This is a genomic window from Streptomyces sp. NPDC017993 (assembly GCF_044328065.1).
GTDB lineage: Bacteria > Actinomycetota > Actinomycetes > Streptomycetales > Streptomycetaceae > Streptomyces.
In genome coordinates, this window is the sequence record NZ_JBIRGO010000010.1 from 1 (window position 1) to 57671 (window position 57671).

44 protein-coding genes (1 of these 44 running past the window's edge) are annotated in these 57671 nt (G+C 70.2%); 14 read left to right on the top strand and 30 right to left on the bottom strand.

Going from position 1 to position 57671, the window contains the following annotated elements:
* Positions 1–419 precede the first annotated feature (419 nt).
* The 3 genes from ACH4FH_RS19535 to thyX all read right to left on the bottom strand — a co-directional run bounded on the left by ACH4FH_RS19535 (position 420) and on the right by thyX (position 4073).
* Positions 420–2105 (bottom strand): ribonuclease J, encoded by a 1686-nt coding sequence (locus ACH4FH_RS19535; RefSeq protein WP_398557123.1) that lies wholly within the window; start codon positions 2103–2105, stop codon positions 420–422.
* Positions 2106–2218: 113 nt separating this feature from the next.
* Positions 2219–3118: a 4-hydroxy-tetrahydrodipicolinate synthase gene (gene dapA / locus ACH4FH_RS19540; protein ID WP_398557124.1), complete on the bottom strand. Its 900-nt coding sequence runs from the start codon at positions 3116–3118 to the stop codon at positions 2219–2221.
* Positions 3119–3314: 196 nt separating this feature from the next.
* Positions 3315–4073, bottom strand: a complete 759-nt coding sequence (gene thyX / locus ACH4FH_RS19545) for an FAD-dependent thymidylate synthase (protein WP_398557125.1) — start codon at positions 4071–4073, stop codon at positions 3315–3317.
* Between the two features lie 231 nt (positions 4074–4304).
* Here thyX and ACH4FH_RS19550 point away from each other — a divergent pair, with 231 nt between their 5' ends.
* On the top strand, positions 4305–4544 hold the full coding sequence (locus ACH4FH_RS19550) for a hypothetical protein (protein WP_398557126.1): 240 nt from the start codon (positions 4305–4307) through the stop codon (positions 4542–4544).
* Between the two features lie 101 nt (positions 4545–4645).
* Positions 4646–5203 (top strand): hypothetical protein, encoded by a 558-nt coding sequence (locus ACH4FH_RS19555; RefSeq protein ID WP_398557127.1) that lies wholly within the window; start codon positions 4646–4648, stop codon positions 5201–5203.
* Between the two features lie 64 nt (positions 5204–5267).
* Here ACH4FH_RS19555 and ACH4FH_RS19560 read toward each other — a convergent pair whose 3' ends face one another.
* From ACH4FH_RS19560 to eccD, 6 genes are all read right to left on the bottom strand, one after another.
* On the bottom strand, positions 5268–5720 hold the full coding sequence (locus tag ACH4FH_RS19560) for a hypothetical protein (RefSeq protein ID WP_398557128.1): 453 nt from the start codon (positions 5718–5720) through the stop codon (positions 5268–5270).
* A 15-nt stretch (positions 5721–5735) separates the two neighbouring features.
* A complete protein-coding gene (dapB, locus tag ACH4FH_RS19565) occupies positions 5736–6488 on the bottom strand; it encodes a 4-hydroxy-tetrahydrodipicolinate reductase (RefSeq protein WP_398557129.1) in 753 nt (250 codons plus the stop codon).
* Between the two features lie 116 nt (positions 6489–6604).
* Positions 6605–7984: a M16 family metallopeptidase gene (locus ACH4FH_RS19570; protein WP_398557130.1), complete on the bottom strand. Its 1380-nt coding sequence runs from the start codon at positions 7982–7984 to the stop codon at positions 6605–6607.
* Positions 7981–10203, bottom strand: coding sequence for a polyribonucleotide nucleotidyltransferase (locus tag ACH4FH_RS19575; RefSeq protein ID WP_398557364.1), 2223 nt, complete (start codon positions 10201–10203; stop codon positions 7981–7983). Before ACH4FH_RS19575 ends, ACH4FH_RS19570 begins: the two co-directional genes overlap by 4 nt.
* Before the next feature lie 297 nt (positions 10204–10500).
* A complete protein-coding gene (rpsO, locus tag ACH4FH_RS19580) occupies positions 10501–10788 on the bottom strand; it encodes a 30S ribosomal protein S15 (protein WP_006602744.1) in 288 nt (95 codons plus the stop codon).
* 155 nt (positions 10789–10943) lie between these two features.
* Positions 10944–12407, bottom strand: a complete 1464-nt coding sequence (gene eccD, locus ACH4FH_RS19585) for a type VII secretion integral membrane protein EccD (protein ID WP_398557131.1) — start codon at positions 12405–12407, stop codon at positions 10944–10946.
* Positions 12408–12660: 253 nt separating this feature from the next.
* Here eccD and eccCa point away from each other — a divergent pair, with 253 nt between their 5' ends.
* A complete protein-coding gene (gene eccCa / locus ACH4FH_RS19590) occupies positions 12661–16617 on the top strand; it encodes a type VII secretion protein EccCa (RefSeq protein ID WP_398557132.1) in 3957 nt (1318 codons plus the stop codon).
* Positions 16618–16723: 106 nt separating this feature from the next.
* Here the strand turns inward: eccCa and ACH4FH_RS19595 are convergent, their stop codons facing one another.
* Positions 16724–17485: a WXG100 family type VII secretion target gene (locus tag ACH4FH_RS19595; protein ID WP_398557133.1), complete on the bottom strand. Its 762-nt coding sequence runs from the start codon at positions 17483–17485 to the stop codon at positions 16724–16726.
* Complete coding sequence (locus ACH4FH_RS19600; protein WP_398557134.1) at positions 17482–17790, bottom strand: hypothetical protein; 309 nt, start codon at positions 17788–17790, stop codon at positions 17482–17484. The genes ACH4FH_RS19595 and ACH4FH_RS19600 overlap by 4 nt, the downstream gene beginning before the upstream one ends.
* Before the next feature lie 238 nt (positions 17791–18028).
* Here ACH4FH_RS19600 and ACH4FH_RS19605 point away from each other — a divergent pair, with 238 nt between their 5' ends.
* The 3 genes from ACH4FH_RS19605 (at position 18029) to ACH4FH_RS19615 (ending at position 22594) form a co-directional block, all read left to right on the top strand.
* A complete protein-coding gene (locus ACH4FH_RS19605) occupies positions 18029–18433 on the top strand; it encodes a hypothetical protein (RefSeq protein ID WP_398557135.1) in 405 nt (134 codons plus the stop codon).
* 658 nt (positions 18434–19091) lie between these two features.
* Positions 19092–21272, top strand: a complete 2181-nt coding sequence (locus ACH4FH_RS19610) for an ATP-binding protein (RefSeq protein WP_398557136.1) — start codon at positions 19092–19094, stop codon at positions 21270–21272.
* A complete protein-coding gene (locus ACH4FH_RS19615; protein ID WP_398557137.1) occupies positions 21269–22594 on the top strand; it encodes an SUKH-4 family immunity protein in 1326 nt (441 codons plus the stop codon). The genes ACH4FH_RS19610 and ACH4FH_RS19615 overlap by 4 nt, the downstream gene beginning before the upstream one ends.
* Before the next feature lie 468 nt (positions 22595–23062).
* On the opposite strand, the gene ACH4FH_RS19620 is transcribed toward ACH4FH_RS19615, so the two are convergent.
* Positions 23063–23368, bottom strand: a complete 306-nt coding sequence (locus ACH4FH_RS19620) for a hypothetical protein (RefSeq protein WP_398557138.1) — start codon at positions 23366–23368, stop codon at positions 23063–23065.
* Positions 23369–23858: 490 nt separating this feature from the next.
* On the opposite strand from ACH4FH_RS19620, the gene ACH4FH_RS19625 reads away from it, so the two are divergent.
* Positions 23859–24239, top strand: coding sequence for a WXG100 family type VII secretion target (locus ACH4FH_RS19625; RefSeq protein WP_398557139.1), 381 nt, complete (start codon positions 23859–23861; stop codon positions 24237–24239).
* Positions 24240–24380: 141 nt separating this feature from the next.
* On the top strand, positions 24381–25364 hold the full coding sequence (locus tag ACH4FH_RS19630) for a PE-PGRS family protein (RefSeq protein ID WP_398557140.1): 984 nt from the start codon (positions 24381–24383) through the stop codon (positions 25362–25364).
* 658 nt (positions 25365–26022) lie between these two features.
* On the opposite strand, the gene ACH4FH_RS19635 is transcribed toward ACH4FH_RS19630, so the two are convergent.
* The 7 genes from ACH4FH_RS19635 to ACH4FH_RS19665 all read right to left on the bottom strand — a co-directional run bounded on the left by ACH4FH_RS19635 (position 26023) and on the right by ACH4FH_RS19665 (position 33574).
* On the bottom strand, positions 26023–27357 hold the full coding sequence (locus ACH4FH_RS19635; RefSeq protein WP_398557141.1) for a S8 family serine peptidase: 1335 nt from the start codon (positions 27355–27357) through the stop codon (positions 26023–26025).
* A 90-nt stretch (positions 27358–27447) separates the two neighbouring features.
* Positions 27448–28911 carry a hypothetical protein gene (locus tag ACH4FH_RS19640; RefSeq protein WP_398557142.1) on the bottom strand — a complete coding sequence of 488 codons (1464 nt, stop codon included), beginning with the start codon at positions 28909–28911 and terminating at the stop codon, positions 27448–27450.
* 68 nt (positions 28912–28979) lie between these two features.
* Positions 28980–29309 (bottom strand): hypothetical protein, encoded by a 330-nt coding sequence (locus ACH4FH_RS19645; RefSeq protein WP_398557143.1) that lies wholly within the window; start codon positions 29307–29309, stop codon positions 28980–28982.
* Positions 29302–30576, bottom strand: a complete 1275-nt coding sequence (mycP, locus tag ACH4FH_RS19650) for a type VII secretion-associated serine protease mycosin (protein ID WP_398557144.1) — start codon at positions 30574–30576, stop codon at positions 29302–29304. The genes ACH4FH_RS19645 and mycP overlap by 8 nt, the downstream gene beginning before the upstream one ends.
* A 229-nt stretch (positions 30577–30805) precedes the next feature.
* The gene (locus tag ACH4FH_RS19655) at positions 30806–31099 is read right to left on the bottom strand and encodes a WXG100 family type VII secretion target (protein ID WP_398557145.1); all 294 of its coding nucleotides are present in this window, start codon (positions 31097–31099) and stop codon (positions 30806–30808) included.
* A gap of 125 nt (positions 31100–31224) precedes the next feature.
* Complete coding sequence (locus ACH4FH_RS19660) at positions 31225–31548, bottom strand: WXG100 family type VII secretion target (protein WP_398557146.1); 324 nt, start codon at positions 31546–31548, stop codon at positions 31225–31227.
* A 352-nt stretch (positions 31549–31900) separates the two neighbouring features.
* Positions 31901–33574, bottom strand: a complete 1674-nt coding sequence (locus tag ACH4FH_RS19665) for a type VII secretion protein EccB (protein ID WP_398557147.1) — start codon at positions 33572–33574, stop codon at positions 31901–31903.
* A gap of 307 nt (positions 33575–33881) precedes the next feature.
* Here ACH4FH_RS19665 and eccE point away from each other — a divergent pair, with 307 nt between their 5' ends.
* The 3 genes from eccE to ACH4FH_RS19680 all read left to right on the top strand — a co-directional run bounded on the left by eccE (position 33882) and on the right by ACH4FH_RS19680 (position 38984).
* Positions 33882–35105: a type VII secretion protein EccE gene (gene eccE, locus ACH4FH_RS19670; protein ID WP_398557148.1), complete on the top strand. Its 1224-nt coding sequence runs from the start codon at positions 33882–33884 to the stop codon at positions 35103–35105.
* On the top strand, positions 35105–35959 hold the full coding sequence (locus ACH4FH_RS19675) for a hypothetical protein (RefSeq protein ID WP_398557149.1): 855 nt from the start codon (positions 35105–35107) through the stop codon (positions 35957–35959). Before eccE ends, ACH4FH_RS19675 begins: the two co-directional genes overlap by 1 nt.
* 331 nt (positions 35960–36290) lie before the next feature.
* A complete protein-coding gene (locus ACH4FH_RS19680) occupies positions 36291–38984 on the top strand; it encodes an SCO5717 family growth-regulating ATPase (protein ID WP_398557150.1) in 2694 nt (897 codons plus the stop codon).
* Between the two features lie 157 nt (positions 38985–39141).
* On the opposite strand, the gene ACH4FH_RS19685 is transcribed toward ACH4FH_RS19680, so the two are convergent.
* The 9 genes from ACH4FH_RS19685 to rimP form a co-directional block, all read right to left on the bottom strand.
* Positions 39142–40089, bottom strand: coding sequence for a bifunctional riboflavin kinase/FAD synthetase (locus tag ACH4FH_RS19685; protein ID WP_398557151.1), 948 nt, complete (start codon positions 40087–40089; stop codon positions 39142–39144).
* Between the two features lie 265 nt (positions 40090–40354).
* Complete coding sequence (locus ACH4FH_RS19690) at positions 40355–45742, bottom strand: hypothetical protein (protein WP_398557152.1); 5388 nt, start codon at positions 45740–45742, stop codon at positions 40355–40357.
* A 341-nt stretch (positions 45743–46083) separates the two neighbouring features.
* Complete coding sequence (gene truB, locus ACH4FH_RS19695) at positions 46084–47064, bottom strand: tRNA pseudouridine(55) synthase TruB (RefSeq protein WP_398557153.1); 981 nt, start codon at positions 47062–47064, stop codon at positions 46084–46086.
* The gene (gene rbfA / locus ACH4FH_RS19700; protein WP_398557154.1) at positions 47061–47519 is read right to left on the bottom strand and encodes a 30S ribosome-binding factor RbfA; all 459 of its coding nucleotides are present in this window, start codon (positions 47517–47519) and stop codon (positions 47061–47063) included. Before rbfA ends, truB begins: the two co-directional genes overlap by 4 nt.
* Before the next feature lie 67 nt (positions 47520–47586).
* On the bottom strand, positions 47587–47880 hold the full coding sequence (locus ACH4FH_RS19705; RefSeq protein WP_033269483.1) for a DUF503 domain-containing protein: 294 nt from the start codon (positions 47878–47880) through the stop codon (positions 47587–47589).
* 122 nt (positions 47881–48002) lie between these two features.
* Positions 48003–51146 (bottom strand): translation initiation factor IF-2, encoded by a 3144-nt coding sequence (gene infB / locus ACH4FH_RS19710; RefSeq protein WP_398557155.1) that lies wholly within the window; start codon positions 51144–51146, stop codon positions 48003–48005.
* A 159-nt stretch (positions 51147–51305) separates the two neighbouring features.
* Positions 51306–51596: a YlxR family protein gene (locus tag ACH4FH_RS19715; protein WP_393895591.1), complete on the bottom strand. Its 291-nt coding sequence runs from the start codon at positions 51594–51596 to the stop codon at positions 51306–51308.
* A 121-nt stretch (positions 51597–51717) separates the two neighbouring features.
* Complete coding sequence (nusA, locus tag ACH4FH_RS19720) at positions 51718–52710, bottom strand: transcription termination factor NusA (RefSeq protein WP_398557156.1); 993 nt, start codon at positions 52708–52710, stop codon at positions 51718–51720.
* Positions 52711–52712: 2 nt separating this feature from the next.
* Positions 52713–53345: a ribosome maturation factor RimP gene (gene rimP / locus ACH4FH_RS19725; RefSeq protein WP_398557157.1), complete on the bottom strand. Its 633-nt coding sequence runs from the start codon at positions 53343–53345 to the stop codon at positions 52713–52715.
* A gap of 159 nt (positions 53346–53504) precedes the next feature.
* Here rimP and ACH4FH_RS19730 point away from each other — a divergent pair, with 159 nt between their 5' ends.
* From ACH4FH_RS19730 to ACH4FH_RS19740, 3 genes are all read left to right on the top strand, one after another.
* A complete protein-coding gene (locus ACH4FH_RS19730) occupies positions 53505–54050 on the top strand; it encodes a hypothetical protein (protein ID WP_398557158.1) in 546 nt (181 codons plus the stop codon).
* A 121-nt stretch (positions 54051–54171) separates the two neighbouring features.
* Positions 54172–54678, top strand: a complete 507-nt coding sequence (locus ACH4FH_RS19735) for a ferritin-like domain-containing protein (protein WP_398557159.1) — start codon at positions 54172–54174, stop codon at positions 54676–54678.
* A 42-nt stretch (positions 54679–54720) separates the two neighbouring features.
* Positions 54721–55632, top strand: coding sequence for an aminoglycoside phosphotransferase family protein (locus tag ACH4FH_RS19740; protein ID WP_398557160.1), 912 nt, complete (start codon positions 54721–54723; stop codon positions 55630–55632).
* A 72-nt stretch (positions 55633–55704) separates the two neighbouring features.
* Here the strand turns inward: ACH4FH_RS19740 and ACH4FH_RS19745 are convergent, their stop codons facing one another.
* Complete coding sequence (locus tag ACH4FH_RS19745) at positions 55705–57414, bottom strand: proline--tRNA ligase (protein ID WP_398557161.1); 1710 nt, start codon at positions 57412–57414, stop codon at positions 55705–55707.
* A gap of 88 nt (positions 57415–57502) precedes the next feature.
* A protein-coding gene (locus ACH4FH_RS19750) for a GNAT family N-acetyltransferase (RefSeq protein WP_398557162.1) crosses the window boundary here: on the bottom strand, positions 57503–57671 show its final stretch. 368 nt of this gene lie beyond the right edge of the window; the window shows 169 of its 537 coding nt (coding positions 369–537); the start codon falls outside the window, past its right edge — the gene reads right to left on this strand; the stop codon is at positions 57503–57505.

Here is a 57671-nt window from a genome sequence, read left to right on the forward strand (position 1 = left end):
AGTTCTCAAGGAACGGACGCTTCCTTTGTGCCTGTTTCACCAGGCTCTCCGGGCGCTTCCCTTCGGTCTTGCGTTTCCGACTCTATCAGATCCTCACGGTCCCGATTTTCGCCGGTGCGGTTCGGCCTTTCGGCTTCTTCGCGATTCCGACTCTATCAGATCCTTTTCCGCTCCCCCGCTTATCGCGGTGGCTTCGAAATACGGTTCCGATTACCTGTCGGAGGGGGTTTGCCTTTCGGCGGTTCCGACTTTATCAGATTGCTCTGGGTCGGATTTCCGCCCCCTTCGGGACAAGCCCCGTACACGCAGGCGTGCGGTGCTTCCCGTTCAGGCGGAGCCGTAAACGTACTGGAGCGGGGCGCCTGGATGCAAATCCGGGCGCCCCGCTCCGCTTACGTACGTTCGTACGAGCCTGTGGGTCAGACCTCGACGACCACGGGAAGGATCATCGGGCGGCGACGGTAGTTGTCCGACACCCACTTGCCGACCGCGCGACGAACCAGCTGCTGGAGCTGGTGGGGCTCCATGACGCCGTCCTGGGCCGACTTGGCCAGAGCCTCGTCGATCTTGGGGATCACGCCGGAGAACGCCGCGTCGTCGATGCCCGAACCGCGGGCCTGGAGATGCGGTCCGCCGACGATCTTGCCGCTGCTGCTGTCCACCACGACGAAGACGGAAATGATGCCTTCGTCGCCGAGGATGCGGCGGTCCTTGAGGTGGGTCTCCGTGACATCGCCGACCGAGAGGCCGTCGACGTAGACGTAGCCCGCCTGGACCTTGCCGACGATCTTCGCGACGCCCTTGACGAGGTCGACCACGACGCCGTCCTCGGCGATCACGATCCGGTCCTTGGGTACGCCGGTCAGGGCGCCCAGTTCGGCGTTGGCCCGCAGATGGCGCCATTCGCCGTGCACCGGCATCAGGTTCTTCGGCTTGCAGATGTTGTAGAAGTACAGCAGCTCGCCGGCCGAGGCGTGGCCCGAGACGTGGACCTTGGCGTTGCCCTTGTGGACGACGTCCGCGCCCCATCGCGTCAGGCCGTTGATCACGCGGTAGACCGCGTTCTCGTTGCCCGGGATGAGGGACGAGGCCAGGATGACCGTGTCGCCCGGGACGATCCGGATCTGGTGATCGCGGTTGGCCATCCGGGACAGCGCGGCCATCGGCTCGCCCTGGGAGCCCGTGCAGACCAGCACGACCTCGTCGTCGGGCAGGTCGTCGAGGGTCTTGACGTCGACGACCAGGCCGGCCGGCACCTTCAGGTAACCCAGCTCGCGGGCGATGCCCATGTTGCGGACCATCGAACGGCCGACGAAGGCGACCCGGCGGCCGTATTCGTTCGCCGCGTCGAGGATCTGCTGGATGCGGTGCACATGGCTGGCGAAGCTCGCCACGATGATGCGCTTCTGGGCGTTCGCGAACACCGTGCGCAGGACGTTGGAGATGTCCCGCTCGGGCGGCACGAAGCCGGGGACCTCGGCGTTGGTGGAGTCGGAGAGGAGGAGGTCGATGCCCTCCTCGCCGAGCTTGGCGAACGCCGGGAGGTCGGTCAGGCGCCGGTCCAGCGGGAGCTGGTCCATCTTGAAGTCGCCGGTGTGCACGACCATGCCGGCCGGGGTGCGGATGGCGACCGCGAGCGCGTCCGGGATGGAGTGGTTGACCGCCACGAACTGGCAGTCGAAGGGGCCGATCTTCTCGGTGTGCCCCTCCTTGACCTCCAGGGTGTACGGGCGGATGCGGTGCTCCTGGAGCTTGGCCTCGATGAGCGCGAGGGTCAGCTTGGAGCCGATGAGCGGGATGTCCGGCTTCTCGCGCAGGAGGAAGGGAACAGCGCCGATGTGGTCCTCGTGGCCGTGCGTGAGCACGATGCCGTCGATGTCGTCGAGGCGGTCCCTGATGGACGTGAAGTCCGGCAGGATCAGGTCGATTCCGGGCTGCTCCTCCTCCGGGAAGAGCACTCCGCAGTCGACGATCAGCAACCGACCGCCGTATTCGAAGACCGTCATGTTGCGGCCGATTTCACCCAGGCCGCCCAGGGGGGTGACCCGCAGGCCGCCCTTGGGAAGCTTCGGCGGACGGCCGAGCTCGGGATGCGGATGACTCAAAAGACTCTCCTCACCACACGCGCCACGCTGCCGTCGAGGCACGTGGCGCGCATGACATTCGTGCACTTGCTATGTGGCGTTCAGTGGTCCGTGTTCAGTTGTGAAGTCTGTGATCAGAGCTGTACCCCGCCGGCGGCAAGATCGCGCGTCAGCTGTTCGGTCTCCTCCGGGGCGAGTTCCACCAGCGGCAGGCGCAGCGGGCCGGCGGGCAGCCCCTGGAGGCCGAGCGCGGCCTTGGTGGTGATGACGCCCTGGGTGCGGAACATGCCGGTGAAGACGGGCAGGAGCTTCTGGTGGATCTCGGTGGCCTTGGTGACGTCGCCGTTGAGATGGGCGTCGAGAAGGGCGCGCAGCTCGGGGGTGACGACGTGGCCGACGACCGAGACGAATCCGACGGCTCCGACGGAGAGCAGCGGGAGGTTGAGCATGTCGTCACCGCTGTACCAGGCGAGGTCCGAGCGGGCGATGGCCCAGCTGGCGCGGCCGAGGTCGCCCTTGGCGTCCTTGTTCGCGACGATCCGCGGGTGCTCGGCGAGCCGGACCATGGTCTCGGTGTTGATCGGGACACCGCTGCGGCCGGGGATGTCGTAGAGCATGACGGGCAGCTCGGTGGCGTCCGCGATGGCCGTGAAGTGCCGCAGGAGGCCCTCCTGCGGCGGCTTGCTGTAGTACGGCGTGACCGCGAGCAGGCCGTGGGCGCCGGCGTCCTGTGCGGCGCGGGCCAGCTCGAGGCTGTGGCGGGTGTCGTTGGTGCCGGCTCCGGCTACGACAAAGGCACGGTCGCCGACCGCGTCGACCACGGCGCGGACGAGCTGGGCTTTCTCCGCATCGCTGGTGGTCGGGGACTCTCCGGTGGTGCCGTTGACGACGAGGCCGTCGTTGCCGGCATCCACCAGGTGGGCGGCGAGACGCTGCGCGCCGTCGAGGTCGAGGGCGCCATCCGCCGTGAACGGCGTGACCATGGCGGTCAGCACCCGCCCGAAGGGGGTCTGCGGTGTGGAAGTCGGAGCCATGGGTCCCACGCTACTCGTAGCTCACCGCGGGATGCGCCTCTGGGGAGCAGGGATGTGGACTCCGGCACTGCCTGCTCGGGGGTTCAAGCAGTGCCGGGTCCGTTTGTTCAGCGTAAGTGAACTTCTCAAAATGCCGCAATCCGGACACTTCACCTGCCCGTACGTCGGGCGCCGGTGTCCGGCTGCCACCTGGGCTTTACGGCGCCACGCGACCGTTCGCGTTGAATGCGCCGTACGTGAGCGGCATGAGCTTGGCCCAGTGGGCCTCCATCTGCTCGCCGACCATTTCGATCTCCCGCTGCGGGAAGGACGGCACGGCCGCGAGTTCGTGCTGGGTGCGCAGGCCCAGGAAGTGCATCAGCGACCGGGCATTGCAGGTGGCGTACATGGACGAGAACAGGCCGACGGGGAGCACCGCACGGGCGACCTCGCGGGCCACGCCGGCGGCGAGCATCTCCTGGTAGGCCTCGTACGACCGGCGGTAGGTGTCCTCCATGACGCGACCGGTCAGCTCGTGCTGATCCTGGGTGCCCTGGACGAATTCGTACTTCCCGGGGCGGCCCTGCTGCACCAGCTTGCGGGACTCGCCGGGGACGTAGAAGACCGGCTCCAGCTGGCGGTAGCGGCCGGATTCCTCGTTGTACGACCAGCCGACGCGGTGCCGCATGAACTCACGGAAGACGAAGATCGGCGCACTGATGAAGAAGGTCATCGAGTTGTGCTCGAAGGGGCTGCCGTGCCGGTCCCGCATGAGGTAGTTGATCAGACCCTTGGAGCGCTCCGGGTCCTTCTGCAGCTCCTCCAGGGACTGCTCGCCGGCCGTGGAGACGCGGGCCGCCCACAGGACGTCGCTGTCGGCCGCGCTGTGCTTGACCAGCTCGACCGTCACCTCGCTCCGGAAGCTGGCGGCTGCGCCGTCAGGGCTCTCAGTGCTGTCGGCGGGGGTGTGGGACACCGGCGGTTCCTTCCAATCGATCCTGTGCGGCGCCCAGCCTACGGCCCGCCACTGACAGCCGGGGAAATGCGATGTGATGCCGCGTTAGGCATATATCGGACCCCGGTGGCATCAGTGCGTAGCGCGCTTGATATTTTTCACAGAAGTTACTGGAAACGGGCACCAACCGGACGCCTCAGTCGTCTTCCCCTGTGACAGTGCCCACCTCGAGGTTCCTAGGAGAGCCCGCTCATGTTCCGCCGGCGAGAGCCCGTCCCGTTCGCCTTTGTTGCCGAGGCAGACCGGTTCCGCAGCAATGTCACTCCCCCGCCCCGCGAGCGTCCCTCCCGTGCGCAGCTCCTGGGGCAGTCCCTGATGGCCCTGACAGTCGTGGGCGGCCTGGCCGGCGCCCTGCTGTTCGGCGTGCCCGCACTGCAGCAGGACAGCTCCAGTACGGGCCGGGTGCATCACTCCGAGGCCGCCCACCGCTGAGTGGAGGAGCGGGGCGCACCGCTGAGTGGTTCCGCTTCGGCGGGCCCGATAACCTCACCGGTCACAGCTTGTGTCATCGTGCCCCTGAGTGAGGATCAGCCGTGCCCCTGCCCTTCCTGACGGCCGACCGCGACCTCGACTTCGACAACCCCGCGGCGGAGACCACTCCGCTGCCGCATGACGAGCCCGATCACTGGCGCCGTCCCTATCGCCCCGGACCGTGGCGCGTAGGGGCGGCGGCGGTGCTTTTGCTGCTCGCGTCGTTCGTGCTGTTCTCCGCGATGATCATCGCGTTGGCCGGCTCACTGCCCGGTGCCGTGGCCTGCGTCGCGGTGGGGGCGGTAGTGCTCGCCCTCGCGGTGCGTCTGCTGCGCGTGGGGCTGTGGGTGAGCTCGAGCGGACTGCGCCAGGTGGGGCTGCTGAGTACGACGACGGAGCCGTGGAGCGCCGTCGCCTCGGTTCGTACGGCCCAGCAGCCGGTGCGCTGGCTGGGCCTGCCGCGGACCGTGCAGGGGCAGGCCCTGATCGTGCACCGGGTCGAGGGCGAGCCGCTGCGGATCTTGGTGACCGACCGCAACGGCGACTTCCTGTCGCGCCCGGAGGCGTTCGACCGGGCCGCGGACGTGCTGGAGGCCTGGGCGGCGGAGTACCGCTCCTAGCCCCCTCCACCGCAACCGGGCGGCGTGTCCGCCGGCCCCGCCTCTGACCGGGCCCGTAGGGACCTCAGGTCCGTACGGGCCCGTTGCCGTGCAGGGTGATGGCGCGCTGCATGGCCTTGCGGGCCCGCGGGGTGTCCCGGGCGTCGTGGTAGGCGACCGCGAGGCGGAACCACGTACGCCAGTCGCCGGGCGCCTCCTCCGTCTCGGCCTGCCGCTTGGCAAAGACCTCGTCGGCCGAGTCACGGTCGATCCGGCCACCGGGCGTCCGCCGCAGCTCGTCGACCGGCAGACCGCCCTCCGCCTCCAGCTCGCGCGAGAGGACTCCTGCCTTGCGGGCGAACTGGGTGGTGTGCCACAGGAACCACAGGCCGATGAACGGCAGGATCATGACGGCGACCCCGAACGTGACGGTCAGCAGGGTGCCCTGCTCGATGAGCAGGACGCCGCGGCTGCCGACGAGCACGAAGTAGGCGACCAGCACCGCCGCCAGGACGAAGTAGGTGATCTTTGCACGCACGGTCGGATCTGCCCGTCAGTCCAGGTCGAGGAAGTTCTCCAGGCCCACCGTCAGGCCCGGAGTGTTCACCACGCGGCGCACACCGAGCAGGATGCCCGGCATGAAGCTGCTGTGGTGGAGGGAGTCGTGGCGAATGGTGAGGGTCTCCCCCACCCCGCCGAACAGCACCTCCTGGTGCGCCAGCAGACCGCGCAGCCGTACGGAGTGCACCGGGATGCCGTCGACGTCCGCGCCGCGCGCGCCGTCCAGGGCGGTGCTGGTGGCGTCCGGCTGCGGGTCGCTGCCGGCCTCCTCGCGAGCCTTGGCGATCAGCTCAGCGGTGCGGGCCGCGGTGCCGGACGGGGCGTCCGCCTTGTTCGGGTGGTGCAGCTCGATGACCTCGGCGGACTCGAAGAACCGGGCCGCCTTCCGCGCGAACTGCATGGTCAGCACCGCGCCGATGGAGAAGTTGGGGGCGATGAGCACGCCCGCCCCGGGGGAGGCGGCGAGCGAGGTGCGCAGCTGCGCCAGGCGCTCGTCGGTCCAGCCGGTCGTGCCCACCACGCCGTGGATGCCGTGGCGCAGGCAGAAGTCGAGGTTGCCCATCACGGCGCCGGGGTTGGTCAGCTCGACCACGACCTGGGTGTCGGCCTCGACCAGCGTCTCCAGCTTGTCTCCCCGGCCCAGCGCCGCGACCAGCTCCATGTCCTCGGCGGCCTCGACGGCTCGTACGGCCTCGGAGCCGATGCGCCCCTTGGCACCCAGCACGGCCACGCGCAGCTTGCTCATCGTTTCCAGCTCTCTCTTCGTGGTACGGGCGGCTGGGCCCGGCCGGCGGCGGTGCGCCGGGCCGGGCCCAGAGCCTGTGGCGAAAGTATCGCCCGGCACGCGGCGCCTGGCACGCCCTAGGCGATGGCTTCGTCCAGCCGGGCCGCCTGCCGGTCCTTCAAGGGGCCGATGACGGACAGCGACGGGCGTGCGCCCAGGACGTCACGGGCCACCTCGCGCACTTCATCGGGGGTGACCGCCGCGATCCGGGCGAGCATCTCGTCGACCGACATCTGCTCGCCCCAGCACAGCTCGCTCTTGCCGATGCGGTGCATGAGCGCGCCGGTGTCCTCCAGGCCGAGCACCGTGGAGCCGCGCAGCTGACCGATCGCGCGGCGGATCTCGTCGTCGGTGAGGCCGTCGGCGGCCACCTTGTCGAGTTCGTCGCGGCAGATCTTGAGCACGTCGTGCACCTGGTTGGGACGGCAGCCGGCGTAGACACCGAACAGGCCACAGTCCGCGAACCCCGAGGTGTAGGAGTACACGCTGTAGGCCAGGCCGCGCTTCTCGCGAACCTCCTGGAAGAGGCGGGAGCTCATCCCGCCGCCGAGTGCGGTGTTCAGCACGCCCATCGCCCAGCGCCGGTCGTCGGTGCGGGCCATACCGGGCATGCCGAGGATCACGTGCGCCTGCTCGGTCTTGCGGTTGAGCAGGTCGACGCGGCCACCGGTGCGGAGGGCGCGGCTACCGCTGCGGGGCGCCACCGGGGCGGCGTCCGCGCGGTCCAGGGCCCCGGCCCGCTCGAAGGCGCGGCGGACGAGGCGGACGACCTTGGCGTGGTCGACGTTCCCGGCGGCGGTGACGACGAGGTGGGTGGGGTCGTAGTGCTTCTTGTAGAAGCGGCGGATGCGCTCGGGGGTGAGGGCGTTGACGGTGTCGACGGTGCCCAGCACCGGGCGGCCCAGGGGGGTGTCGCCGAGCATGGTGTGCGCGAACAGGTCGTGCACGCAGTCGCCCGGGTCGTCCTCGGTCATCGCGATCTCTTCGAGGATGACGCCGCGCTCGGCGTCGACGTCCTCGGCCTCGATCAGCGAGCCGGTGAGCATGTCGCACACCACGTCTATGGCCAGCGGCAGGTCGGCGTCCAGCACCCGCGCGTAGTAGCAGGTGTACTCCTTCGCGGTGAACGCGTTCATCTCGCCGCCGACGGCGTCGATCGCGGCGGAGATGTCCAGCGCGCTGCGCCGCTCGGTGCCCTTGAAGAGCAGGTGCTCCAGGTAGTGGGTGGCACCGTTGAGGGACGGGGTCTCGTCCCGGGAGCCGACGTTCGCCCAGATCCCGAAGGTGACGGAGCGGACCGATGGCAGGGTCTCGGTGACGATGCGCAGGCCGCCGGGGAGGGTGGTCCTGCGGACCGTGCCGGCGCCGGCGGTGCCCTTGAGAAGCGTTTGGGTACGGGCGACGGCCCGCCCCTCCGAAGAGGTGCGGGCCGTCGACCGTTGCGTCCGGGACGTCACTTGGCGGCGTCGTCCTTCTTGTCGTCGTCCTCGGCGTCCTCGCCCTCGATCACGGGGATCAGGGAGAGCTTGCCGCGCTGGTCGATCTCGGCGATCTCGACCTGGACCTTGGCGCCCACCGCGAGCACGTCCTCGACGTTCTCCACGCGCTTGCCACCGGCGAGCTTGCGGATCTGCGAGATGTGCAGCAGGCCGTCCTTGCCCGGGAGCAGGGAGACGAACGCACCGAAGGTCGTCGTCTTCACGACGGTGCCCAGGTAGCGCTCGCCGACCTCCGGCATGGTCGGGTTGGCGATGCCGTTGATCGTGGCGCGGGCGGCCTCGGCGGCCGGGCCGTCGGCGGCACCGATGTAGATGGTGCCGTCGTCCTCGATCGTGATGTCGGCGCCGGTGTCCTCCTGGATCTGGTTGATCATCTTGCCCTTGGGGCCGATGACCTCACCGATCTTGTCCACGGGGATCTTGACGGTGATGATCCGCGGGGCGTTGGGGGACATCTCGTCCGGGACGTCGATGGCCTCGTTCATCACATCGAGGATGTGGAGGCGGGCGTCGCGGGCCTGCTTCAGCGCGGCGGCCAGGACCGAGGCGGGGATGCCGTCGAGCTTGGTGTCGAGCTGCAGCGCGGTGACGAACTGCTTGGTGCCGGCGACCTTGAAGTCCATGTCACCGAAGGCGTCCTCCGCACCGAGGATGTCGGTGAGGGCGACGTAGTGGGTCTGGCCGTCGATCTCCTGGGAGATCAGGCCCATGGCGATACCGGCGACCGGGGCCTTGAGGGGCACACCGGCGTTCAGCAGCGACATGGTGGAGGCGCAGACCGAGCCCATGGACGTCGAGCCGTTGGAGCCCAGCGCCTCGGAGACCTGGCGGATCGCGTAGGGGAACTCCTCGCGCGTCGGCAGCACCGGCACGATGGCGCGCTCGGCGAGCGCGCCGTGGCCGATCTCGCGGCGCTTGGGCGAGCCCACGCGGCCGGTCTCACCGACGGAGTACGGCGGGAAGTTGTAGTTGTGCATGTAGCGCTTGCGGGTCACCGGGGAGAGGGTGTCCAGCTGCTGCTCCATGCGGAGCATGTTGAGGGTGGTGACGCCCAGGATCTGGGTCTCGCCACGCTCGAACAGCGCCGAGCCGTGCACGCGCGGGATGGCCTCGACCTCGGCGGCGAGCGTACGGATGTCCGTCACGCCACGGCCGTCGATGCGGACCTTGTCCTTGATGACGCGCTCGCGGACCAGCTTCTTGGTCAGCGCGCGGTAGGCACCGGAGATCTCCTTCTCGCGGCCCTCGAACTGCGGGAGCAGCTTCTCGGCGGCGATCTCCTTGATGCGGTCGAGCTCGTTCTCGCGCTCCTGCTTGCCGGCGATGGTCAGCGCCTGGGTGAGCTCGCCCTTGACGGCGGCGGTCAGCGCCTCCAGGACGTCGTCCTGGTAGTCGAGGAAGACCGGGAACTCGCCGGTGGGCTTGGCGGCCTTGGCGGCGAGGTCCGACTGGGCCTTGCACAGGACCTTGATGAAGGGCTTGGCGGCGTCCAGACCGGCGGCGACGACCTCTTCGGTCGGGGCCTCGGCGCCGTCCTTGACCAGCTGGATGGTCTTCTCGGTGGCCTCGGCCTCGACCATCATGATCGCGACGTCGCCGTCCGGAAGGACACGGCCGGCCACGACCATGTCGAAGACCGCGTTCTCCAGCTCGGTGTGGGTCGGGAACGCGACCCACTGGCCGTTGATCAGGGCGACACGGGTGCCGCCGATCGGGCCGGAGAAGGGCAGGCCGGCCAGCTGCGTGGAGCAGGAGGCGGCGTTGATGGCGACCACGTCGTAGAGGTGGTCGGGGTTGAGCGCCATGATCGTCTCGACGATCTGGATCTCGTTGCGCAGGCCCTTCCTGAAGGAGGGGCGCAGCGGCCGGTCGATCAGGCGGCAGGTGAGGATCGCGTCCTCGGAGGGGCGGCCCTCACGGCGGAAGAAGGAACCGGGGATCTTCCCGGCTGCGTACATCCGCTCCTCGACGTCGACGGTCAGCGGGAAGAAGTCCAGCTGGTCCTTCGGCTTCTTGGAAGCGGTGGTGGCCGACAGCACCATGGTGTCGTCGTCCAGGTACGCCACGGCGGAGCCGGCGGCCTGCTTGGCCAGGCGGCCCGTCTCGAAGCGGATGGTGCGGGTGCCGAAGGATCCGTTGTCGATAACGGCTTCGGCGTAGTGGGTCTCGTTCTCCACCAAGAAAATCTCCTCGTCAGCGTCCGCTGCCCGTGTGGCAGGGGACCGTCTTCGGTGGAGCGCCGGAACGGGCCGGTCTTCGATCGAAGCACCCGGAGTGATGGGGCATGGAGTGTGTCCATGGATCATCCGGGGGCCACTACCGAGGACCGGCGGCCAGGAGGCGCTCCTACCGCGTTCGCTTTTGCGATATGCCACCAGACTACAAAGGTTCCGTCCACCACGGGGCGGCGGAAGAGTCCGGTGCGTACGGCAAAGGGAGCGGCTCCCGGTGGGAACCGCTCCCTTTACGGCGTGTTACTTGGCGCCCGCCGCGCCGCGGCGGATGCCCAGGCGCTCGACCAGCGCACGGAAGCGCGTGATGTCCTTCTTCGCCAGGTACTGCAGCAGGCGGCGACGCTGGCCGACCAGCAGCAGCAGACCACGGCGGGAGTGGTGGTCGTGCTTGTGGGTCTTGAGGTGCTCGGTCAGGTCCGAGATGCGGCGGGAGAGCATCGCGACCTGAACCTCGGGGGAACCGGTGTCACCCTCCTTGGTGGCGAACTCGGCCATGATCTGCTTCTTCGTAGCGGCGTCGAGCGACACGCGGTACTCCTCAGTTTTTTCGGTCCGTGAGCGCCCCTGGTTTGCTTCACAGGGAATCTTGGATGACTCGACCGGGCCGTCACACAGCGTACCAGCTGAAAACGGCCCCCCGACCGGGTGGTCGGGGGGCCGCGAAACAGGCGAGCGGGCCGGTGCTAGCTGCCGGTGAGGCCGCGCACCGTGCCGTAGACATCCAGCACCGCGAGGCACAGCGGCACCAGGGACAGCAGGACCAGGCCGTCGAAGATATCGAAGATCCGGCCCCAGAAGGGGGTGACGCCCTTGCGCGGGACGACCAGGCCCACACCGACCAGCAGGGCGGCGCCCGCCGCGATGCTGCTGGAGAACCAGACGGTGCGGATGTTCAGCGGGCCGGAGTCATTGAAGCGGCCGAGCTCGATGAAGATGTCCGTCGGCGGGTGCAGTGCGATGCCGAGGATCAGCAGGACGATCGTCAGGATGCCGGCGATGGTCAGGCAGGCGACCTGCGCGGTGTAGTCGAACAGCCGGGCACGGAGCATGATCGTGATGCCGGCGGCCAGGGCCATCAGCTGGGCCCAGCCGTTGTCGGAGAAGCCCAGGACCACACCGGCCGAGCCGACGACGAGGGCGGAGCAGCCGGCGACGAGGCCGAGCAGCAGCTCGTGGCCGCGGCGGGCCTGGTTGCCGATCTTGACGAAGTCGACGGACTCGGTCTCGCCGCGCTCGCCGTCGTAGCCCTTGGCGATCTGGTCGGGCGACTTGTAGCCGATGGGCAGCCGGGCGAAGCGGGCCGACAGGCCGGGCAGCCAGGCGACCATGGCGATGGAGACGGCGGCGGTGACCGCGGCGACCTCGCTGGGCGAGGCGTCGGTGAGGATCGCCGCGAAGACCGCGAGGGTGCCGACGGCGGACAGGAAGGCGGCGGCCACGAAGGGGGCGTCACCGCGCGGCAGCAGGACCACCAGGAGCGCGGAGGCGATCAGTACCGTCACGCAGCCGACGAGGAGGTGCAGCCGGCCGGGGCCGGAGCCGGCCTCGACGGCGAAGATGCCGGAGCCGGCCAGCAGCAGGTGCGGCAGTGAGGCCAGGCCCAGGGCGATCGAGGAGCTGTGGTCGTCGTAGACCCGGGCGCGGACGCCGGCCAGCGCGACCAGCACGATGCCGGTGACGCCGGCGATGATGCCGGGCAGCCGGTGCATGTCGCGGTCGATCGGGTTCGAGAACCAGAGCGCGAACGCCATCATGACGAGCAGCAGCACGCCGGCGGTGAGGCCGACGAAGTTCATCAGGTCGTCGCTCCACCGGCTGCGGTTGCGCTTGACCGCGGAGGCGACGGCGTCCGAGACGTCGTCGAACACGGGCAGCGGCAGCGACTCGGCGAACGGCTTCAGCAGCAGCAGGTCGCCATCGAGGATCTGCTGCTGAGCGAGCGACTGTCCGGCGTCGAGTACGGTGCCGTCGCGGCGCACGAGGTGGTAGCCGGTCGGGGCGCCCTCCGCCTGGGACTGCCCGGAGAGCCGCAGGATCTCCGGGTAGATGTCGACCAGTGCGACGTCTTCCGGCAGAGCCACATCGATCCGTGCGTCCGGCGCAGCGACTGTGACCCGGCAAAAGCCGGTGCCTGTGGTCGTGCTCACCTGGCGGTTCCCCCTATCCGTTGGGCGTTTTGTCGCGTCGCGCGCCGTATATATAGGGCCGTCACAACAGGGCCTCGGCACGCTCGCGGTGCGTCAGCGTACCGTCCGATTCGACGGCTGCCCCACCCACCCCGGCACTTGACGTTTAACAGTAGGATCAACGCCTGCGTCGAGCCAAGGACTTGGTTCGGGGGACCGTCAAACCAACGGGGGCGGTCCGAGACTGCGAGATGCATGAAGGACTGATGCCTCGGTGAGCGTTGTCATCGTTAAGCGCCCGCCCCGCGCGCTGCCACCTGAAATCCCCGCCGAGGAGGTGACACTCGAGGCGCCTCCGGAGCTTCCCCGCGAAGGCGAACAGGACAACATCCTGATGAGCCTGATGCCCATGATGGGCATGGCTTCGTCGGCGGCGTTCCTGTTCATGGGAAACCAGCCGTTCATGAAGATCATGGGCGGCGTCATGGTCGTGTCCACCTTGGCGATGGCGATCGTTCAGATCGTCAAGGCCCGTCAGGGACCTTCCGGACAGATGCTTCAGGAGCGCCAGGATTACCTCAAGTACCTTACGCAGAAGCGGAAAGAGGTACGGCGCACTGCCCGCAAGCAGCGGGATGCCCAGCTCTTCATCCACCCGGACCCCGGTCAGCTGTGGTCCGTCGTGGCCGAGGGCAAGCGGGTGTGGGAGCGCCGGGCGACCGACCCGGACTTCGCCCAGGTGCGACTGGGGCTCGGGCCCCAGCAGTTGGCCACGCCGCTGAAGGCTCCGGAGACCGCACCGGTCGACGAGCTGGAGCCGCTCACCGCGCATGCGATGAAGGAATTCCTCGACAAGCACGGCCACTTGAACGACCTGCCGCTGGCGGTGTCGCTGCGCGCCTTCTACCACCTGACCGTCTCCGGTGACCCGGACACGGTGTACGGCGCCTCCCGCGCCATCGTCGCCCAGCTGTGCACACTGCACTCGCCCGAGGACCTGGTGGTGGCGGTCGTCGCCTCGCCCGGTGCGCAGGCGGAGTGGGAGTGGACGAAGTGGCTGCCGCAGGTCCAGGACAAGACCGTGGACGGCGCCGGTACCCGCCGGCTCGTCGTCGGTGACCTCGGTGAGATCGAGGAGTTGCTCGCCGACGACCTGGACGGGCGCGGGCGATTCAATCCGCAGGGCACCCCGGTGACCGACACCCCGCACGTGGTGATCGTGCTGGACGCCGGTGAGGTCCCGATGGACTCGGTGATCGCCGGGGCCGAGGGCCTGCAGGGCGTCACCATTCTCGAGGTCGTCCCGGGTGACCTGGACGAGATCCGCGGTGGTCTGGCCGTGCAGGTGTGGCCGGGCAAGCTGGTGCTGGAGTCGGCGAGCGGCGCGGTCTACGAGGGCGTCTGCGACACCCTGTCGATCCCCGAGGCGGAGGCGCTGGCGCGCCAGCTCGCCCCGCTGCGGGCCGGTTCGGGTGCGGACGGTGAGGAACCGCTGCTGTCGAACCTGGACTTCACCGACCTGATGAACATCGGTGACGCCGGTTCCGTCGATGTGTCGCGTACGTGGCGGCCACGCACGCTGCACGAGCGGCTGCGGGTGCCGATCGGTGTCGACAAGGACGGCCAGCCCGTCATGCTCGACATCAAGGAGGCCTCGCAGGAGGGTATGGGCCCGCACGGCCTCTGCGTCGGTGCGACCGGTTCCGGTAAGTCCGAGGTGCTGCGCACCCTGGTGCTCGCCCTCGCGGTCACGCACTCCTCCGAGACCCTCAACTTCATCCTCGCGGACTTCAAGGGTGGCGCGACCTTCACGGGTATGTCGGAGATGCCGCACGTCGCGGCGGTCATCACCAACCTCGGTGAGGACGTCTCCCTGATCGACCGCATGCGCGACTCGATCACCGGTGAACTCCAGCGCCGTCAGGAGCTGCTGCGCTCCGCGGGTAACTACGCCAACATCACCGACTACGAGAAGGCGCGTGCCGCGGGTGCCCCGCTGGACCCGCTGCCGTCGCTGGTGATGGTGCTCGACGAGTTCTCCGAGCTGCTGACCGCCAAGCCCGACTTCATCGACATGTTCATCCAGATCGGCCGTATCGGCCGTTCCATGGGTGTCCACATGCTGCTCGCCTCGCAGCGTCTGGAAGAGGGCAAGCTTCGCGGTCTGGACACGTTCCTCTCCTACCGGCTGGGTCTGCGGACGTTCTCCGCGGCCGAGTCGCGTACCGCGATCGGTGTCCCGGACGCCTACCACCTGCCGAACGTTCCCGGTTCCGGCATCCTGAAGTACGACACCGAGACGATGGTGCAGTTCAAGGCCGCGTACGTCTCGGGCGCCTACCGCGGCCCCGGTGCGGGCGGTGGCCCGGGCGGCAGCCGCGTCAGCCGGCTGCCCGTCCCGTTCACGGCGGCTCCGGTCGTCGAGCAGATCATCGAGGACCCCACGCCCGTCGAGCCGGTCGAGCCGCAGCAGGACGACGCGCTGGCCGACACCGTCCTGGACGTCATCGTCCAGCGGATGCAGGGCCAGGGCCCGCCGGCGCACCAGGTGTGGCTGCCGCCGCTGGAGGAGTCGCCGACCGTCAACCAGCTGCTGCCGACCCTCGCCGTCACTCCCGAGCGGGGAGTGCACGCGCCGGACTACACCGCGCTCGGCAAGCTCGTGGTGCCGGTCGCGCTGGTGGACAAGCCGTTCGAGCAGCGGCGTGACGTGATGTACCTGGACTTCTCCGCCGGTGCCGGTCACGGCCTCGTCGTGGGTGGTCCGCAGTCCGGTAAGTCGACGCTGATCCGGTCCGCCATCGCGACGTTCGCGCTCACCCACACCCCGCAGGAAGTGCAGTTCTACTGCCTGGACTTCGGTGGCGGCGGCATGCTCGCCATGGAGGGCCTGCCGCACATCGGCGGTGTCGCCTCGCGTCTGGACGCGGAGAAGGTGCGTCGTACGGTCGCCGAGGTCGTCGGCATCCTCAACGAACGCGAGGAGTTCTTCCGCTCGAACACCATCGACTCCATCTCCACCTACCGCCAACGGCGGGCGGCGGGCGCCTTCCCCGACCAGAAGTGGGGCGACGTCTTCCTCATCATCGATGGCTGGGCGACGTTCAAGACCGACTACGAGCAGCTCGACCCGGTGATCCTGGACATCGCCGGCCGCGGCCTCGGCTTCGGTATCCACCTGATCATCGGTGGTTCGCGGTACACCGAGGTGCGTCCCGCCCTGCGCGACCAGCTCCTCAACCGCGTCGAGCTGCGCCTGGGCGACCCGATGGAGTCGGAGTTCGACCGCAAGCGCGCGGAGAACGTCCCGATGGGCAAGCCGGGCCGCGGTATGTCTCCGGAGAAGCTGGACTTCCTGGCGGCGCTGCCGCGCCTGGACGGGATCAGCGACCCGGAGTCGCTCAGCGACGGCATGGCGAATCTGGTGGCCACGGTCAACGAGCACTGGCAGGGCGAGCCCGCCCCCAAGGTGCGGATGCTGCCGACGCTGCTGCACGTCAACGAGCTGCCCAAGGGCAACGACTACCCGGAGCACGGCATCGCGATCGGTGTCGACGAGACGACCCTGTCGCCGGCGTTCATCGACTTCGAGTCGGACCCGCTGCTGGTCATCTACGGCGAGAGCGAGTCGGGCAAGTCGTCGCTGCTGCGTCTGCTGACCAAGCAGATCGCCGAGCGGTACGCGACCGACAAGGCCCTGATGGTGGTCTCGGACTACCGTCGCGCCCTGCTCGGCGAGGTCCCCGAGAGCCACCTGTACAAGTACTGCGCCGCAGGGCCGCAGTTGCAGGAGGTCATCAGCGGTCTGGCCGGTTCGCTGGGCCGCCGGATGCCCGGGCCGGACGTCACGCCGGAGCAGCTGCGCAACCGCAGCTGGTACGACCTGCCGGACGCGTTCGTGATCGTGGACGACTACGACCTGGTGGCGACCAGCAGCGGTAACCCGCTGCAGCCGCTGCTGGAGTACCTGCCGTTCGCGCGTGACCTGGGTCTGCGCCTGATTCTGGCGCGCAGCTCCTCGGGCGCCGGGCGGTCCTCGTTCGAGCCGGTGATGCAGCGCACCAAGGAACTGGGTGCGCAGGGCCTGATTCTGTCCGCCGACAAGGCCGAGGGTCCGCTGATGGGCAACATCAAGGGCCAGACCCTGACACCGGGCCGGGCCACCTTCGTCACGCGCAAGCGCGGTGCGCAGCTGGTCCAGACGGGCTGGCTGCCGGCGAACGGTCGCTGACCGAAGGCACACACAACGGCGGTGGGGCGTCCCTCTCTGGAGGGGCGCCCCACCGCCGTTCTTGGTGTGTGGCCGGCCGCGCGGGTGGGGCCCGCGCGGCCGGGTGTCAGCCGAAGGCGCCGTGCTGATTGATGTCGGGCCCGGGTTGGCCGGGAGTCTCGCCGGCAGCCGCGGGCGTGCCCTTGGCCTTGGCGTCGCTCTCCTGGGCCGCGCGGGCGGCGGGCTTGGCGCCGGAGGCCGGGGCGTCGCCCGACCCCTGCTTCGCCGGCTTGCCCTGCTCGGCCCCGCCCGGGGCGGGTTCGTCGCCGGACGGGCCGCTTCGCACCCCCTTGGCGAGCCCCTCGCCGCCGCGCGTCTTGGCGTCGCCGGCCCCCGGCCCGAACGGGTCGGGGCCCTGCGGTGCCGTGGAGGTCTCCCACGTGTGTCGTACGGACGGCCGCTGCTGGCCGCCCTTCCCGCCACCGCCCCCGCGGTTGCCGAAGGCGCCGCCGAGTCCACTGGCGAGCTGGCCGAGCGCCATGAAGCCGTACGCGGAGCTGGTTCCCGACGTCTGCGCGCCGCTGCTGGAGTTGTCCACCGGCGGCGCACCGTGGCCCTCCTCGGAGTTGCTGTCCGAGGACGGAGCGGCGGCCGCGGTCTCCAGGTCGGCGGCGGCCAGTTCGAAGGCCGGCAGGGTGTCGTCGACGGACCGCTTCAGCTGGTGCCAGTCCGCGGCGAACGCCTCCCCCGCGGGGCCGCTCCAGTGGGCGGCCGCGGCGGTGCCGACGTGCCGGTCCAGGTCGTGCACGAGCCGGTCGAGGTGCTTGCCCATCTCCCGCCAGCCGGCCGCCGCTTCGTGCAGGGCCTCGGGGTTGCGTCGCTCGGTCACTTGACGCTCCGGATCATCTCGACGAGCTCGTCCTCGGCAGCCTGCGTGTTCGCGACGGTCTCCTTGATGCCGCCGCCGACCTCGGCCAGTCGCTGTTGCAGCTGGGTGAGGGCCCGCTCGGCCTGTTCGTACACCTCGCGGTACAGGCGGGCGGCCTCATGGCTGCCGAGCCCCTCCCGCAGCGCCTCGGCGTCCGCCCGCCGTCTGAATGCGGTCAGCTGCCGGCCCAGATCGTCCGCGGATATCTCGAAAGTTGTACCGAGCTTGTGCAGCTCCTCGGTACCGATCCGGACCTCATCCGACATCATTTCTCCCCGAATTGAATGACAGTGACCTGTCGAACATCGCCACAGGTCTAGCACACCCGCAATAGGGCAGGAGCGGCCTGCGCAGCGGCCGTACGGCGGCACGCGGAATGCATACAGATCAATATCCGGCAATACCGACAACCCCGCCTTGACGGCTGGTTCGCACCCCTCATTAGACTCTGGACGCGGGTGCAGCACACGCGGTTGCTGTGCCACCACGTTCGAGGGGGCAATCATGAGCAACGAGCGGCAGATCCAGGACGAGGATCTGATGGACGTCGCCGCGGACCCGGAGCAGGCGCACCGGCTCCGGAAGGCGCTGAAGACGCTGGCGGAGAACCCGAATGTGGGTGGCAAGCTCCAGGAGATGGCACAGGAGGTCCTCTCCGGCAGGATCGGCATGAAGGACGCCATCCAGACGCCGGGGTACATGGACGCGCTGGGCGACCGCATGAACCAGATCCGGCGCGCGGCGGAGGACCAGACGCAGGCCGAACGCGAGGCCTCCCGCGAGCAGTTCACCGCATGGCAGAAGCAGCAGGAGGAGAAGGAGGAGAAGGAGCGCGCCGAGCGGGACGGCCCCACGGGGAACATCGTCAGCTCGCCGCGTCGTGGCCGTGGTGGCGGTCACCGGGGCTGATCCGCTCCGTTCGAGGGCGATCCGCTCTGCTGTGAGGTGACCCTGGGGGCGATTGCCTCATGGGGCTCCGGGAAGAGCGGATCGCTTGCGAGGTCGCGCGCGCCCGGTGGTCGTTCCGGGCGCTCGCCGGGCGGACGGACACGGTACGCCGACCGCGCGATCAACCCGGTCGTCGATCGCACCGCCCCCGTTCACCGCATTGCGGGTCGTCTTCTCCGCACGGCACGACGTTTCCGATTTCGCGTGCAGTCGAAATAGCCCATAGGGAAGAAAGCGGAGCACCCGTCGGGGCGCGCTCGAAGTCCTGCCCAGATCTTTTCCCTTTCCGCACAGGGCGCTCCAGCTTTCTCCATACCGAACCACCCGCAATGCACTGGCATCACCTCAAATGACGCGGCGCCGGGCCGCGACCGGAGGAGCGGCAGGGCGAGCCAAGCACCGGGGCTCTTTCGGATCACGGCCCGGAACGGACCCCTCACGCGCCCGGAACTGCTCCCCCACGACCGCCCGCGCACCCGCGCTCCGGCCGGTGCCTTCGGTTCCGCGACTGCCGGGCCCCGGCAGTCCCGCGTGAGCGGCCCTGATCATAGGATCGACGGGGTAAGACGCAGGATCCACGAACAGTGGAGGGCGGGATTTCATGGGGGACAAGGAAGTCATGAGCGCCTCAGGCGAAGGAATCGCCACGACGGGCCGATACGCGCCGCACCCGTTCATCGGTGGCCGCACGGCCGTGCTCCGCGCACTCGCGGCCTGGCGCATGCGGTGGCCCGGAGCGCCCCGCGTCATCGCGATCACCGGCAACCCGGGGAGCGGGCGGTCGCGCCTGATCACCGGCTTTCTGATGCTGTGTGACCCCGAGTACCGCAAGCGGCTTCCGCTGGACGATCTGGACCCGGCGACGGTGCCTCCGGACCTCCCCGCGCCCGCGGTGCCCAGCCCCGCCGGTCGCACCGCGGCCCAGCTGCTGTGGATCATCGCGGACCACTTCGAGCTCGGCGCCACCCGCGCCGAAGACGTCTTCACCGAACTCTCCGCCCGCGAGGAGCCGGTGACGATCGTGGTGCCGGACGTCGACTCCGCCGGCCCGGTGCGCGCCGCCCACGAACCGGCTCGCCTCGTCCGGGAGGTGCTCAAGCCGCTCGCCGCCACCGCATCGGTTCAGCTGCTCGCCGACGTACCGCGTGAACTGGCCGCGGAACTCGCCGAGTCGCTCCCTCCCGGCCAGGCCCAGATCATCGATCTCGACGCCCCCGAGTGGGCCGACGCCGACGGCCTGGCGCTGCATGCGGAGACCGGCCTCGACCCTGCCGCCGGCGCGCCCGACCTGCCCTTCACCGCGGATCCGGAGATCCGCCGGATCGTCGCCGAGGCGATGGCCCGCCGCGCCGACGGCAACCATCTGACGGTCCAACTCGCCCTGCAGTCACTGCTGATGCAGCCCGACGGCTTCGATCCGTCGGACGAGGAGTTGCTGCCGTCCGATGTCGGCGAGGCACTCGACCTGCACGCCCGCCGGCTCGGCGCCGACCCCCGGACCCTCCGCCTCATGCTGGCGCCGCCGGCCTTCGCCGAGGGCGACGGGCTGCCGGTCCAGCTGTGGGGGCGGCTGGCGAACGCCGTCGCCGAGCGGGACATGAGCCAGGACATCGCCGACGGCATGCTGCTGGCGGCGCCGTTCATCCAGCCGGTCGAGTCGGCGGAGGACGTACCGGAGAACCGGCCGGCGGAAGCTGGAGCGGCCCGGGGCGAGGGCGACGACGCCCGGAGCGACGACGCGTCCGGCGCCGCTGAGCCCGCACCTGAGGGCCGCACACTGCTGCGTCTGATGCACCCCGCCATAGCCGAGGAGATCCGCGCCGGACTGCCCGACGCCCGGGAGACGCAGACCAAGATCGCCATGGCGTTGCTGGAAGCGGTGCCCGGCCAGGACTGGTCCAAGGCCGACCCGTACATCCGCGATCACCTCGCGGCACACACCCTCGACGCGGGGCTGCTGCCTCAGCTCCTCACCGACCCGAGCATGTTCGCGCACGCCGACCCGTTGACGCTGCGCACCGCGATCGAGGCCGTACCGCTCGAAGAACTGGGCGCCCCCGCCCGTACGTATCTGCGCACCGCTCCCCTGCTCACCCGTTCCCAGGCGTCGGTCACCATGCGGGCGGCACTGCTGGAGTCCGCATTTGTCGAGGACGGTCTGACGCCGTACGCGGAGGCGCTGCACCGTCTGGGCCTCCCGCTGCCGTGGCGCACGCTGTGGAGCGTGCCGGTCGCCGGGGTCAGCGGAGTGACGGTCGGCTCCCTCCCCGAGGGCGGCGGTTCGGGTGCGGGCGGCGATGGCCAGGCCGACGGGTCCGCCACCGACTCGGCTGCCGGGGCTGCCCCGGCGCGCCAGGTTGCCGCCCTGCTGGTCCCCGAAGGCACCCCCGGGGCTCGTTCCCTCCCCCGCGCGGAAGGTGACGCCGGCGAATCCGGCGGCCCGGCCCTCCTCGTACACGACCTGTGGGGACCCGACTACCTCGACGCCGACCCGGCACAGGTTCTGCGTCCCTCCGAAGAGGCGCGGGAGGCGGGGCCGTTGGGCCTCAGCCGCGGCGCCGACTATCTGCGGGTCTGGGCGCGGGAGAGCCGGCAGGTCGTGGCCGCACTGATCTCCGACACCCCGTTCACCGGCGTCGATCTCTCACCCGACGGCGTCCTCGTCGTCGCCACCGCGCGCGGCGTGACCGCCCGGCAGATCACCGCGCCGCTCCCCGCGGCCTCGCCCACCGTGCCGGCCCAGGCCGTCGGCACCGCTGACGCTGTCGCTTCCCACGGCCTCGAAGGAGACCACTCGTGACCACTCAGGCGCAGGCGCACGACACCGCTGAACGCTGGCTCAACCCCGAGGGACACCAGGGTCCGCCGCGCGAGGTGGCCATGCAGGAGTTCGACCTCGGCTGGGTGGTCTGGGCCGTGCCGCCGCCCCCGGAGGTCGACCCGGAGACCGGGCAGCGCCGTCCGCCCGCGGAGATCGGCACCGCGTGCGGTGTCGTCGACCGCGGCTCCGGCGAGCTGACGGTCTGGCCGTCCGTCCCGGTCGACGAGGTCGTGCGGATGTACCAGCAGAAGCACGGCACGGGCGGGGCCTCGGACGCGGCCGCCGCGGAGCCCGTCACCGGCCCCGGCAACACCGCGGTAGCGACCTACAACGACCCGGCCACCGGCGAGGAGACCAGCCTCGCCCAGGTCTCCTCGCCCGGCCTCCCGCCCGCGGAGTACCAGCTGCACGAGGAGCTGCTCCGGCTCGGTGTACGCGGTGAGGACGTCCGCGCGGTCCACAGCGACCTGCGCCCCGCACTGCTGCCCGGCGGCTACCCGGGCGACTTCGTCCTGCGCGCCTTCCCCAACGCCACGTTCTCCTGCACCGAGGGCTACGGCATGCGGCCCGAGGAGCGCGCCGAGGGCATCGCCGGGCTGCTGCGGCACGTCGAGATGATGCACCAGATCGCCGGACAGCAGGCACCGCCGCGACCGCACCGGGTGCCCGTGCCGCAGAACGTCGAAGCAGCGCCGCCGATGCGCGACGTGGCGCTTGGCAAGCACCTCGCGGAGGTCTTCGGCCGGCAGGAAGTGGTGCGTCCCGATGTGGACGACATCGCCGCGACGGCGCTCCCCGAGGCCCCGAAGAGCACGCTGACCTGGGCCGGACTCCCCGCCGAGGTCCCGTACTTCTTCACCGCCGACCAGGCCGCGAGCCCGCCGCCCGGTGGGCTGTTCACCGATGTGGCGAGCCATCTGCGGGAGATCGGTACGCAGGCCACGGACGGCACGCTGGAGACCCTGGCCGGCTACGTCCGTCTCGGCACGGACGGCCTCTACACCGTCGCCGTGCAGTGCACCGCGCCGGAGAACAACCAGGGCCTGATCGGCACCGTCTGGGCGGTGCAGCCGTCCTCGGGCGGCGGCCGGTTCGTCAACCGCACCCTCACCGCCTACCTGCGCTCGCTCGCCCTGCTGGTGACGACTCGCAGGGAAATGCAAGGCATGGACCCACGCGCTGCGGGTGCCGCGGTGGCCGCCTTCCAGGAACAGATCGCGGCGATCGACTCGTGGGCACTGGACGACGATGGCAACTGGTGGTCACTGGTCATCGAGCAGATGTGGCACGGGTTGTTCTAAGGAACTGGAGAGGCTGAAGAACCGGGGAGGCCGAGGGGCCGGGCGGGCCGATGAGCCGAGCGGGCCACTGCGCTGCAGACCGCCCTCCCGGTTCCGGCCTGCCGGCCTGCTGGCCTGCTGGTCTACGGGGCCTGGGCACCTCAGGTGACCGGGTGTCGCGTCCTGATCCGGGCTGCCGGTCGGGACGCCCCCAAGCCAATGGTCAGGCGGCTACGGCCTCGGCTCGGCTCGGCTCGGCTCGGCTCGGCTCGGCTCGGCTCGGCTCGGCTCGGCTCGGCTACGGAAGCTTGATGGGGTCGGGAGACGAGTGGGCGCGGCCCGAGCGGCACTCCGGGGCGCCAATCGGAACCGTCCGAGCGCCGGTTGGGTCCCTGCGCCCGCGTTCCTTCACCGGCCGCGATGTCTGGTTGACGTGGCTGGGCGGATCCGTACGCGTGCGGGGGGCGACATACGCCACCGCACCTGCTCTCAGGGCAGCAGCAGCCAGTCCGCAGCGAGCGCCGCAGCAAGGCCGGCACCCAGCAACCAGGTGCCAAGCCTGGTGCGCCCGTTCCTGCTGAGTTCGATCACAATGCCGCAGAGAATCAGCGCGGCGCCGTAGACCCCGACGACCAGCACCGAAGTGCGGGACGCCAGACGCACTATGAGCACCAGCGCCATCGCAACCATCAGGACCGAGGCCAGGATGATGCGTATCCGACGAGCTTGGCGAGGCGTCAACCCCACTCGGCTCTCGGGAAGGGGCTGTTCACTGCCGGGTGCGGGTGCGTCCATGAACGGGATGCTACGGGACCCCTGTTCGACCGCGCGCCCCAGCTCCCTCCCCCGCTCCCCTCAACTCCACGCTCAGCAGGAGACGTTCAACGGGGTCGCGCGCCAACCGGACGGCCATGCCTCCCCCGGAAGCAGGGCGACGGGGCGCCCGCGCACCCGTTCTCATCCGGAAGCGACCGCCGCCCCCACCGAGCTCCTTGACGAACCACGAACCAAAAGTTAACCATTCCTTTCATCCGGCGCTCGCTTGAGCACCTCCCGAGCCTTCGCGCCTTATTCACCGCAGCACCGCCCACCCATACTCACGAATGCCCATCGATACCGCGCCAAATGCGCGATCCAGGCCAACACCCCCAATTCAGGGCCAGTTGACCAATGACGAACCGCTTCGGGCACCGGTGAACGCGAGTCGCGAGCCGAACCGGTCGCGCGCCGACCCTCCACACAACCCTCGCCTTGACATGCCTGCGCGGAGACGGCCTAAGGTGAGATGGTCAGACGTGACAAGCGCGGCTTTGGACACATAAAAACGGGGGACCTGGTGGCAGGCAAAGCGTTTGATGTCGATCCGGATGTACTGAGCACCCAGGGCGACGCGTTCGTCCATATCGGCGGCAACTTCTCAAAGGCATCGAAGAAGCTCCAGGATGATCTTGAGGGCCTCGGTAGTCCGTGGGAAAACTGCGACTTCGGCGACGTGTTCGAAATGATCTACACGCCCATCAGGGACGGCATGTTCGAGTCCATGGACTCCCTCGGAGAGCGCCTTGAGGGCATCGGCGACAAGCTCCAGAACATGGCCCACACCTACGCCGATTCCGACGAGCAGGGCATCCACACCATCAGCGCTGTCGGCCGCCCCGCCATCTGAGGCTTTCACCGCCACACCTGACGCGGGCGCGCAGCACACCGCGCCCATGCGTCACCATCACGGGTTTTCCCTTCCTCTCCGCCCATTCCGCTTCTTCACTTCACTCAGCATTCGGCTACAACCGCACGGGGGACGAGCACTGTGTCACTGACGCTGCCAGGTGAGGTCACCTGGGTCCTGGATCTTCTCGGATACAACTGGCCGGATGCCGACGAGGACAAGCTCCACGAGTGCGCCACGGCCTGGCGCAACTTCGCCAACCAGGTGAACGAGGCTTCCTCCCAGGGCTCGTCGGCAGCCAGCGAGGTCGTCTCCGCCAACTCCGGTGAAGCGATCGAAGGCTTTTCCAACGAGTGGGGTGCCTTCGCCGGCGGCGGGGACAGCGGCGACAACTATCTTCGCGACGCCGCCGCGGCGGCGGAGGTCATCGCGCTCGCCTTCGACGCGGCGGCCATCGCCGTACTCGCCGGCAAGATCGCGGTCATTACCCAACTCGTCATCCTTGCCGCCGAGATCATCGCGGCGCAGGCAGCCGCGCCTTTCACTCTCGGACTCTCCGAGCTCGGCGCGGCCGGCGCCACCCAGGCAACCCGCGTGATCGTCCGCGAGATCCTCGACAAGATCAAGCGTGAGGTCATGGAAGCGGCGACCAAGGCGATGGAACACGCCACCATGGACGCCATCAAGAAGATGGCCAAGAAGGCCGTCTCCAAGGAAGCCCGGCAGCTGGCAGCTGAATACGCCAAGAAGACGATCAAGGAAACGGTCAAGGAGACCGCTACCCAGGTAATCGTCGAGCAGGGCAAGGAAAAGGCCACCGAGGCCGCAACGGAGATGGCCCAGAACGTCGCGCAGCAAGGCATCGAGAACCACTTCGGTGCCCGCGACGGAATGGATTGGGGCGAGACCGCCGACATCGGCAAGGAGAAGGCCGGCGAATACCTCGACGGTGTCAAGGAAGGCGCACAGAGCCTCACCGACCCCAACACCTATATCGACCACGCCAAGGAAGACCTGACCAACCGTGGCCTCGACCAGGCCCAAAAGCACGTGGACAGCCGCACCGGAGGCGCCGCCACGCGGAACCAGGGCGTCACGGACGAGGTCCGCTCGGTCTTCGGCTGACGTCCGTTTCCGCCCGGTTGAGGCCCACCAAAGCCGAATGCATGCGTCGGCTTTGGTCCTGTGCGGACCGCGCCCGGTCAACCGAACGTGGGCTTGAGGCCGAACGGAATGATCTCGCTGGCGCGGACTGCCGCTTGCCCGCATCGCCGTGTTGATCAGAAGCCTGAATGCCTCGGATCAACCGGCGGATCATTCCTCGAAGCGATGAAGCGACGGGGCAATGGGGCGATGACGGAGCGGCGAAAAGGAGGGCCTACCCGGCCGCTTCTCGGCCTCTCCTCGGTCTCTCCTCGGCCTCATCCACGCGCAAAGCACCCTCTTGAGCGCTCCCACTCGGCAAAGCACTTCCGCGCACTCCACGGCCGAACTGAGCGGGGCCCGAGCAAACCTGGGCGAACAATTCCCGCGTCAGCTGCAGCCCTCGTAGCGGCTCACGCAAGCGCCTGTACCCCGCTACCGCGACAGCCTCCCGAGCGCCGATCCACGTACCGCCAATGCCGGCCTGAACTCCGGCCGCGGCCATCCCATGCATCGAAGCGAGGCTCGTTATCTCATACGCCGTCGCCATCTCCCGGTGACTTCGTCAGGCACCGCACAACGAAAAGGGCCCACAGCCTCCAGGCTGTGGGCCCCAATCAAAACTCAACCAGCTAGCTGTCTACCGTCCCGGAGGCTGGGTGGGAGGCGCCGGCGGGTAGGCGCCCGGGGCGCCCTGCTGATACGGGCTGTTCGGCTGGGGCACGAAACCCGGACCGCCACCACCGCCATATCCACCGGGACCGCCAGGACCACCGGGGCCGCCCGGAGGCGGGCCGTTCCGACGGCTCTTACGACGCACGACCAAAACGATCGCCACGATGATTCCCACAACCACAAGGCCGACCACAACGAGCAACCCGATGAAGAGCGGACTCCACCCCGGCTTCTCCACTGCCTGGGACGATCCCCCCTTGCCGTCGGTGCCCTGGGAAGCCGCCGGGTTCTCCGCAGACGGCGAAGACCCCACCTTCGGCATCTTCAGGGGACCGTTCTTCGCCCCAGCAGGAATCTCGCGCTTGAGAGCGGCGAGCGGCTGGATGAACCCGTAGCCGTACTTCTGGTCGGGGAGCGAGGTGCCCTTGGCCGAGGCAGGGAGGCCGGCGGTCTTGGTCAGGCGGTTGACGAGTTGACCGGCGGTCAGGTCGGGGAACTTCTCTCGGAGCAGTGCGGCGGCTCCAGACGTAAGCGCCGCGCTGTCGGAGGTTCCTGTACCTTTTCGATACCGCGAACTATCCCATCCGGTGGAAACAATGTCGGTCGCAGGTGCCGAAAGCAAGACTGACGACCCGTAATTGGAATCAGGCCAAATCTCACCAGAGTTCTGCACTCCGCCGACAGTCAAGACACCCGGGTAGTTTCCGGGGTACTGGATGGCATCGGGCCCTCCCTTGCCATCATTTCCCGAAGCCGTCACCACCAGAACCTTGTGCTTCAGGGCATAGGCGATGGCATCAGCTTCTCCTTTTGCGCCACTGGTGCCCTGCGAAATGTTGATGACCGAGGCGCCCTTATCAACCGCATAGCGAATCGACGAGGCAAATCCGTCCGGGCCCAATCCACGATCCCGCAAGGGCAGAATCTTAGCATCGGGGGCAAGCCCCTTCACGCCCTCGGCGCCTCCAGGTCCATGCCCGTGCCCAGCGATCTCTCCAGCCATCTGGGTGCCGTGGATATCGTCACCCTCTGGCTCCGCAGAGCCCCCATCAATAAAGTCCTTGCCAGGAAGCACATTGGCCGTCAGGTCCTGGTGCTTGGAATTGACCCCGTCGTCGATGACGGCAACGGTCACTCCCTTACCTGTAGCAATTTTCCAGATTTCCTCAGCTTTGAAAGCCTTCAGAGGCCATTGGGCATCTCGGATCTGGTCTGCCGAAGCAACCGGTGCGGTGCCGAAGAGCAGTGCTCCCGCCACAACCGCGCCGCCCACCACACGCAGCCTCCGCGTGAAGCTCATGCTTTAACACCTCTCCTAACAGGGCGGGGCCCACGGCCCCAAGAGCCGCGGGCCCCGCCTTGTTACCACCGAATTGCTGACAACCGGTTACTACTCGATGACCTTCGGGGCAACGTTACGCTCCGACGTCCAGGTCTCCTCGTCCTCCACAAGGTAGTCGGGACGCTCGCCGTTCTCGCCCTTTTCCTTGCCCTTGGCGCCATGAGCACCAGGTGCGCCCATCATGCCGGAAGGCCGACGGCCGTCTGCACCGGCACCTGCCTGAGCCCCGCCGCGGGAACGGTGGAGACCCGATCCCCCCTGCCCGGCGCCGCTGGCCTTGCCACCACCTGCACCGATGACACCGCCCTTCTGACGGGCCAACGCGCCACGACCGCCGCCTGCGCCCTTGCCACCCGCGCCCCGGCCGGCACCTGCGGCACCGCCCATTCCAGGCATGCCTGCGCGGCCACCGCGTGCGCCTGCGCCGGCACCACCGGCACCGACCGCGCCACCACGTCCGCCTGCGCCGACCGCGCCACCGCCGATCATGCCGCCGGCTGTTCCGCCGGTTCCGGAGCCGCCACCGAGGGACCCACCTCCGGCACCGCCGCTCAGGCCGCCACCGCCCAGGCCGCCTCCGGCGCCTCCGCCAGTACCCGCGCCTCCGCCAGGAGGAGTGAAACTGTCAAGTCCTGTACCGACGTTGGGAGTCAGCGTGCCCTTTCCGGGCGGGGGGCAACCGATACCACCGCTGATGCCAGGGTCCTTCGGCGCCTTGATCCCTCCGGAGGAGAAGCCAGGGCCCTTACCCATTCCCGCGATCGAAGGGCTGCCTACCTTGTGCGCGCCCGAGGAGCCGGTGGGCATAGGCATCGGCACAGCCGCCGGCGGCTCGCCACCGGGAGGACCGGGATACTCTTCGCCGCTGTCCCGGCCAGTGCTCCTCTTCCAAGTCCCCATCGACTTGGCCTGAGACACATAAGCCGCGCCCAGCTGCTCCATCTTCACAGCCATGCGCAGCTGCTGCTCTTTGCCCGCGGACAGGCTGCCGGAGTTGTTGTCCAGGGCCTGCTGCGTGCTCATGCTGGGATTGGCCAGGTCACGCTTGACCCCCGCGTCATCCCGGCTGCCGCCGTCCTGAACCCAGTTGACGGCCTTGTTCGCCGTGCTCGGCTTCTCCATCGACTCGACCTCGGGCTTGAGCTGCTCAAGGATCGTCGCAGCGTTCTTCATCGCCCGGGAGGTGTAGTCGGCGTACATGGCGCCGTCCGAGATCTTCTTGCTGATCTTCTGCGCTTGCGCCTTGAACTTCTCGGCCGCGTCACCGTTCCAGTGCTCGAGCACCTCTTTCACGGCAGCGTCGAACGCACCCTTGACTCCGCCCCCGCCGCCACCGACGAGCTGGGTGTGCACGTCCTTCCAGCCCTGCGAAACGTTGTGTACCTCGCTGGGGTTGGACGCCTTCACCATGGCCTTCATGGTGTCCATGTCCATCTCGGCGAAGTTTGTTTCATGCTCGGCGGCATAGCACATCGTTGCCGGCATGTACTCGTACTCGACGTCACCACTCACGATTCAATCCCCCTCTGCTGCTCTCCACGCTGACTACAGATACGCACTTGACCGATACCGACGCCACATCAGCCACCGGACATGTTCGTCGAGGTGTCGGCTTCCTGGTTCTGGTAGTTGCCGTGCACCTTCTTCGTCTTGGTGCCGAACTCGTCCGTCACGTCGTGGAGGTGCTGAACAACTTCCTCGATGTGCGTCTTCATTTGCTTGTGCGCGTCAGTCAGCTTCTGCGCCTCAAGGAAATTAGCCCCAGGAGCGTCGGCGCCCAGCGCGTTGGGCGACAGCGACGTCTTGTACCGGGTGTCAGCGTTGGCGTTACCAAGATCCTTCAGGACGTTATTGAGCTTCCTGATGGTCTCTTCCAGCGCGCTGAGATCTACCCGATATTGCTCACCCATGGATTGACTCCCCGTGTGTCGTGAAACCAGTCTTCCGACGCCAATCGCGGATCGCGACGGCGGAGCCTACAACCGCGGCAACGGCCAGAAGTCCGCCCCCGACGATGTAGATGGCGATCCGGGCGCGTCGCTCCTCGGCGCTTTCGCCGATGGTGAGTGCGGCCGGTTGGATGTTGGCGCCGTCGGCCGAGTTGGAGGGCTTGTCCGGCTCGGGAGCGGCAGTGGGACGGGTGTCGTCGTTGAGGGCGGCAACCGGGTCGACGACACCCCAGCCGATGTTGTTGTCCCGGTCCCTGCGCACGCGCTCGGCGGTCTGCTCCAGGTGCCAGATGACTTCTTCCGGCGTCCATCGGTCACTGCCGGTGCGGTGCTTGGCGATGAGGAGTGCCGCAGCTCCCGCGGCGTACGGGGCGGCGAAGCTGGTGCCCTGGTCGACGCAGTTGCCGCCGTTGGGGACGGTGGAGACCATGTCGACGCCCGGCGCGGCGATGTCGACGAAGTCTCCGCGCTGGGAGAAGGGCGCGCGCTCGTTGCTGCGGTCCGAGGCGGCGACGCCGAGGACGTTGCTGAACTCCTTGAACGCGGCGGGGAACATGCTCTTCTCCTCGCCGTCCGCGCCTCCGTTGCCCGCCGAGGCCACGACGAGCACGTTGTTCGCCTCGGCGTTCGCGATCGCGTTCTTGAGGGGGGTCAGCTGGTCCTCGCTGGCACCCGTGCCCTGGGAGATGTTGATGATGTCGACTTTGGCCTTCACCGCGTCATTGATGGCCTTGGCCAGACTGTTGGCGGTGCCCGCCTTCTCGTCGCTGGTCTGCTGGTAGGGAATGACCTTCGCCTCAGGGGCGATACCGACCAAGCCGGAGTCCCGCCAGGGGCGGGCGGCGATGATGCCGGCGACCTTCGTCCCGTGGCCGACCCGGTCGTCGGTCGGGTTGCCGTTCACGTAGCTCTTGCCGCCGGAACCGATCGCGGTCTTCACCTGCTGGTTGCCCGCGTCGATACCTGTGTCAATGACGGCGACCCGGACGCCCTTGCCCTCGGTGACCGCCCACATCTGTTTGGTCAGCAGGCGCTGCAGCGCCCACGGAGTCTCCTTGATGTTTTCGGCACCGAACTTGCACTCTCCGCTGTTGAGCGGAACGTTCTCGTCCGCGACCGCCGGCGCAGCGGTGGCGCAGGAGAGGCCGGCGGCGCACGCCGCCGTGACCAGTGCGACCGCCGCTCGCTGGCGATGCCCGGCTCGGTGACGTATGGCGCGAGATCCCACGGGTTGTCTGCTCTCCATGTGTGTGGCGGGTTGGGCCCGGAACAACGGGTCAATTATGAGGTGCGGAAGCGGTGGTGCAGGGGTAGATGTCGAGATGTGGTGCAGGTGTGACGAGGTGGTTACGGACGGCAGAAGGGCGAGCGCACTTGAAACAGCGCGCCCGCCCTCATTGACCACTGTGCGAGCCGTCGGGGCTGCTCAGCCGTTGTGCCATGTGCCTGACGCTGGGTCAGCCGCCCCAGATCGCCGAGTTCTTGGACTCGGTGCTCTGGTAGTTCTGCGCCGCGGTGTCCAGCGCCTTGGCGATGGCCTCCAGGGTCGAGTGCAGGGACGCAGCGCGCTGGTCCCACTCGCGCTGGCGGGCCTGGTAGCCCTCCTGCGCAGCACCTTCCCAGCTGGCAGCGATCTTCTTGACGCCCGACTCAAGGTCGTCGAGCTGAGTGCGAATGTTGTTAGCCGTACCGCGCACGTCGGAAGCGGCCTGCGAGATCGTCGCAAAATTGACGAGGATCTGGCCGGACATAGTGTCTCCTCAGGGAGTTGATGAGGCCTGGTCGATACACATGCCGCAGCGGGCCGGCGGAGTCACCCGGCTGGCCCGTGCTGCGGCGGCTGGGCCGTGGCGCCGCGGAAAGCGACGCGGCCACGTCATCCGAACGGGGAAGCCTGCGCGGAGACCTGCGAGATCGACTGAGCCTGCTCCTCTTCGGAGGCAGAGTAGTTCTTCGTGGTCGAGTCGATCGCTTCCTTGATCTCACCCAGAAGCTGGTTGAGACGGTTGGCGTCCTCGTTCACCTGCGACTGCAGCTGGTTGTACGAAGAAGCCGCAGCACCCCTCCACCCGGACGTGATGGTGTCGACGACCGTGTTCAGGCGAGAGATCTCGCCCTGGATCGACTGGTTGACCGAGGAGATGCGGCCGCTGAACGCAACCATCTCCTCCTCGGTGGTAGTGAACTGCTGACCAGCCATAAGTCAACGTCCCCCATGAGACTCGTACGTCGGCCGCGCCGCGCCGGCTAGGACACTTCGCGGTTGGCATCTCCTGTTGACGCCTCCGGCCACTTTAACCACTCCATACGCCTGTTCCCAACAGCAGGAGGAGTCTTGTGACGGGATCACAACATAGCCAACTGGCGGTCACCGGAGTGTTGTTCAGTGGAATCGGACTAACCTGATGCTATCGGGCATGAACCGGCCACGGTGAATATTTAACGCGAAGATCACAGTGGGGCGGAAGCCGGTACACGCGGCAGGCCGCACCGAGGCCCGAAAAGGGACTCGGTGCGGCCTGCGTACGGAAGTGTGCGTCGCCCCGGAGGTGTCAGGACGTCTGCGGCTTCGCGGCGCTCGGGACGTCCAGGGACGGCCCCTCCGAGAGCAGCTCGGACCAGGCCTTCAGGATCGCGGGCGGGTGCGCGCCCTCGTACCCGAGGTGGATCTGGGCCTTGTTCTGCTCGTCGTCGGCCTTGCCACCCTTGTCTGCGCTGTCGTTGTTCCGCGGGACGGCATAGCGCAGGCCGGTGTCGGTGGTGAGGAACAGCGGGCCGCTCTTCGCTTCGGGTGTGGAGATCTGCTGGTACAGCAGGCCGCTGCCGGGGGTGACGTACGAGCTGGCACCCGAGGCAATCTTCGCCGGGTAGTCCTTGCCGACCCAGGTCTGCATGTTCGGCACGCCGTTCGGGTAGCCGAGCAGCTTGCCGGCCTCACCCGGCGCCTTCGTATTGGTACCCGTGTAGACGCTGCAGCTCACACCGTTCTCGGTGGGGGTGACCAGGCCGCCGGTCTGCGAACCTTCCTTGAAGTTGTTCGCCATGTTGACGGTGTCGCTCGGCCACGGCAGGTCCATATCGGTGCTCCCGACCTTGCCCATGAACTTGACGAACCGGTCCGTGTCGTCCCGCTTGGGGTCGATACTGCCGGTCGCGACGGGCTGCGCCGTCAGCTCCCCGCCCCCCGGATGCAGATCCTGGGCGTTCTGCCCCTCCAGCAGGAGCTTGGCGATGAAGTTCGAGACCAGCTCGACGCCGTCCTGGACCACGACGTACTTCTGTCCGTCACCGGCCACGAGCACCGTGCCGATGGTGTTGTACTTCTCCGGGGCGCCCTTGGCGAGGGTCTTGCCCCCCGCGCCGGTGACCCGCGGCATGAAGATCGGAACCGGGCTCTTGATGACGGTGGCCATCCACTCCGCGGAGACCTTCTGCGGCTCGGCGCCGGAGAAGATGATGCGGCGCAGGTCGCTGTTGGTCTTCTCCCTGCCCTGCGGAGGGGACACATTACCGGCCGCCGTGGAGTCGAACTCGAAGGCCGTGCCGCTGTGGTCGACCAGCCACTTCTTGCCTTCCGGGTCCTCGACGTAGAGGGCCTGGTCGGTGTCCAACTTCCCCCTGTCCTCGACGAGTTGCTTGTCCTTGCCGCCGAGGACGAACACGGCCTGCTGGGTCTTGCTCTTCTCGCCGCTACCGGGGCGGTTGCACACCGCCCAGGTCTTCGGCTTGTCGGCCTCTTCCGTGTCGGGCAGCCGGTCGGGCGCGTACGGAATGCCAATGGCCGGACCGTGCGGAAGCTTTCCGTCCAGCTCCTCTTCCTTGACCTGCACGACCTTGAACTTCGGGTCCAGAAGAAGTCGGGCCGAGGCGAGATTCAGAATCGGATGCAGCAGCTTCTGTTTGTCGGCGCCTTTGCCGCTGTTCAAAACGATGTAACGCGTGGTGGATTTATCCCCGACAATGACGTTCTTCCCCACCTCGTCCCATCCCTTCGGGGCAACGGGCTTGAGAATCCCGCATGCTCCGAAGCCCACGAGGATCAGGACCCCCACCAGGACGCTTGGCAGCACCGCCTTCAGCGGCCTCGGCGCGCTCTCGATCGAGCCGTTCGGCAGCGGCTTCAGAAATGCCGCATTCGTGCGCTTTCGCGCAAACGAATACGCATTCAGCTCGTCCCGACGTGATGCCATTGTTGCTTTCTCTCCCCGTCTGTCGGATCCCACCATCGACCGCCCCCGGCACTCACGCCGTAGCGCCCTCTACTATGCCGTGTGTCGATCGACCCGTACGGTACGGGTGCCACCTTCCAACGCACCAGTCTCAGCGGCGGCCGATACGCCTAGAGGCCACACCACCAGTAGAGGAGCAGGCCGGGGGATGTCCAGCGCCACCAGGGCTCGACGCCGCAATGGGCGGCAACAGCAGCAACAGCCTTCCGCTGCACCGCAATACGCGGGAAACGCTGGCCAAAACGGTACAGCTTCGGGCAACAGAGGAGACCGCGGCCAGGGTTCGGCCCGCCCCGCCGGTCCGGTGTCGCCGCGTTTGCGCCAACAGGCCGGAAACATTGGCGGAGTTCGCGTCCAGCAGCTGGCCATCATCGAGATCGCCGCGGCCCTGGTGCTGGTGGGCTGGTCGATCCACCCTGCCGCGCTGACCGCGGCCGTCGTGGTGGCAGCCGTACTGGTCATCTTCGCGCTCGGCCGGCGCCGTAAGATCCCGTTGCCGGAGTGGATCACGACCGTGCGCGCCATGAAGCGCCGCGGCAAGAACAGCAGTGCGGCGGTCGCCGCGACGCAGGGCGTCGACCCGGCCTTCGCTCCGATCGTCGAGTGCGAGCCGGCGCTGCGCACTTTCGAGTACACCGACTCCGAGCAGCGCGCCATCGGGTTCGTCGGTGACGGCACCTTCCTCACGGCCATCGTGCAGGTGGACGCCAAGGACGAGCCGCTGCGGCCGCAGCGCGGCAGCCACATGCTGCCGCTCGACGTGCTGCATACGGCGCTCGACGTCGAGGACATCCACCTCGAGTCGGTCCAGTTCGTGCAGTACACCCAGCCCGCGCCGGCTCCGCATCTGCCCGAACAGGCCGTTGCCGCACGCTCGTACGCGCCGCTGCAGGCCCAGGCGCAGACGCCGGCCCTGCAGCTCACCTGGATCGCGCTGAAGCTCGATCCGGAGCTGTGCGCGGAGGCCATCGAGGCCCGCGGCGGTGGGATGGAAGGCGCCAAGCGTTCGCTGCTGCGCGCCGCCGACCAGCTCGTCAGCCGGCTGACCGTCCATGGTGTGCGCGCCCGCGTGCTCGCCGAGCGGGAGGTCGTGGCCGCGCTCGGCACCGCGGTCTGTGTCAGCCCGCGGGCCGCCAACGGCGCGATGGGCCGGGACGGCCGGGCCGCCCGCCGCACCCAGGAGACGACCCGTGCCTGGCGCTGTGACGACCGCTGGCACTCCACGTACTGGATCGGCCGGTGGCCCCAGCTGGGCCAGGGCGGCGCGCCGTTGGCCGCCGTCACCCAGCTGCTGACCAGCACCAGGGCGATGGCCAGCACCTTCGCGCTGACCGCGTCGCACGGCGGCGGCCGCGCTCCCGCCATCTCCGGCTACGTCCGCCTGTCGACCCGCAGCGAGAACGAACTCTCCGCCGCGCAGAGCGAGTTGGAGCGGCGCTCCGGTTCTGTGAAGGTGGGGCTCGTACGGCTCGACCGCGAGCAGATGCCCGGCATTCTGGCCACGCTTCCCCTCGGAGGTACCCGCTGATGGCCACGCCCACGTATCAGCCACGTGTCAACACCAGCGGCAACGGCTGGCGCAATCCCCCCATCGGCGGCGCCGGTGCGGGCGGTGGCGGCGGCCGTCGGCTCTCGCACCAACCGCGCCCGGACGAGGAGCAGTCCGGCCCGACCGGTCCCAAGCCGAAGCCCGGCTTCGGCCTGCGCGGTCCCCGGCGCAGCCCGCACGTCCTGACCGCCGAGTCGCTCGGATCGCTGACCCTGCCGGTCGGTGACGACGGCGTGATCATCGGCATAGACCCGCAGAACCAGCCCGCCGTGCTGAGCGTGCTGCGGCCCGCGCCGATGGAGATCGCGCTGGTCGGCAGCATGTGGATGGCGCAGGTGCTGGCGCTGCGTACGGTCGCCATCGGCGCCCGTGTCGCGGTGGAGACCGCGCGCCCGCCGGCCTGGGGCCAGATGGCGCAGGCCGCGGGCGGCGGCCAGCAGTGTGTGTCCATCCACGACGTGCGCCAGATCGCGCCGCAGGGACCGTCGGTTTCCAGCCCGGTGCTGGTCGTACGGGACATGGGTGCGCGTCCGCCGCGCAATCAGCTGGCCCCGAGCCCCTGGCAGTCGGTGCTGACGGTGCTGCCGTTCCTCGGGCCGCGTTCGCCGCAGATGCTGGGCAGGGCCGATCTGGTCGGTTTGCAGCGACTCTCGCCCGAGGAGGCGGAAGTTGTGACGCGAATCATGCGGTTGCCCGAGCAGGTCGGTGCGGTGCTGCCGACGCTCAGCGACAACGCCATGCTCTGGTGCTCGCGGGACGGCCACCAGTTCGTCATGACCCAGCCGACCGAGGCGGAGACCAACCTGCTCGGCGGTCCGCGACGCATGGACTGACCGTGATTGCGGCCCGGTTGGCGGCGGAGCGCGCTGTGCGCGGCGCGTCGGCAACCGGGCCGGGCACGACCTACGGGCGCATCCACGGGTGCGCCCGTAGGTGTGCCCCAAGGGCTTGAAGACGACATGACATCGACTGCCGTTATGGGCCGACTCTTGATTAGGCTGTATGGAGAGCCGCAGGAGCACACCGGCAGCAGTCGATACGGGGATGGAGACAGTTAGTGTTGGCGCAACCCCGGGTGGTGTGTTCCGACTTCCGCTACACCCGATCGATCCGCCTGTATCCGGTCCTGCCGTTCAGGTGCGTTGCAGTACACCAGGAGGCACAGTGAACGAGCAGGAGGCTTTCCGTCCGGACGGGAACGATCCTGACGACGACCAGTCCGAGTTCGACCTGACCGGTGAGTTCAAGATCGATTTTTCGGCTCCGGCCTGGTACGCGAGCAACGACACCAGTGGAGGCGGCGCGGGTGCCGCTGCCTCTCCTGCGCCTCCTCCTGCGCCTTCTCCCGCTCCTCCGCCGATCGGCCAGCCCCTGGCGGGTCCGGCTCAGGGTGGCCCTCCGGGGGCCCCTGCGCCCGGAGTTCCGCAGCAGGGTGCGCCCGGTCCGGCCGCCCCGGCGCCGATGGCCCCGCCGCCCGCGGAGGCCGCGCCGCCCGGGTTCCCGATGCTGCGCCCGAACGGCGACGGTGACGCACCGGCCGCCGCGACTCCCCCGGCCGAGCCGGTGGCGCCCGTCGCGGCGCAGGACGGTGCTGCCACGGATTCAGGCTCCGGTTCCGCCAATGTGCGCGCCGGCAGCGGTGTCGACCCGTCCGCCTCCCTCTGGGATGACGACGACGATGACACGGAGTCGGAAGCCGCGGCGCCCGAGGCCGAGGCGGAGAGCGGTGCCCCCGCGGCTCCCCGGACCGACGTGGCCGCAGCGACCACAGCAAGCAACTCTCCCGCCGAGGCCGGCACTCCGGCCCCCGAGGCATCCGCTCCGGTCGCCGGCCAACCCCCTCAGGGCCAGCCCCAGCCGCAGCAGGGCGCGCCCGTGCAGGGTGCACCGCAGCAGCAGGTTCCGGCCACGCCCCAGCAGGGTGTGCCGCAGGGCGTGCCGCAGCAGGGTCACCCCCAGCAGGGCGCTCCGTGGGGTGCCGCCGGAGATGCGCAGCAGCAGGGTGTGCCCGGCCAGGGTGCGCTGCCTCCCCTACCGCCGGAGTACCAGCCCGCGGACCCGCGGGTGGCACAGGCCCAGGGCGGTCATCCGCAGCAACAGCCCCAGCAGGCCCAGCCGCAGGCTCCCGCGCAGCAGCCCCAGGCGCAGCGGCCGCAGGCCGGCTACCCCCAACAGGGGCAGCCTCAGCAGGGCCAGCCGCAGCAGGCGCCCCCGCAGCAGGGTGGTTACCCCCAGCAGGGCGCACCGGCACAGCAGCAACAGCAGCAACCTGCTTACGGCTACCCGCAGCCCGCCTACGGCTACCCCCAGCAGGCCCAGCCGCAGCAGGCGCCCGCGCAGCAGCACCCCAACCCGCAGGCGCAGCAGGCACAGCAGGCCGGTTACGGCTACCCGCAGACCGGCGCACAGGGCTACCCCCAGCAGGGGCAGCAGCCCGGCTACGACCAGCAGGCGGCGGCGCAGCAGGCAGCTGCCCAGCAGCAGGCCGCGCAGGCCCAGCAGGCGGCCCAGGCTCAGGCCCAGGCCGCTCAGCAGGCTCAGCAGGCGCCGCACCAGCCCCTGCCGGGGCAGCAGGTCGGCGACCCGAACGCGGCGGCGAACTACGCCTCGTACTCCCAGCCCGGTCAGCAGCAGCCGCAGCAGCGGGCCGCCCCCGGCGCGCCGCTCGGCTACAGCGCGGCCGTCGAGCTGACCTCCGACCGACTCCTGCGCAACCAGCCCAAGAAGCGCAAGCCGGGTGCCAACGCCCAGCCGTCGAAGTTCAAGCTGGGCGCGAAGAAGGAGGAGGCGGAGCGCCAGCAGAAGCTCCAGCTCATCCGGACTCCCGTGATGTCCTGCTACCGGATTGCGGTGATCAGCCTCAAGGGCGGCGTCGGCAAGACCACGACGACCACCGCGCTGGGCTCCACCCTCGCGTCCGAGCGCCAGGACAAGATCCTCGCCATCGACGCGAACCCGGACGCCGGCACGCTCGGCCGACGGGTCCGCCGCGAGACCGGCGCGACCATCCGTGACCTGGTGCACGCGATCCCGCATCTGCACAGCTACATGGACATCCGCCGGTTCACCTCGCAGGCCCCTTCCGGCCTGGAGATCCTCGCCAACGACGTCGACCCCGCGGTGTCGACGACGTTCAACGACGACGACTACCGGCGTGCGATCGACATCCTCGGCAAGCAGTACCCGATCATCCTCACCGACTCGGGTACGGGTCTGCTCTACAGCGCGATGCGTGGAGTCCTCGACCTCGCCGACCAGTTGATCATCATCTCCACCCCGTCCGTGGACGGCGCGAGCAGCGCCAGCACCACGCTGGACTGGCTCTCCGCGCACGGCTACGCCGACCTGGTGCAGCGCGGGATCACGGTCATCTCCGGTGTCCGCGAGACCGGCAAGATGATCAAGATCGATGACATCGTGTCGCACTTCGAGACGCGGTGCCGCGGTGTGGTGGTCGTCCCCTTCGACGAGCATCTCGCCGCCGGTGCCGAGGTCGACCTCGACATGATGCGGCCCAAGACCCGCGAGGCGTACTTCAACCTCTCCGCCCTGGTGGCCGAGGACTTCGCGCGGGCGCAGCAGGCCCAGGGGATGTATCCCCAGCAGCAGATGGGCGGCGACCCGTACGCCCAGCAGCAGTACCCGCAGCAGGGGCAGCCGCCGCAGGGCCAGCCCGCCCAGCAGCAGCCGCAGCAGCCGCAGCAGCCGCAGCAGCCGCCGGCCGGATACCCGCCGCAGCAGGGCGGGTGGACCCAGCAGCCCGCGCAGCCGCCTGCCCATTGGCAGCAGCAACAGCCCGCTCCGGACGCGCCGCTGCCGGATCAGCCCGGTTGGCAGCAGCAGCCGCCTCCGCAGTAAGGGGGCGTGCGGGAAGCGCGCAGCAGAAAGGGGCAGGGCCCGGCACGTGAGTGCCGGGCCCTGCCCCTTTCGCGATCATCCTCCGTACGGGTGAACTCCCCTTCGCGCGGAGGCAGTTGGCGAAGCGGAGTGCGGCGCCCGCTCGCCGGGAGGCGCCTCAGGTCGACGCGGCGATCAGCCCTCGTGCCTGCTTCACATCGATCGCCATCCGCTCCAGCAGGGCGTCGAGCGTGTCGAACTTCTCCTGGCCCCGGATGTAGGCGAGGAAGTCCACGCCGACGTGCAGGCCGTACAGATCCAGGCCGACCCGGTCGATGGCGTACGCCTCGACCGTGCGGATCTTGCCGTCGAACTGCGGGTTGGTGCCCACGGAGACGGCCGCCGGCATCGCCTCGCCCTCGACGTGCAGCAGGCCCGCGTAGACGCCGTCGGCCGGGATGGCGGTGTGCGGCAGGGTCTCCACGTTGGCTGTCGGGAAGCCCAGTTCGCGACCGCGCTGCGCGCCCCGTACGACGATTCCCTCGACGCGGTGCGGCCGCCCCAGGACCTCCCTCGCGCCCGTCACGTCGCCGTCCGCGACCAGGCGTCGGGTGAGCGTGGAGGAGAACGGCTCGCCGCCGCCCGCCTCTCCGCGCTCGAAGAGGTCGATGACCTCGACGGTGTAGTCGTAGGTGGTGCCGAGTTCGGTGAGCGTCTCGACGTTGCCGGTGGCCTTGTGGCCGAAGCGGAAGTTGGGGCCCTCCACGACGACCTGCGCATGCAGCTTGTCGACCAGCACCTTCACCACGAAGTCGGCCGGTGCGAGCTTGGAGAACTCCTTGGTGAACGGGAGGATCAGCACCGCGTCCACACCCAGCTCGGCCATCAGCTCCGCCCGCCGGTGGTGCGGGGCGAGCAGCGGCGGGTGGGTACCGGGGCGCACGACTTCGCTCGGGTGCGGGTCGAAGGTGACGACCACCGCGGGAATGCCCAGCTCGCGGGCGCGCGCCACCGCCTTGCCGATGATCAATTGGTGACCGCGGTGCACACCGTCGTATGAGCCGATGGTGACGACGCTGCGTCCCCAGCCCTCGGGGATGTCCTCCAAGCCACGCCAGCGCTGCACTGTGCCCGCTCCTCGCCCGAACTCTTGTCCGTCCACTGCGCCAATGTGCATGGCGCAGGTCTAAGACTGCCATGCCGGAGGCGGAGCTTCGCGCGAAGGGTGGCCTCGCTTCCGTCGCATCGGACATCTGGGTCCGGTCGGTCGCGCGGGACGGCGGAGCGCCGCGCGGACGGCGGAAACCGGTTCCGGCATCGGGACGGCGGTGGGGCTGCCCGCTGCCCGCCCGTCCGCGTACGGAAGGTCAGGGCCCGCTTGCCGACGGTGGTCAGCTCCGGCAGCCGGCGAGCGTGACCCGGGCGCTGGGGCCCACCACCGCCGCCCAGTCGTCCGGCGCCGCGGCCACCCAGTCCTGTACCCGCCGCGCGAAGCCGGGCACCTGCCGACCCAGCTCCACCAGTCGCCGGTCGAAGCAGGCCGCGCCTTCGGGCGTGCGCACCAGCAGCATGCCGGTGCGGTGCACCAACTCGCGGGTGTGGTCCGCCGGGCGTCGCTGCACGTCTTCCGCGGCGGCACGCAGCAGGGCTTCCAGCACGCGCGTGTCGTGTGCGGCCGCCCTTGCAGCTCCGCCTCCCCTAGGCGCATACGGACTGCCGTGGCCCGGAGGCGGTGCGTCGTATGCCTCGCTCGCCAGCAGCACGTCGAGCAGTTCGCGGCGCAGCCGGGCCGACGGGGAAGCACCCACCCGGGCCAGGACGGCGGCGAGCGCGCACCGGACCGTGACGACCGGCCCCGTCAGCAGCTCCACGACGAGCGGTCGCAGAGCGGCGCGCGCGTCGGACCCCTCTTCGAGCCTCCGGTCGACGAACCGGGCGAGGTGCCGGGCGGCGCGCTCGGGGCGGCGCCCGGCGTACGCCCGGATCAGGTCGGCGGCACGACGGGCGAAATCGGCGTGCGGCGGGGCGGAGCCGGTGGGCTGTGGGGTGAGTGCGGGCGTCGGGGCGCCGGGCCGTCCGGGGGCCGGGACGGAGGCCGCCGGACCGCAGGCGTCGGCGAGGACGCGCAGCACCGAGTCGACCGCACACCGGGCGCTGTCCGCGCCGGCACCACAGCAGTCGCCATCGCGATCGCTGTTGCTGTTGCTGTTGCTGTTGCTGTTGCTGTTGCTGTTGCTGTTGCTGTTGCTGTCGATCGAGCCGTCGCTGTCGCTGTCGCCTTGTCCATCGCCGCCGCCGTCGAGCAGTCGGGCCAGGAAGGCGTCGAGTACCGGCTCGGGGTGGGTGCGGAGAGCGCCCGCGAACGCCTCGGCCGGCACCTGTGGCGCACCGGGCCGAGGGTCACCGGCAACAAAGCAGTCCAGGGCGCGGTCGAGGAACCGCGAGCGGGTGGACGGGTCACGCACCAGCAGGGTGAGCGCGGCGCCGTGCTGGGAGACGTCGGCGGGCCTGGCGAGGAGGGCGAGGGCGGCGTAGCGCAGCAGGGCGTGGTCGGTGTCGGTGGCGGCGTAGGGGGCGACGCGCAGCGCGAGAGCGGCCGCCGTGGCCCGGCGATCGGACCGCTCGTCGTACGCCCAGCGGTCCACCGCGCGGCAGACCGCGGAGGGCTCGTCCTCGGCCAGGGCGTCCAGCAGCTCCTGCGCGCCGGGGTGCGCGGCGTCGGCCAACGTGTCGGCCAGGGCCTCCAGAGCCTGCCGGCGGTGGGTGTGCAGCAGGGCTTGGGCGGCGACCGCGACGGTGATCCGCCGTGGCGTGGGACGTACGCGGGCGGGCACGGCCGAGGCCTGGTGCGGCACGCGGCGCTCAGCTGCGGAAGCGCCTCCGGACGGCGAGGCGGAGTCCGCCCGGCTCGCGCCTCCCCGGCCCGGTGTTTGCAGGGGGCGCCGGTCGTCGAGCCAGGCGCAGAGCAGCGGCTGTGTATGCTCGGGGTTCGCGCGCAGCAGCTCGGCGACGAGATCGAGAAACCGCACCGGCTGCGGACGATCAGGCGCTTCGGGGGCCGCGGCGGTTCCGGGAGCTGCTGCGGCTCCGGGCGGCCCGGCCGACTTGTCGGCGGTGGCGGGTCCCGCTGCTCCGGCCGATCGGCGGGCGGTGGCTGGTCCCCCTTTTCCGGCCGATGGGTTCGCTGCGGCTGCTTCCGCTGGGCCGGCCGCATCGGCCCCTGCGGTCGACCTGGTTGCCAGGGCCGGGTCAGTTGCCAGGGCCGGTTCGGTTGCCAGGGCCGGTTCGGTTGCCAGGGCAGCTCCGGCCGCCAAGGCCGCTTCGGTCGACGGGGCTGCTTCCGGGAGACGGGTCTCGGGGGCGGGCGGCGGCGGGGGCGTGGGCATGGGCGTGGCACAAGGCCGCCTGGTTTCAACTGCCCCTCGGTGAGCGGACGTTGACGAAGATCCGGACGGTCCCTCCAGCCCCGGCGGCCTCACCTCAGCCTGCTGCCGTTCGCCGGTCTCCCGCGCGGGGATCTGGGGTGTCGTCGCGGCACCGGGCTCGGCTCCCGGCCGGGACGCGGCTTCGGGCGCCGAGTCGCGGGGCCTCTCGTACGGCCGCTCCCGGGGCGGCTCGGCCGGGCGTGGGACGAAATCCGCCGAATGCACGCGGACGCGCGGCGGCTGTGCGAACGGCCTGGCGGGGCGCCCGCGTACCGGTTCCGAGGGCTCGCCGGCGCCTCCCTCGACGCCGGGGGAGGCCCACGCGTCGGCCCTCCCCTCACCCGTCCTCGTCGCTCCGCGCGGGGGTGGAGTGGGGCCCGCCGTCACGGCTTCGGGCGACGTGCGGGGCGGATGGACACGGTGCGTGCGCCCGAGCACTTCCCCGGACTCCCCCAGCCCCGCCGAAGACCTCCCCTGCGTTCCTCCCGCACTCCCACGCTCCGCGCGCGCTCCCCCGGCACGCCGCTCCTCCGCGTCCATCGCTCCGGCACGCCGCCCCTCCTCAGCCCATGCCTCGGCGTATTGCTCCGCCGCGGAACACCCCTCCGCAGCGAGCCCCTCCTCCGTTCGCGCCGCCCCCTCAGGACGCTCCGCCGACCGGTGCGCGTCACCCAGCCGCTCCGTCTCCCCCTCCACCCGGCCCGCCGCTCCCGCCTCGCCCCTCCGCCCGGCCGTCCTGGCGGTCCGTGTCGCCACCGCGACCGCCGGCGGGCCATCGGCCGGCAGCAGCCTGCGCAGGAGATCCATCCGGTCCGCCTCGGTCAGGGGCAGGCGCCGCCAGAACCATGGCCCGAACGTCTCCAATCCGGTCCGGGCGAAGCCTCCCGCCCGGACGGATCGCTCCGTGATGCGGTCAGCCAGCAGCCGCAGGACACCGGCGTACGGCGTCGCATCCGGGACCCGCAGCAACACCCCGCTCAGGAGGCGCGTCGCCCACCACCGCGCGTCCGCGTACCGCCTTCCGGAGGCGGTCACCGCGTACGCGCCCGCGACGGGACCAGTCACCACCGGCACCAACTCCGCCAGCCGACGCGTCAGTTGGCCCGTCCCTTCACGTCGGGCGAGGAGCAGCAGCGCCTGGACCACGGGCCCGATGCGATGGCCCGGTACGGGGGCGGCAGCACCGCGGGCCGCGGACGCCCCGTCCCCGTACGACGACAGCCGCGCGAACGGCTCTTCGTACGACGCTCCCCCGCCCGGCACCTGGCCTCCCTCCCCCGGCGCCCGCCCGCCTCGGTGCACCAGGACCGACAGAGCGGCGTCGACGTCGAGGTGGGCGCCCTGAAGCCACTCCCCGAACTCCTCATGGGTGAAGCGGTAGCCGCTGCCTGCCGGGGTCAGCAACCCCTCCTCGTGCACCGCGCCGTCCCAGCCCGTCTCCGACGGGAAGAGCGCGGCGAAGGACGCCTCGTCCAGTTCTCCTTGTCCGGGGCCGAGGCAACGGCGTGCCGCCTCGTGCACTTGTCCCGCGACCCGGGCGGCGAGGCGGCGGACGGACGTGCCCCGGAGCGGGGGCCGTTGAGCGGCCGCGAGCCGTACGGCGATGCGCAGACACTGCAGGTCGAGGTAGGCATCGAAGATCTCGTGCCGGTCGGGCACGGCGGCACCGTTCGCTCCCCCGTGGCCCCCGGCGCCTGCTTCCCTCCCGGTACCTGCCACATCCTCCACACCTGCCGCCCGGCGGGCATCCCCCTTCGGCAGCGCCGCCCGGACCTCCGCGAGCAGGCGCAACGACAGCGGGTGCCCGGCGTCCGGCCCCGTCCGCGCACCGGGCGGCAGTCCGTAGCGGGCGCGGGCGCGCTCGGCCTGCGGGCCGGCGAGGTCGCCGAGCCGTACGCAGGGAGGCAGCGCCCAGGGCGGTGCTGCGGGCGAGGCGGCGAGCGGCCGGCTCGGGCGGTGGAGCAGGGCAGGCGGGAAGAGCGCACCGGCCCGCTCCCAGTATTCGGGACGGCAGGCGAGGACCAGCCGCACGTCCGCCGAGCGCAGCCACTCGGTGGTCGCAGCGGTCCACTCGCGCAGGTGGCGCGCGAGGGGAGGCGGCATCTCCTCGGGCCCGTCGAGCAGCACCAGCAGCGGCCGCCCTGCGGCGGCGGCCTGCCGTGTCACGGCCTGCGTGGTGGTGCCGGCCGCGTCACCGAAAGTCCCCCCGGACGTCGCGACGGTCCGGCCCGCGGCGCACAGAGCCCGGTCCACCGCCGCGCGAAGCCCCTCGTCTCCGGCCCGCAGATCGGCGCCGCGCAGCCTGAGCGTCGGACCCGGCGATCCGCTCTGCGCCCGTCGCTCGGCGAGAGCGGTCAGTTCGGTGCTCCGCCCCGTCCCCGGCTCGCCGACCAGCCCCAGCACCAACGACCCGCGCCCTCCCCGCCCGCCGGGCACCGTGTCCTCCCCCTCGGCCCGCGCCTCCGGCTCCTCCCCTTCCTCACCCGCTCCCGGCAGGTCCCCCGCCACCACCCCGAAGAGTGCGAACTCCCGTGCTGCTTCCGGCCGTTCGACCGGATCGCGCCACCCCCGGGGCTGCCCTGCGTGGCCCGAGGAGATCGCGGACAGATGCAGGGCACCCGCGAGATTCAGCTCGCTGCCGTAGGCCGGAACGGTCTCCGCATTGCGTTCCAACAGCGCCACCAACGCATTCCGTGACGTCGTCTCCGCCGCCGCGCGCAGGGGAATCGCGAATCCGTCCGCCCGGCGCCCGGAGTGCAGCGCGGTGCCGAGCACACCGAGCACCGCCCCCGTCCGCGCGTCCAGCACCGGCCCGCCGGCCGCCACCCCGCCCAGCCGCAGCGCCTCCCGCCCCCGGGGGCAGAGCGTCAGCTCCAGCGCCTCGTCGAGGGGATGGAAGAACTCCGTCGCCGTGTACGTGACCCCCGCCCCCGCGCCGACGACCGTGCCCTCCAGCCAGCTACCGGCCCAGAGCCGTACGCGGGTCCCCTCGGCGGGCCGGGCCGCCGCGACCGGCAGCGGCGACAGCCGGGGAAAGCCGAATCCGTCGGTCCGTACGAGGGCCAGGTCGGACTCCGGCAGCGGTGTGACGGCGTCGGCGGACACCAGCCGGGCCGGCTCCGCGCCGCCGACGACCGCCTCCGTGAGCGACCCTCCGAACGTGCCCCCGGACGCGCCCCCCGATGCGCTGTGCGCCAGGGGCTGCAGCACCACCCGGGTCAACCCGTCCACCGCTTCGTGGCTGGTAATGACCGTGCCGCGGTGATCCGCCAGGAACCCCGTCCCGCGCGCCCTACCTGCCAGATCACGGATACGCACCAATGCTTTTTCCGCGTCGGCATCCAGCCACGTCATCGCCGATCCTCCCCGCCGTTCCCGTGCTCCCGACGGTAAGCAGGCGATGATCTTCTGGACAGGGCCACTGGCAAACGCGCCCCCTTCCACGCCGTGATTCACTCCGGGCGCCTGCCCGAATGAGTGAACCGCCAGGGCTCGATGGATACAGACAGGGGGAGGGAGATGGTGGAGCGCGATCCGGCTTCGCGTCCGGCCGGGCGGCTCGCGTTCCACCACCTTCCGCGGGGCTCACGCGGCCTTCCGGCCCCCACACGCCGCGAGGGCCGGGCCCGGAGCGATCCCTCGCCCGAGCCCGGCCCTCACCTTCAACAATCTGCCACCGGCCTGCCGGCTCGGCCTCAGGCGAACACCGCCATGCTCTTGGCCTTGCCACCCTGGTTCTCCACCAGGGCGAGGAAGGTACCGTCCGGCGCGAAGGCCGCGACCGGTCCCTCCCCGTCGAACAGCGGCATCGGGATCCGCGCGCCGTTGAGCAGCGGCTTGACCTGCTGCTCGGCCACGTCCCAGCGGGTGAAAGCGGCGGCCGCCGCGTCCCCGATCGGCATGACCGGCAGCCCGGCGCCCTCGGAGTCGTCGACCGCGGCCTGCAGCTGTTCGAGCGTGCGCGCCCGGTCCAGCTTGTACGGGCCGACGCGGGTGCGCCGCAGAGCCGTCAGGTGACCGCCGACGCCTAGCCCGGCACCGAGGTCACGGGCCAGCGCCCGGATGTACGTGCCGGACGAGCACTCGACGGAGACCAGCAGGTCGGTCACCGGGGTGCCGTCCTCCGCCTCGGCCTCGTGCGCGGAGTGGACCACGAAGGACGAGATGGTGACCGGCCGGGCCGGGATCTCCACGTCCTCGCCGTCGCGGACCCGCGAGTACGACCGCTTGCCGTCGATCTTGATGGCGCTGACCTTCGACGGGACCTGCATGATCGCGCCGGACAGTTCGGCGACACCGGCGTCGATGTCCGCACGGCTGATGCCGTGCGCCGCCTTCGACGCGGTGATCTCGCCCTCCGCGTCATCGGTGACCGTCGTCTGCCCGAGCCGGATCGTGCCGACGTACTCCTTCTCCGTCAGCGCGAGATGGCCGAGCAGTTTGGTGGCCCGCTCGATGCCGAGCACGAGCACGCCCGTCGCCATCGGATCGAGGGTGCCGGCGTGCCCGACGCGGCGGGTGCGGGCCATTCCCCGCATCTTCGCCACGACGTCGTGCGAAGTGAAGCCGGCCGGCTTGTCGACGATGACCAGGCCCGCCGGCCGCCCCCCACCGCCCTTGCCGGAGCGCGCCGCACGCTCGCCACTCCCGGCCGGCTTGGTGCTCTCACTCTTCATTCTGTTGCTGCGCCCTCGTCGTCCTCGTCGTCCTCGCCCGGCTTGCGGTACGGGTCCGCCTCGCCGGCGTACTGGGCGCCCGAGGACACCTCGCGCACCGCGGCGTCCGAGGCCCGCGCCTTGTCGAGCAGATCGTCGATCGTCTTGGCGTTCTCCGGCAGGGCGTCCGGCACGAAGGTCAGCGTCGGCGTGAACTTCGTGCCCGCCGCGGAACCGACCGCGGAGCGCAGGATGCCCTTGGCGCTCTCCAGGCCGGCGGCCGCGCTGGCCCGCTCCTCGTCGTCGCCGTAGACCGTGTAGAAGACCGTGGCCTCCCGCAGGTCGCCGGTGACCCGGGTGTCCGTGATGGTCACGTGCGTGCCGAGTCGCGGGTCCTTGATTCCGCGCTGCAGCTTCTGGGCGACCACCTCCCGGATGAGGTCCGCCAGCTTCTTCGCCCGCGCATTGTCGGCCACTGGTCCGTCTCCTTCTTGTCTTCCACAATTGTGCTTCCACCGGCGACGCGCCGCCCGATCTTCAGGGTCAGTCGTCGTCGCCGTGCAGCCGCCGCCGTACCGACAGCAGCTCCACTTCGGGCCGTGCGGCGACCAGGCGCTCGCAGCGGTCCATGACATCGGTGAGATGCCCCGTGTCCCCGGAGACCACCGCCAGGCCGATCGTGGCCCTGCGGTGCAGATCCTGGTCCCCGACCTCGGCGACGCTCACCGCGAATTTGCGGTGCAGTTCGGCGACGATCGGGCGGACGACGGAACGCTTCTCTTTCAGCGACCGTACGTCGCCGAGAAGCAGGTCAAAGGACAGTGTCCCTACGTACATGCAAGACGGGTCAAGCCACCCGCGGGGCCTTAGGCGTTCGGGTCTTTTCGAACCGTACACGGAACGGCCGGGGCCGATCGACGGAATATCCTCCGCCGACCGGCCCCGGAACCGCTGCGTGATCAGCCGCGCGGCTTCTCGCGCATCTCGTACGTCGCGATGACGTCGTCGATCTTGATGTCGTTGAAGTTACCGAGGTTGATACCGCCCTCGAAGCCTTCGCGGATCTCGGTGACGTCGTCCTTGAAGCGGCGCAGACCCTGGATGTTGAGGTCCTCCGCGATGACCTTGCCATCGCGGACCAGACGGGCCTTGGTGTTGCGCTTGACCTCGCCGGAGCGGATGAGCACACCCGCGATGTTGCCGAGCTTGGACGAGCGGAAGATCTCGCGGATCTCCGCGGTACCGAGCTCGACCTCCTCGTACTCCGGCTTGAGCATGCCCTTGAGGGCCGCCTCGATCTCCTCGATCGCCTGGTAGATGACCGAGTAGTACCGGACGTCGACGCCCTCGCGGTCGGCCATCTGCGTGGCACGGCCTTCGGCGCGCACGTTGAAGCCGATGACGATCGCGTCGGAGCCGGACGCCAGGTTGATGTCGGACTCCGTGACCGCACCGACGCCGCGGTGCAGCACGCGGATGTCGACCTCTTCGCCGACGTCGAGCTGGAGCAGCGAGGACTCGAGAGCCTCCACCGAACCGGACGCGTCGCCCTTGATGATGAGGTTGAGCTGCTGCACCTCGCCGGCCTTGAGCACCTTGTCGAGGTCCTCGAGGGACACCCGGCGGGTGCGCTTGGCGAAGGCGGCGTTGCGCTCGCGCGCCGCGCGCTTCTCGGCGATCTGACGGGCCGTACGGTCCTCGTCGACAACCAGGAAGTTGTCGCCGGCACCCGGGACGTTGGTCAGACCCAGGACCAGGACGGGGGTCGACGGACCCGCTTCCTCGACGTGGTTGCCCTTGTCGTCGAGCATCGCCCGCACTCGGCCGTACGCGTCGCCGACGACCATCGTCTCGCCGACGCGCAGCGTGCCGCGCTGGACCAGGACGGTCGCCACGGCGCCGCGGCCACGGTCGAGGTGAGCCTCGATCGCGATGCCCTGCGCGTCCTGCTCCGCGTTGGCGCGCAGGTCGAGCGAGGCATCCGCGGTCAGGACCACGGCTTCGAGCAGCTGCTCGATGTTCAGGCCCTCACGAGCGGAGATGTCGACGAACATGGTGTCGCCGCCGTACTCCTCGGCCACCAGACCGAACTCGGTGAGCTGACCGCGCACCTTGGTCGGGTCGGCACCCTCGACGTCGATCTTGTTGACCGCGACCACGATCGGCACATCGGCCGCCTTGGCGTGGTTCAGGGCCTCGATCGTCTGCGGCATGACACCGTCGTTGGCCGCCACCACGAGGATCGCGATGTCGGTCGACTTGGCACCACGGGCACGCATGGCGGTGAACGCCTCGTGACCCGGGGTGTCGATGAAGGTGATCCGACGCTCTTCGTCGTTGACCTCGGTCGCGACCTGGTAGGCACCGATGTGCTGGGTGATGCCGCCGGCCTCGCCCGCGATGACGTTCGTCTTGCGGATCGCGTCGAGCAGTCGCGTCTTACCGTGGTCGACGTGACCCATGACGGTCACCACCGGCGGACGCGCGACGAGCATTTCCTCGCCGCCCTCGTTCTCACCGAAGTCGATGTCGAAGGACTCGAGAAGCTCGCGGTCCTCCTCCTCCGGGCTGACGATCTCGACGACGTAGTTCATCTCGTCGGCGAGCAGCTGGAGGGTCTCATCGGTGACCGACTGGGTCGCGGTGACCATCTCACCCAGGTTCAGCATGACCTGGACGAGCGACGCCGGGTTGGCGTTGATCTTCTCGGCGAAGTCCGTCAGCGAGGCACCGCGCGACAGGCGAACCGTCGCACCGTTGCCACGGGGCAGCATGATGCCGCCCACCGACGGGGCCTGCATGGCCTCGTACTCCTGACGCCTCTGCCGCTTCGACTTGCGGCCACGACGCGCCGGACCGCCGGGACGGCCGAACGCACCCTGTGTGCCACCACGGCCACCGGGGCCGCCGGGACGACCGGCGAAACCGGGACGACCGCCGAAGCCGCCGCCACCACCGGGACCACCGGGACGACCGGCGAAACCGCCGCCGCCACCGGGACGACCGCCGCCGCCACCGCCACCGGGACGACCGGCGAAGCCGCCGCCGCCACCGGGACGACCGCCGCCGGCACCGCCGGGACGACCGGCACCGCCGGGACCGCGACCGCCGCCGCCACCGGGGCCCGGACGCGGGCCGGCAGCGGGACGCTGCGGCATCATGCCCGGGTTGGGACGGTTACCGCCGCCGCCACCGGGACGCGGAGCGCCACCGGGAGCCGCACCCTGCGGACGGGGCATGCCGCCCGGAGTGGGACGGGCACCGCCCTGGCCACCCTGGGGACGCGGGGCACCCTGGCCGCCGCCCTGCGGACGCGGGCCGCCGGGACCACCCTGGCCGCCGGGACGCGGGGCGCCACCGGGACGGGGGGCCTGCGGACGGGCCATGCCGGTGGAGCCACCGGACGTGAACGGGTTGTTGCCCGGACGGGGGCCGGACGGACGCGCACCGCCGGGACGGCCGCCCTGGCGGTCGCCACCGGGACGCGGAGCGTTACCGCGGCCCTGACCACCCTGACCACCCTGACCGCCTTGACCCTGGGCCGGCGCCGGACGGGCCGGACGCGGGCCGGGGGTGGCACCGGGACGGGGAGCCGACTGACCGGCGGCGGGAGCTGCCGGCGCGGACGGCGGAGCCTGGAACTCGGGCTGCGCGGGGGCAGCGGGAGCAGGCTTGGGCGCCGGGGCCTTCGGAGCCGGCGCGGGGCGCGGGCCCGGGGTGGGCCCGGCGGCGGGGGTGCTGCTCTTCGGGGCTGCCGGAGCCTCGGGCGCCTGCGGCGCCTCGGGGGCCGCCGGGGCCGGAGCCGCGGGGCCCGGCTTGGGCGCGCCCGGCTTCGGGGCAGCGGGACGTGCCGCCTGCGCCGGCGAGGGCGCCGACGGGGACGGCTTTGCGGGGGCCGACTTGCGCGGCGCCGCGGGCTTGCCGGCGGCGCGGCCGTTGCCGCTGCCTGCCTGGAAAGCGTCGGTCAGCTTGCGCACGACCGGCGCCTCGATCGTCGAGGACGCCGAACGGACGAATTCCCCAAGTTCTTGGAGCTTGGCCATGACGACCTTGCTCTCGACGCCGAACTCCTTGGCGAGTTCGTATACCCGGACCTTAGCCACTTCGCTCCTTCTAGGTCCGGGTTGTCCACCGGACCGTCGCTACTTCATGGGCGTACTCATCGCGTACTCATCGAGTGCTCATCGCAATCTCGACCTACTTCCGACTCGCGAGGTACCTGACCGCACGGTTTTCCGTGCGCTGTGCGTTCTTGCTGTGCGTTAGTGCAGGGGCGGCTGCTCGGCACGCTCGACGTGGTGGCGCAAGGCCGTTGTGTCGAACGGTCCCCGGCCCCGAAAAGCCCGGGGAAAAGCCCGGCGGCGAACCGCCAGGTCGAGGCAGACCAGTGTCGGGTGCACGTAAGCACCCCGGCCGGGCAGCGTACCGCGAGGATCGGGGGCACACTCACCCTCCATCGCCACGATGCGCAGCAAATCGCCCTTGGCCGCTCGCTCCCGGCATCCCAGACAGGTTCGCTCAGGGCATGCGCGGGCATGCGTCCGGCCAGACACTGCTTAAGTCTACCTCCCCGCGGCGGCCTCACCCCGATGGGGTAAGGCCGGAACGGCTGCTGAAATTTCCGGCAGGACGCCGCGACCCCCTTTCCGGCGGGACGCGGCGACGCCGCTTCGGTCAGTCCTGCGGTGCCTGCTGCTCGGTGTCGGGACGGATGTCGATCCGCCAGCCCGTGAGACGGGCGGCGAGCCGGGCATTCTGCCCTTCCTTGCCGATGGCCAGGGACAGCTGGTAATCGGGGACGGTGACCCGGGCGGACCGGGCCGCCAGGTCCACGACCTCGACCTTGCTGACCCGGGCCGGCGACAGTGCGTTCGCCACCAGGTCGGCCGGGTCGTCGGACCAGTCCACGATGTCGATCTTCTCGCCGTGCAGCTCGGCCATGACGGCGCGCACCCGGCCGCCCATCGGGCCGATGCAGGCGCCCTTGGCGTTCAGGCCGGAACGGGTGGACCGTACGGCGATCTTCGTGCGGTGGCCGGCCTCGCGGGCGATGGCGGAGATCTCCACCGAACCGTCCGCGATCTCCGGGACCTCCATGGCGAAGAGCTTCTTCACCAGATTGGGGTGCGTGCGCGAGAGCGTCACCGACGGGCCGCGGACGCCCTTGGCCACCCGGACGACGTAACTGCGGATGCGGGTGCCGTGCGCGTAGTCCTCACCGGGGACCTGCTCCTGCACCGGCAGCATGGCCTCCATCGGACCGATGTCCACCAGGACGTTCTTCGGGTCCTTGCCCTGCTGGACGACGCCGGTGATGACATCGCCCTCACGCCCGGCGAACTCGCCGAAGGTGATCTCCTCCTCGGCGTCCCGCAGCCTCTGCAGGATGACCTGCTTGGCGGTGGTCGCCGCGATCCGTCCGAAACCGGAGGGGGTGTCGTCGAAATCGCGGGGCTCGGCGCCCTCCTCCAGGTCCGCCGGGTCCTCCTTGGCCCACACCGTCACGTGCCCGGTGTTGCGGTCCAGCTCCACCCGCGCCTGCCGGCGGCTGCCGTCGGTGCGGTGGTAGGCAATGAGGAGGGCCGACTCGATCGCCTCGACCAGCAGGTCGAACGAGATCTCCTTCTCCCGCACCAAACCCCGCAGGGCACTCATGTCGATATCCACGGCTACGCCTCCTCCTTGTTCTCGTCGTTCTCGTCGTTCTCGTCGTTCTCGTCGTGCTCGTCGATCTCGTCGATCTCGTCGATCTCGTCGATCTCGTCGATCTCGTCGATCTTCTCGTCCTGCTGCGCGTCGCGCTTGTCCGCCTTCTCGGGCTTACGGCTGAATTCCAGCTCGACCCGCGCCTTGGCGATCTCGGCGAATGCGACCCGGCGGGCGGTCGGCTTACGGCCCTTGACGCCCGGCACCTCGAGGTCCAGGCCCTCGTCATCGACGGCGGTGATACGCGCCACCAGCTCGCCGGACCCTGCTGCGTCGGTCAGTTGGGCCTTGATGAGACGGCCGACGGCGCGGCGGTAGTGCCGCAGCTCGGTCAACGGCCGGTCGGCGCCGGGTGAGGTCACCTCAAGGGTGTACGGGGCGCCGCCCATCACATCGGTGTCGTCCAGGACCTGGGAGGCCTCGCGGCTCAGCTCGGCACACTCGTCCAGCTGGACGCCCTCGTCGGAATCGACCACGATCCTCAGCACCCGTCGCTTGCCTGCGGGGGTCACCTCGATCTCTTCCAGATCCAGGTCTCGCGCGGCGACGAGCGGTTCAAGCAATCCGCGCAGCCTCTCGCTCTGGGTCGTGCTCATCCGGGTGACTCCTCGGCCGCGTGTGCTGTTGTGGGTAGGTCGCGTGTCGGGTCAAAGCCTATCTGTTCCGGCGGGGTACTGACGATTCGGTGGCCGGTCACGGATACCCTCGCCTGCGGTGATCACTACGGAAGACCCGGGAAGTGGAACGTGCCGAACGTGAAGCTCACGCGCAGAAGGACCCTGCTGGCCGGTGCCGCCCTCGGGGGCGCGGCCCTGCTCGTGGGCTGCTCCGAGGAACCCGACCCCTCCCGGGCCGAGCACTCCTCCGCCGCCGAGCGGCTCCGCGAGCGCTCCGCCCGTGACAGCGAACAGCTGCTGGCTCGCTACGACGCGACACTGGCCGCACACCCGGACCTGGAGGCACGGCTGCGGCCGCTGCGCTCCGAAGTCGCGCGCCACGCAAGGGCTTTCACCGGCGATGCCGCCGCCCCGTCCCCGACCGCGACCCCGTCCGACGCCTCGGCCCGCAACGCCGGCGTCCACTCTTCCGGCGCTTCACCGAGCGCCGGCCCGTCCTCGGGCCCCGCCGTCCCCGAGGACCGGAAGGCCGCCAGGACAGCCCTGGCCGACGCGGAACGCGAACTGTCCGATACCCGCACCAAAGCACTCAAAGCCGCGCCCCCCGAGCTGGCACGACTGCTCGCCTCGGTGGCGGCGTCGGGCGCGGCCCACGCGTATCTGCTGGCGGAGTCCGAGGCGTGAGCGCCCCGCAGACGTACGGCGCGGGCGGGGCCTCGATTCCCGGCCGGCCGCCGCGTCACCCACGCACCCACGCGCCATGCGGGGATCGCCGTAACCACAGGACCGGAAAAAGGGCAATCACATGAGGGTCGGGACAGCGCGCACCGAGGACGACGACAGCGGGCACGACGAGCTGACAGCTGTGCAGGCCGCCCTGGCCGCCGAACACGCGGCCGTGTACGGCTACGGCGTCGTCGGCGGCCGTATCACCGGCGAGCGGCGCAAGGAGGCGCAGGCGGCCTACGACGGACACCGTGCCCGCCGCGACGCCCTGCACCGTGCGGTCCGCGATCTGGGCGGCAAGCCGAAGGCCTCGGCCGCGGCGTACGAACTGCCGTTCCCGGTGCCGGACGCGGCCGCCGCGGCCCGGCTCGCCGCGGAGTTGGAGGACCGGCTGGCCGCCGTCTACGCGGACCTCGTGCGCTCCGGTGGCACGGCACGCCGTGCGGAGGCGGCCGCCGCACTGCGCGAGGCGGCGGTGCGGTCGGTGCGCTGGCGCGGCAGCGGCGTAGCCTTCCCTGGTCTCGGGGAACGGGCCCAGGCCGGCCTCCCGACCGGCTCCGCAAGCGCTTCCTCGAACGCGCTCTGAACGGCCGCCCGCGGTCACCACCAGGAAAGGGACAGCTCAAGCATGGCAACCGCACCCATCGAACCGCCGCAACGGTTGGTGAGCTCGCTGAGCGGCGAGCAGGACGACGTTGTCCGGGGCTGGCTCGCGGAGCTGCCGACGATGGTTCAGGAGCGGCTGGCGGCGTGGGAGCTGACGCTGGAGCGGGTGCACGCACCCGGGGGCCGCAGCAGTCTGCTGGCGCTCGTACGGCAGCAGGACGGGGCGCCCGCGGCGTTGAAGTTCCCGGTGCCGGGGCGGGTTTCCGCGCATGAGGCCGCGGCCCTGACGGCGTGGGACGGCTGGGGTGCGGTGCGGCTGCTGCGGTCGGACGAGGAGAGCGGCGCGCTGCTGCTGGAGCGGCTGCAGGGCTCGGTGTCCTTGCGTTCGCTGCCGGAGGCCAAGGCGCTGCTGGAGGCGGCGGGTACGGCGCAGCGGCTGTGGGTGCCTCCGGGCGAGAAGCATCCCTTCGAGACACTGGCCGGGCGCACCGAGGAGGCCGCGGAGGCGCTGCGGGCGGCGGGAGAGGCCGTGGAGGCCGCCGCGCCCCTGGTGGACGAGGCGCTGGAGCTGCGCCGGGCGCTGCCGGCAGGTTCCGACGAGGCGTACCTGCTGCACGGCGCGTTCCGGCAGGGCAAGGTGCTGGCCGGCGAGCGGGTGCCGTGGCTGGCGGTCGGGCCGGCGCCGGTCGTCGGCGAGCGGGCGTACGACCTTGCCGCCCTGGTGCTGGACCGCTTCGAGGATCTGGCGGCGGGCTCCGGCGCGGCCGCGGCGGCCCGCCGCAGGGTGGCCAAGCTGGCCGACTCCCTGGAGGTCGACCGGGACCGGCTGCGGGACTGGACGCTGTACCGGGCGGTCGGCGCGGGCGTGCGGGAGTCGTCCTCGGGCGACCGGCAACGGGGCGAACTGCTCCTGGAGTTCGCGGCCTGGCTGTAGCCGGCAGCGGGACGGAGAGACGGACGGGCCGGCCGGGTGGATCACCACCCGGCCGGCCCGTCCGTGTGACGCCTACGCGCTGAGGCGGGCGACGGCTTCCTCGACGGTCAGCTCCTCGCGCTCGCCGGTGCGGCGGTCCTTGACCTCGACGACGCCCTCGGCGGCGCGGCGGCCGGCGACCAGGATCGTCGGGACGCCGAGCAGCTCCGCGTCGGTGAACTTCACGCCGGGCGAGACGCCGGCCCGGTCGTCGACCAGGACCCGCAGGCCCGCGGCACCGAGCTTCTCGCCGACCTCCAGGGCGAGCTCGGTCTGCTTGGCCTTTCCGGCGGCGACGACGTGCACGTCGGCCGGGGCGATCTCGCGGGGCCAGCACAGGCCGGAGTCGTCGTGGGTCTGCTCGGCGAGGGCGGCGACCGCACGGGAGACGCCGATGCCGTAGGAGCCCATGGTGACACGGCTGGGCTTGCCGTTCTGGCCGAGCACGTCCAGCTCGAAGGCGTCCGCGTACTTGCGGCCGAGCTGGAAGATGTGGCCGATCTCGATGGCACGGTCGATACGCAGGCCGGCGCCGCACTTCGGGCAGGGGTCGCCCGGCTCGACGACGACCACGTCGAGGTACTCGTCGACCTCGAAGTCGCGGCCGGCGACGACGTTCTTGGCGTGCATGCCGGGCTTGTTGGCGCCGGTGATCCAGGCGGTGCCCTGGGCGATGCGCGGGTCGGCGAGGAAGCGGAAGGACTTGCCTGCCAGGCCCTGCGGGCCGACGTAGCCGCGCACCAGGTCGGGGCGGTCGGTGAAGTCCTCGGCGGTGACCAGCTCGACGGTGGCCGGCGCGAGGTGCTCGCCGAGCTTGCCGAGGTCCACCTCGCGGTCGCCGGGCACGCCGACCCCGACGATCTCCCCGTCGACCTTGACCAGAAGGTTCTTCAGGGTGGCGCCGGCCGGTACGCCGAGGTGCGCGGCGAGCGTCTCGATAGTGGGGGTGTCGGGGGTGTCCAGCTCCTCGATGGGCCCGTGGTCGCTGCCGTCGACCGGTGCGACCTTGGTGGTGACGGCCTCGGTGTTCGCGGCGTAGTCGCAGGCCGGGCAGTCCACGAAGGTGTCCTCACCGGCCGCGGCGGGGGCGAGGAACTCCTCGGAGGCGGAGCCGCCCATCGCGCCGGAGACGGCGGAGACCACGCGGTAGTCCAGGCCCAGGCGCTCGAAGATCTTCTGGTACGCCGCACGGTGCAGGGCGTAGGACTCGGCCAGGCCCTCGTCCGTGGTGTCGAAGCTGTAGGAGTCCTTCATCTGGAACTCGCGGCCGCGCAGCACGCCCGAGCGGGGGCGAGCTTCGTCGCGGTACTTCGTCTGGATCTGGTAGAGGATGACCGGCAGGTCCTTGTAGGACGTGCACTGGTCCTTGACCGTGAGGGTGAAGATCTCCTCGTGGGTGGGACCGAGGAGGTAGTCGGCGCCCTTGCGGTCCTTGAGGCGGAAGAGCAGGTCGCCGTACTCCTCCCAGCGGCCGCTGGCCTCGTACGGCTCCTTCGGAAGGAGCGCGGGCAGCAGGACCTCCTGGCCGCCGATGGCGTCCATCTCCTCGCGCACCACGCGCGAGACGTTCTCCAGCACCTTCTTGCCCAGCGGCAGCCAGCTCCAGATGCCGGCGGAGGTGCGGCGGACGTACCCGGCGCGTACGAGCAGCTTGTGGCTCGCGGTCTCGGCGTCGGCCGGGTCGTCACGCAGCGTCTTGATCATCAAGCGGGACATGCGCTGGACCTGTGCGGCGTTGGCCATGGGAGTTTCTCCTGCGTAAGAAAGATGACTCCCTGGAGGTTAGCCGCACCGATGTGGCGCACGGAAATGCGTTCCGCTCCGGAGGGGGTCAGCGGCGCAGCAGCGGCAGCGGCGCACCCATCACGGCGTAGGGCGTCGGGGCGCTGGGGAAGAGGACGCGGCGGGCGAGATCGCGGTAGCCCAGGGAGCGGTACAGGGCGCGGGCCGGGCTCTCGGTGTCGATGGCGGAGAGGATGCTGCGGGGCTCTCGGGCCTCG

Coding starts and splice junctions, on each gene's coding strand:
- dapA (WP_398557124.1), bottom strand. CDS start 3,118: ATGGCTCCGACTTCCACACCGCAGACCCCCTTCGGGCGGGTGCTGACC.
- ACH4FH_RS19550 (WP_398557126.1), top strand. CDS start 4,305: ATGTTCCGCCGGCGAGAGCCCGTCCCGTTCGCCTTTGTTGCCGAGGCA.
- dapB (WP_398557129.1), bottom strand. CDS start 6,488: ATGAGCAAGCTGCGCGTGGCCGTGCTGGGTGCCAAGGGGCGCATCGGC.
- ACH4FH_RS19600 (WP_398557134.1), bottom strand. CDS start 17,790: ATGTCGGATGAGGTCCGGATCGGTACCGAGGAGCTGCACAAGCTCGGT.
- ACH4FH_RS19605 (WP_398557135.1), top strand. CDS start 18,029: ATGAGCAACGAGCGGCAGATCCAGGACGAGGATCTGATGGACGTCGCC.
- ACH4FH_RS19610 (WP_398557136.1), top strand. CDS start 19,092: ATGAGCGCCTCAGGCGAAGGAATCGCCACGACGGGCCGATACGCGCCG.
- ACH4FH_RS19620 (WP_398557138.1), bottom strand. CDS start 23,368: ATGGACGCACCCGCACCCGGCAGTGAACAGCCCCTTCCCGAGAGCCGA.
- ACH4FH_RS19625 (WP_398557139.1), top strand. CDS start 23,859: ATGGTCAGACGTGACAAGCGCGGCTTTGGACACATAAAAACGGGGGAC.
- ACH4FH_RS19635 (WP_398557141.1), bottom strand. CDS start 27,357: ATGAGCTTCACGCGGAGGCTGCGTGTGGTGGGCGGCGCGGTTGTGGCG.
- ACH4FH_RS19645 (WP_398557143.1), bottom strand. CDS start 29,309: ATGGGTGAGCAATATCGGGTAGATCTCAGCGCGCTGGAAGAGACCATC.
- ACH4FH_RS19655 (WP_398557145.1), bottom strand. CDS start 31,099: ATGTCCGGCCAGATCCTCGTCAATTTTGCGACGATCTCGCAGGCCGCT.
- ACH4FH_RS19660 (WP_398557146.1), bottom strand. CDS start 31,548: ATGGCTGGTCAGCAGTTCACTACCACCGAGGAGGAGATGGTTGCGTTC.
- ACH4FH_RS19665 (WP_398557147.1), bottom strand. CDS start 33,574: ATGGTGGGATCCGACAGACGGGGAGAGAAAGCAACAATGGCATCACGT.
- ACH4FH_RS19675 (WP_398557149.1), top strand. CDS start 35,105: ATGGCCACGCCCACGTATCAGCCACGTGTCAACACCAGCGGCAACGGC.
- ACH4FH_RS19690 (WP_398557152.1), bottom strand. CDS start 45,742: ATGACGTGGCTGGATGCCGACGCGGAAAAAGCATTGGTGCGTATCCGT.
- truB (WP_398557153.1), bottom strand. CDS start 47,064: ATGAAGAGTGAGAGCACCAAGCCGGCCGGGAGTGGCGAGCGTGCGGCG.
- ACH4FH_RS19705 (WP_033269483.1), bottom strand. CDS start 47,880: ATGTACGTAGGGACACTGTCCTTTGACCTGCTTCTCGGCGACGTACGG.
- rimP (WP_398557157.1), bottom strand. CDS start 53,345: ATGAGCACGACCCAGAGCGAGAGGCTGCGCGGATTGCTTGAACCGCTC.
- ACH4FH_RS19735 (WP_398557159.1), top strand. CDS start 54,172: ATGAGGGTCGGGACAGCGCGCACCGAGGACGACGACAGCGGGCACGAC.
- ACH4FH_RS19740 (WP_398557160.1), top strand. CDS start 54,721: ATGGCAACCGCACCCATCGAACCGCCGCAACGGTTGGTGAGCTCGCTG.
- ACH4FH_RS19745 (WP_398557161.1), bottom strand. CDS start 57,414: ATGGCCAACGCCGCACAGGTCCAGCGCATGTCCCGCTTGATGATCAAG.